This window comes from Mucilaginibacter mali (assembly GCF_013283875.1).
GTDB classification, from domain to species: Bacteria; Bacteroidota; Bacteroidia; order Sphingobacteriales; family Sphingobacteriaceae; genus Mucilaginibacter; species Mucilaginibacter mali.
On the sequence record NZ_CP054139.1, the window covers coordinates 1,782,665 to 1,840,335 of the forward strand.

Sequence of the window (57,671 nt, forward strand, 5' to 3'; positions counted from 1 at the left end):
TAACTTCTGAAAAGTTTCTTCGGTGATATCCTCCCATTCTTTTTTGCTGATGCCCAACAGATCGGGATGGGGTTTAAAAGCCGGTTCGTTATGCAATACTGAGAACTTGTTCCATGGACAAACATCCTGGCAAACATCGCACCCGAACATCCAGTCGTTGTTTTGCCCTTTAAATTCCTGTGGTAACTCGTTTTTTAATTCGATGGTGAGATAAGAGATACAGCGGCTGCCATCAACCACATAAGGCGCCACGATAGCCTCGGTAGGGCAGGCGTCGATACAGCGGGTGCAGGTACCGCAATGATCGGCGGTGGGTTCTATATCGTATTCCAGGTCAATATCTACGATCAGTTCGGCCAGGAAGAAGAACGAGCCCGAACGTTGATTGATGAGATTGGTGTTTTTGCCTATCCAACCTAAACCAGCCTTTTTGGCCCAGGCCTTATCCAACACCGGTGCCGAATCTACAAAGGCCCTGCCGCCAACCTCGCCTATATTATCCTGCATAAATTGCAGCAGTTGCTTCAGTTTGTCTTTAATAACGGTATGATAATCGGTACCGTAAGCATATTTAGATATTTTGGGTGCCGATGGATCGGCTTGCTTTTCATCAGTATAATAATTCAAAGCCATGGATATAACTGACTTTGCCCCATCAACCAGCAGGCGCGGATCGAGGCGCTTATCAAAGTAGTTTTCCATGTACTGCATCTCGCCGTGCCTGCCGGCTTTAAGCCAGGCCTCTAAGCGCGGGGCTTCGTCCTCCAAAAAGCCAGCCCTGGCAATACCGCAAAACATAAAGCCCAGGCGTTTGGCCTCGGCTTTTATTAGTTTGCTGTATTCGGCACGGTTAAGCATTGTGCAAAGATAGGGTTTAATGATTAGAGATTAGTTGGTTGAAGATCAGGTTCTACTCCAAACAAAAAAGACTTACGAAGTTTTTTAAACTTCGTAAGTCCCGAATAATTATCTACCCGTCATGTTGAGCGATAGCGAAACATCCCCGGCTGTGCAATTCCGCTCTGCTTATCGGGGATCCTTCGCTGCCGCTCAGGATGACGAACTATTGCAATAGGCCTTAAAAACTCTGCCTGATACTCGTACTCAAAGTCTTGGGGCTCCAGTAACCGCTGGTAATAATACGGCGAATGGTAAACAGCGGATCCTGAGGGTCGCGTTTATCAGCCAATGAGAATGCCGCCTTAAAGCCATGCTCCTTGATACCGGCAATAGCCGACTTGTTCCACAAACCGAACGGATAGGCGAAGTATTGCAGTTTTTTACCGGTGATCTCTTCCAGCTTTTTGGTTGGCTTATCAATTTGGGTAACCCAATCGTCGGTTGGCTTGGTAGTAACCTTGCCATTTTTGCCGATGATCTTCAATACCGAGTTGTGCGAGTATTTGGTAACCATGTGGTGGTCCCAGGTATGGCTGCCGATGATGTTACCCTCGTCAGATAGTTTTTTGACCATGTCAGGCGTCATGTAATGCGGGCGGCCTAATGATACGGTCATCACAAAATAAACCGCTTTAAAGTGGTATTTCTTCAACTCAGGATTGGCGATAGTGAATTGGTCCAGGTCGGTATCGTCAAACGTTAGCATGATGGGTTTGCTCGGTAAAGCTGCGCCGGTTGTAAGATATGCGTATAATTGATCGGGCAGGATGGTATGATAACCGCTATCGGCCAGCATTTTCATGTGCGCTTTAAAAACGCCGATAGGGCAGATATAGTCCTTAGCATTTTTTGAATCTTTAGCGGTCCAGTCGCGTATTTGGTGATAGCATAAAATAGGTACTTGTTTACGGGCCAGTATAGCAGCGGCATTTCCCTGCGCCGAAGCTGATGATACCATGCCTGAAAATAATAAACCGGCCAAAGCGGCCTTTACGGATATTTTAAACATATTATGCGGGTATTGTGATTAAACAGAGGCTAAAATAAATTTATTTAAACAGGATAAAAATTTAAGTTTTAAACAACCCATATAAATTTTTACCCTGTTTAATTGATGGCGATTACTTTTCGGTAGATAATGAATAGGGTACCGCGTTGTCCTTAATACCCCGTTGCTTATTTGGTACCGGGGCCATTTTGATGTCGATCACCGCGCCTTTTTGCAGGGCCGAATGGCTTAGCCAGGTCATATCGTAAGGTTTGCCGTTATAGGTCAGACTGCTTACATAGCGGTTGCCGGCGCTGTTAGTTGGCGAATTGATCACCACTTTTTTGCCGTTTTCTAAATTGAGCGTCGCTTTCTTAAACAGCGGTGCGCCTAATACATACTGATCGGTTGCCGGGCAAACAGGGTAGAAGCCCATAGCCGAGAATACATACCAAGCCGATGTTTGGCCATTATCTTCGTCGCCGCAATAGCCATCAGGGGTAGCTTTGTACAGGCGGTTCATGGCTTCGCGCACCCAGTATTGAGTTTTCCATGGCGCGCCGGCATAGTTATACAGGTAAAGCATATGCTGAATAGGCTGGTTACCATGCGCGTACTGGCCCATATTCATGATCTGCATCTCGCGGATCTCGTGGATCACATCGCCATAATAGCTGTCGTCAAATATCGGCGGCAGGGTGAACACCGAATCCAGTTTATTTACAAAGGCCTTTTTGCCGCCCATTAAACCGATAAGGCCGTTGATATCGTGGAAAACGCTCCAGCTATAGTGCCAGCTGTTGCCCTCGGTAAAGGCATCACCCCATTTAAACGGATTAAACGGCGACTGGAAGCTGCCATCCTTATTTTTACCGCGCATTAAACCTGTCTGCGGGTCGAACAGGTTTTTGTAGTTCATCGCGCGCTTTTTGTAGATCTCAATTTCAGACGCAGGTTTGCCCAGTTTTTTACCTAATTGGTAGATGGTAAAATCATCATAAGCATATTCCAGCGTACGGGCGGCGTTCTCATTGATCTTCACATCATAAGGCACATAACCCAGTGTGTTGTAATATTCAACACCGGTACGGCCGGTACCGCCCGGGCCAACGGCATTAGCACCGTGTATAAGCGCCTCGTAAAGTTTGTTGATATCATAGCCACGACCGCCCTTAATATAAGCGTCGGACACGATGGATGCCGAGTTGTTACCTATCATGATCGGCGCGTAACCCGGGCTGCTCCACTCGGGTAGCCAGCCGCCCTCTTTGTAATCGTTTATCAAACCTTCTTGCATCTCCTTGTTAATGGATGGATACATCAGGTTAAGGAATGGGTACAGCGCGCGGAAGGTATCCCAAAAACCGGTCCCTGCAAACATATAGCCCGGGTAGGTTTGGCCGGTGTACGGGCTCCAGTGCACGGGTTTGTTGTTCGCATCAATCTCATATAACTTGTTGGGGAAGAACAGCATGCGGTACAGGCAGCTATAAAAAGTGCGTGCCTGATCTACCGAACCACCCTCAACCTGTATGCGGCTCAGGGTTTTATTCCAGGTGGCTTTGGCGTTGGTCATGGTGGTGTTGAAGCTGTTGCTCCCGATCTCGCGTTTTAGGTTCAGTTCAGCTTGCTCAAAGCTGATGAACGATGAAGCCACACGCATGTTCACCGTTTCGCCCTTGCGCGTTTTAAAGCCGATAACCGCGCCTACGTGGTTAGCCGTTAATTCTAAGGAGTCTTTCACAATTATCGAATCCTTCCAGGCGCTGGCCAGCGTAAACGGCTTATCTACATAAATAACAAAGTAGTTTTTAAAGTTGGTTAACCTGCTGCGGGCATATTTTTTGGTATACCCGATGATCTTGTTTTCGGCCGGGATGATCTTGATATACGATCCGCGGTCTAAGGCATCGATAACGATGGTCGAATTATCACTTTTGGGATAAGTGAACCGGAATTGCGCCGCACGTTCGGTGGCGGTCATTTCGGTAGTGATATCATGATCGGCAAGGTAAACGCTGTAATAATAAGGCTTAGATACCTCGGCTTTATGACTGAACCAGCTGGCCCGCGCGTTCTCCGAAAGCTTGATGCCACCGGTAGCCGGCATAATACAAAACTGACCGTAATCATTCATCCACGGCGATGGCTGGTGGGTTTGTTTGAAGCCCTTCAGCTTGTCGGCATCGTAGGTATAGGCCCAGCCGTTACCCATTTTGCCGGTTTGCGGCGTCCAGAAATTCATGCCCCAGGGCACAGCTACAGCAGGGTAGGTGTTACCGTTAGACAGATCGGGCTTTGATGCCGAACCCATCAGCGGGTTGGCATATTCTACCGGATCAATAACCTTGTTAACCATTTGCGCTTGCGAAGCGATCGCCGCTCCGGCAAAAAGCATCGTCAATAATGTTTTTCTCATCTCAATGGATGTATTAGTCAGTAAATATAATAGTTAAGTAAATGCTAAAACAAGGTTTGGCTTGCGCCGGGTTTAAACAGGCCTAAGTGTTTATAGGCATGTTCAGTAGCTTCCCGTCCGCGCGATGTACGCATCAGGAAGCCTTCCTGTATCAAAAATGGCTCGTAAACTTCTTCAATGGTGCCCTCATCTTCACCAACGGCGGTCGCTATGGTCTTCAATCCGACAGGCCCGCCCTTAAACTTCTCGATGATGGTTGTCAGGATCTTATTGTCCATCTCATCCAGGCCATGCTCGTCTACATTCAACGCGTTCAGCGCATATTGAGCTATTTCGGTGTCGATAGTGCCGTTACCCTTTATCTGGGCAAAATCGCGGGTGCGGCGTAACAGCGCGTTGGCAATACGTGGCGTACCACGGCTGCGGCGGGCAATCTCATAAGCACCCTCATCGCTGATGGGCGTTTTCAGTATCGATGCCGACCGCAGCAAAATAGTGGTCAATAACTTAGCATCGTAATACTCTAATCGAGAATTGATGCCAAAGCGGGCACGCAGCGGGGCGGTCAACAAACCGGAGCGGGTAGTGGCACCAACCAGCGTAAACGGATTTAAGGATAATTGCACCGAGCGGGCGTTGGGGCCACTTTCCAGCATAATATCTATCTTAAAATCCTCCATAGCCGAATACAAGTATTCTTCTACCAGCGGACTTAAGCGGTGTATCTCATCAATAAAAAGGATATCGCCGGTTTCAAGGTTGGTAAGCAGGCCGGCCAGATCGCCGGGTTTGTCCAGCACGGGTCCTGAGGTGATCTTGATGCCTACGCCCATTTCGTTGGCGATGATGTGCGACAGGGTGGTTTTACCCAATCCCGGAGGGCCGTGCAGTAAAACATGGTCAAGCGCTTCGCCACGTTGGCGGGCAGCCTGAACAAACACCTTAAGATTGGCTAATATTTTATGCTGACCGGTAAAATCTTCGAAAGCCTGGGGCCGTAAAACTTTTTCTATATCATACTCTGCTGATGATAGTCGCTCACGGTCGGGATTCAAATTTTCATTCATGGATAACAAAAATAGGATTATTTATTTAGTCCGGAAGTCCGTAAGACCGAAAGTCCAAAAGAGCGGAGTGCAAATAACAAGCATTATCTTGCGGACTTTCGGTCTTACGGACTTTCCGACTAAAATCATCCTTCAGGATACTTCCTGAAAATGCTGTTGATCTTCATCTGGATAACGCCAAAAAAGGCTTCATAGAAGATACCGCCTGACATTTTGGATGTACCAACTGTGCGGTCGGTAAAAATAATAGGGATCTCTACCACGTTAAATCCATGTTTCACAGTGGTATACTTCATTTCTATCTGAAAGGCATAGCCCACAAATTTTATCTTATGCAGTTGGATGGTTTGTAAAACCTTACGCTTATAACAAACAAAACCCGCGGTAGAATCCTGGATATTAAGGCCTGTAATAAAACGCACATAAACCGATGCGAAATAACTCATCAGCACCCGGCTCATGGGCCAGTTAACTACGTTCACTCCTTTTATATAGCGTGAACCTACCGACATATCGGCCCCATCCTCACACGCATCGCGCAACCTGATCAGGTCATCGGGGTTGTGTGAGAAATCGCAGTCCATTTCAAAAATGTATTCGTATTGGCGTTCCAGGCACCAGCGGAAACCATGTATATAGGCGGTACCTAAACCTTGCTTGCCTGTCCGTTCTTCGATAAATAATCTTCCGGAAAATTCGGTCTGTAATTGTTTAACGATAGCGGCGGTGCCATCTGGTGAGCCATCGTCAATGATCAGCAGGTCAAATTCGGGAGTGAGCGACATCACCTTACGGATCATGCGCTCAACATTTTCCTTTTCGTTGTAAGTAGGTATAATAACAATGCTGTCCGACACCTGTAGAATGTAGTTTAGTAAATAAAAAGGCGAAGCTAAAGCTAATATTGCAATAAGCAAAAATAATAAATGCCATTTAACTTGTTTTAACAGTTAAATGGCATTTATGCATTAAGTATTAATTATTTTACAGTTTCTCTGTTTCTGATACTACTTTGTTTTCGTTTTCAGCGTCATCAATGTAGTTATGTTCTTTTAAACGTGGTGCTATGAACATAAACAACACAATAAACACAGCTATAAACCCTACAAAGAACCAGTAGTAATTGGCACCGGCCAAATGGGCTTCAAAATAACCGTGATTTTTGATGTTGTTGTTAACCGCGGCGGTAATCAAATTACCCAATGCCACCACCAGGAACCAAATGCCCGACATGGTACTCTTCATAGAAGCAGGCGAGTGGGTGTAGGCATACTGCAAACCGGTGATCGACACCAATACTTCAGCAGCTGAAAGTACCGCGTAAGCCAGGATTTGCCACCAGATAGATGGCGAACCGCCGTGATCGATATTGGCCTGTATCATGGCAATAATAACAAACGAAAGCGCCGTTAATATCAAACCAACACCTAATCTTCTTAAAGGAGTGGTTTTTAAGCCGATCTTATCGAAGAAAGGATAGATGCCATAATTGAATATTGGGATAAATATCAGCAGGAAGATAGTGTTTACTGTATTTACCTGTCCGGCTATCACATCAAATTTGGTGAAGCCCAGGTTAACAGACAGGTTCATTTTTGCAGCTTGCAATACCCACTCTGATAAGCACTGATCCCAAACGGCCCAAAACGCCAGCGCGAAGAAGAACACAGCCATTACACGGTAAACCGCTTTTACGCCCTCTACTTTTTCCGGATCGTACTCACCCTTGGCAACATCTAATAACGACTGGCCTGCTTTCTTTTGGCTCATATGGGTTAAAGCGTAAAACGAGATGAACACAAAATTATTTCTGTTAACGCCTTTAGGCGGAACGCGCACATATTTTTTACGACCTAGGAAGAAGATCAGCGTAGCCAAACCCATCAGGATGCCCGGGATACCGAAAGCCCATTGCGCGCCATAATATTTATACACCCATGGAATAAGCATAGTAGAAAACATGGAACCCGCGTTAATACTGAAGTAGAACCAGCCATATACCTTTGAAAGCAGGTCCTGATTGGTGGCATCAAACTGATCGCCTACGTTGGCCGATACGCAGGATTTGATACCGCCCGCGCCGATGGCAACTAAAACCAAACCCGCGATAAAGCCATTGATATTGCTATCAAATAAAGCCAGGCATAAGTGGCCAAAGCAATACACCATTGATATGTAAAGGATCAATTTGTACTTGCCGGTGAACCAGTCGGCAACTAAACCACCCACAAACGGGAGCGTATAGGCCAGCGTTACAAAAAAGTGCGTACTCTCGTTAGCATGAGCTTCGGCTACGGTTGTTAATGCCTTATCGCCGGTAGGGTTGTAAAATTGCGCCACCAAAAAGGTAACCAAAATAGAGCGCATACCATAAAAGCTGAAGCGCTCGGCGGCCTCATTACCAATGATATACGGGACGCTTTTTGGGTAACGCGGTTTCTTTTCTGCAGGAACAGTTAGTGTATCGTTTGTCATGTAATCTTAAAAAATTTTCCTAAAATACTATTAATCTTCTAAATCAGAATTTTATACTGAATTAATTGCCGTTGATAATATAAATATTGGTAAATGCTGTGTTATTGTTGTATTTTCTCAGGCGGCAGGGCTTGTTTATCAAGTTCCTTCGATTTTTTTGGGTCGTTAAATTGAGTCTCTTTGCCATCGGGTATGTTTTTCATATCCAGGTTAGATACAAATTGCCAGTGCCCGTTTTGCAGCTTATAGCCGTCGTAACTCAGATCGGGCCCAAAAGTTTGTGGTCTGTCTTTCATCTTTTTATCTGGTGGTACCAAATGATCGAAAACGATAAGGTTTTGCTCGGGCACATATCGCAGCAGCATAGATACTGTGCGGGTGTACTCAAACACCACTCGCCTGCGTGTTTTGCTGTTGCCATCAAAAACGGGCAGGCCAAACTGTGGTTTGTTATCAACAAAAGATAAAACCTCGATCACTTTTTTGGTCGATTCTACCGTATTGCCTTTCCATCCCAATAAAACATAGTAAGGCTTTTGCGCATAAACGGGGATGATCTTATAGTACTGCGCGCCAAACCACTTGCGGTTATTTACCACCGAATCTTCAGGGTTGGTTTGCAGCGGCGAATAGTCTTCCAGCCCATGCAAAACCAAAGGGCCACCGGTGTTCATTTGTATGCTGCCGTAAAAGCGGTAACTGCCGTCATCGTGCATTACATACCAGCTAAAAATGCGGAACTTGTTATCGGGCGAATTAAGAATGCTGATGGTTTTTAACGAATCGAACTTAAACAGGAATGAGTTATTGATCTTCAGCGCGCTAACCAGCGTTTTAATAAAAGCGTAATTAGCGTTTTTGCGCTCCAGTTCAATTGGCTCGTTGATCATTTTCAGGCCCAGTTTTTTCAAACTATCCTGGTAAATGTTCAGCTGTTTTACCGATGCCTGCTGCGCGAAGGCGGCATTGGCCGTTATGACTATTAAAAGTATCAGCAGTGTTTTTTTCATCACTTCAATTAACGCAAATTTTCGATAACAATTGCGCTTGCGCCGCCGCCGCCGTTGCAAATGCCCGCTACGCCATATTTACCTTTATTTTGTTGAAGTACATGTGCCAAAGTCACAATTATACGCGCGCCCGAAGCACCCAGCGGGTGGCCTAAGGAAACAGCACCGCCATTAACGTTTACCCTGGCCGGATCCAATTTTAATAGTTGATTATTGGCGAGAGCCACAACCGAGAAAGCCTCGTTGATCTCGAAGAAGTCGATATCATCGGCAGTTAGGGTTGCATTATGCAAGGCTAAAGGGATGGCTTTCGACGGCGCGGTGGTGAACCATTCCGGCGCCTGCTGCGCATCGGCATAAGCAACAACACGGGCAATAGGTTTAATACCCATTGCATCGGCCCTTTCGCGGCTCATTAAAACTAAAGCGGCAGCGCCATCATTCAGGGTTGATGCATTGGCGGCGGTAACTGTACCATCCTTTTTAAATACCGGTTTAAGGGTTGGGATCTTATCAAACTTTACAGCAGCGGCTTCTTCGTCGGTACTGAAAAAGGTAACCTCACCTTTACGGTCTTTTATTTCAACCGGGGTTATCTCAGCAGCAAATTTGCCATCGGCGATAGCCTGCTGCGAACGTTTGTACGATTCGATGGCGAATGCGTCCTGCTCTTCGCGGCTGATATTGCAATCAACAGCACACAATTCAGCTGCCGAACCCATGTGGTAATCATTATATACATCCCAAAGGCCATCTTTAACCAGGCCATCTGTAATCTGACCATGACCTAAACGGTAACCGGTACGGGCTTTATCCAAATAGTAGGGCACATTGCTCATGCTCTCCATGCCACCGGCCACAACAATATCCTGCTGACCTAAGGCAATACTTTGCGCGGCCAGCATCACGGCCTTCATTCCCGATGCACAAACTTTGTTGATGGTAGTGGCGGGCAAGTCGGGCAGACCGGCAAATTTGGCTGCCTGGGTAGCCGGCGCCTGGCCCAAATTGGCCGACATCACGTTGCCGAAATACACCTCCTGCACCTGTTCTGGCTTTAAACCAGCCTTTTCAACAACGCTTTTTATTACTACTGCGCCCAGTTGTGTGGCGCTTAACGATGCCAGCGAACCCCCGAAGCTGCCGATAGGCGTACGGGTAGCCGCAACAATAACTACTTCCTTCATAAATTTTAAATTGGTGCCGCAAAGGTAGATTTTTTTAACCGGCTTATAGTAGTAGATTTTTAACCACAGAAAAAAACACAGAGTACACAGCGTTTTCTTGTTTAGCTATCTGGTTAAAAATAACAAAACGCTGTGTACTCTGTGTTTTTTTCTCTGTGTCTTTGTGGTTAAATCACCACTAAACCCCAGCCATCTCCCACACCAAATCCAGCTTCTTAGCCGGGTAACGTTCTACATGGGCCAGCACCAGGTTGCGGATATAACCATTATCAGGGTAGGGTAAAAGAAGCGCTTTCAGCGCTTCGAAATTATCTACCTGGAAATCGTTGGTGATATAGCCCATGCCGTAAAAGCGGCCGTTCTCTATCAGCATACAGCTTTGCTCATCGTAGTTGCGGCCTTTATCGCGCAGGGCAAAGGTAGGCAGCTGCTCCTTTAAGCTGTTGATGGCGTTATCCACCTTTTGATTGTAGGCTTCGGCGTCCTCCACACCCTCGCAGGCGCATTGTTCCTTCAGGCTGCCGGTGCAGGTATCATTATTTTTTTGGATGAAGCATAGCTTGGGGCATAACTCAAACTCTTCTATCAACTGGTTAAGGATACCGTAACCTTCCAAAAGCGATTTGCAGTTATGCACGGCATCGGCATATTTGCGGTGCTTATCCACCGCCAGGCGCAGGTAGCCGCGCTGATCTTTATAGGTATACAGGCCAAAGCGATGCTCAAAGCGTTTAAGCGAGCGGTTGTATTTTGGCCACAAGCGTTTGATCTCTACCGCTTCCATCGCCAGCGACATCAGTTCGGTTCCGCATTCCTGGTAGGTAATGTGGTGGATATTGCGCAAAAACTCCTGCCGTTGCTGGTTAGGATTATTCCCGCTGAAATGGCTGCGTACCCGTTTTTTAATGTTTACGGCCTTGCCTACGTAAATCACCTTACCCTTTTGATCGTGAAAATAATATACGCCCGGCATCAGCGGCAGCGATTCAATTACGTTTTTAGGCAAATGCGGCGGCAGGTTCTGCTCCTTGCTGTTGTGTTTAAGCGATGCCAGGATATGCTTATTGGTATCGCTGCGCAACAGCAAGCCAAACAACTCTGCGGTAGCATCGGCATCGCCCCCCGCGCGGTGGCGACTGGCATTGGCGATACCTAAATGATGGCACAATTTGCCCAAACTATAGGAGGGCAGCCCCGGCAATATTTTACGCCCAAGGCGAACGGTACAAAGCTTATTGCAGTTGAGATCATACCCCGAAGCCGACAGGTGATAGCGCAGGAAAGAATAATCAAAATTGACATTATGCGCCACGAAGATCTTATCATGCAGTAACTGGTAAATCTCGTGCGCCACTTGCCCAAAGTAGGGGGCACCCTGCACCATCTCATTACTAATGCCGGTTAGGGCACGTATATAAACCGGGATGTCACGCCCGGGATTAACCAACGTTTCGTAGCGGTGCGTAACCTGCATACCATCATGAATACAGATAGCCACCTCGGTTATTCCGTTGGCGCTGGCGTGGCCGCCGGTGGTCTCTATATCTACAATCGCGTACATTGCTAACAAAGTTAGTTATTTTTGGTGATCGGAGGTTAGTTAATTAAAGATTAGTTTCAATTCCGTTTTCATCTAAAATATAGATATTGTGCTCAAAGTCTTTTAAATAGATCCTATCGTCCATTATTTCAAAGGAACTTTCTCCATCCGGGGTTGCAAATATATCCCGCGCACCGAACTGCCATTTGATATTACCATTAAAATCGATACGGCTTATTTCAAGTTCGCCATGTACCAGCATATCGTTTTTAAATGGATATATAGCAAAACAAGTTGCCGAATCTGCTTTTAATTGCCATGAAAGAGTGAGTTCGGGGATTTTCAATGCGAAAACATGGTTTGCACAACAGATGAAGATATTTTCATCACCAATTAAAAAAGAATGTTTATGTATTGTAGTTGCACCAGCGGTGCAAGCAACAATTGCACTGGATAGTTCAGTATCGTCCTTGTTTATCCTTATACCATGCTGTGATCCATACCAGGTACCAGATGCATCGTATTGAAATTTATAGTTATTTATGTTATCAGCCGAACCAAAGGTGTATCGCTGGTCATGTACCACCTCTATCACATATTCTTTGTAATACGTGGTCATTTTTTACAGGTCGTTATTGCTATTATATCCGTTCTATTATCGCTTTTTTCACCTCGGCATCGGTGGGGTTTATGGCTATTATCTTGCCATCCTTGTCCACCAACACCATCATACCTGCCCCGTTACTGATGCCGAATTTATTCCATATCTCATTTTTATCATCCATCTCTACCAAATTTATCCAGGGGTATTTTTCGCGCTTAAGGGCATTGGCAAGGTCATTGGTGCTTTTAAATTCGCGGGCTATACCAACCAGGGTAAAGCCTTTATCTTTAAACTCGTAATAAATAGGTAACATGGTACGCGTGGCCGAAATGCAGGGCCCGCACCATGATCCCCAAAGGTCGATCAGTGTTATTTTGCCTTTAGATAATTCGGATAACTGATATGATCTGCCTGAAAGATCGGAAGCTGTAAGATCCATTATTTGCTGGCCTACTTTGATCTTAAAAAGACTGTTCAACTCGTTGCCAATAATTTTTGTGTAACTATGCTGAGGGAATTTAGCGGCATAAGCAGGGTACGCTTTGTTCATTTCTTCCGCAACATCCGGCCTGTCTTTCGAATAAAAAGCATCCTGTAACATCAAATAATAAGAAAACTCGTTGAGGTTCTTATTGATATACGCATATTTCCATTTATTCACCCTGCGGGCAATGGCCTTACTTTCCAGCGATAGTAATTTACCTTTTGGTGTGTATTCATCACCTGTTTTACGCAATTCTGCCAGTTTAAGATATACCGATCTGTCTACCTTGTCATGTGATTTATTGCTTAGCGCAGCTATTACACTATCATATGCAGCGCTTCGATATTCGTGGTTCTTTGTCAGAATATCCTCTTTATCCTTTAGTACTTTATATTCAGGATCGAATGTGGTTTTCTGCATCGATAAGAAATTATAAAGCTCTTTATTCAGTTTTCCTCCGGTAACCTCGTTCTTTCCCGAGTTTTCCATATCGTAAATTTTAAACGATATACCGCCCCCTACAGGGAAAAAGATAACCGGGTGCCACGAGCCATGGTCTATCTCGTCTTTAAAGATCAATTGATAAGCTTCTGTTTCAGTAACATCAAATGTGTATTCAAAAGCATTATCTTTTATATCGATGACCTGCCTGTTGGCATCACGCGCGTCAGACGCTTTTGTGAGGTACAATACCTTGCTGTTCCGGTTTATAATGGCGCCTTTAATAGTGCATTTAAAACTTGGGTTGCCAAAGCACAGTATCGTGTTTAGCAAGATGCAAATGGTTAGTAGCTTTGTTTTCATGATATTGAATGGCAGGTTCACCGAATATACAAATTACACAAACAAAAAATGCCACGACGATCGTCGTGGCATTTTTTAGCTAAAAGCTTGTTTAGTTATTTGCCCTTTTTAGCTGCCGCTGCTTGTTGCTGGCGCATCATTTCTTCCATGCGGGCGCTAAAGCCTGATTTTTTCTTTTTCTCTTCGGGCTTCTTTTTGTTTTCCTGTATCTGGGCATGGATCTTTTTGTCATCAACCATAAATTTGATGAGATACTGCTGCAGGAAGGTCATCATGTTGGCCAGGAAGTAGTAATAATTCAGACCTGATGGATAACCATTCAGCGCGCCGAAGAAGATGATAGGGGTAATGTAGCCTATGTATTTCATCTGCCCGGTTGCGCCCGAGATCTGGTTATTGAAATAGGTGTAGATCAGCGTACTGATGGTCATCAGTAAACACATCGCGCTGATGTGATCGCCCAGTACCGGGATGCTGGTGCCAAATTTTATAACCGAATCGTAGGTAGAAAGATCGTGCATCCATAGGAAGCTTTGACCACGCAGCTCGAACAAGCTTGGGAAAAAGCGGAAGAACGCGATCACGATCGGCATTTGGATCAGCAATGGTAAACAGCCCCCCAGCGGGTTAACGCCGGCTTTTTTGTACAGCTTCAGGTATTCCTGTTGCAGCAGGGTAGGGTTGTCTTCGCCAACCTTGGCTTTTATCTCGTCCATTTCCGGCTTCAGCACACGCATTTTAGCCATCGACAGGTACGATTTGTAGGTAAGTGGCGATAACACCAATTTCAATATCAGCGTTAACAGCAGGATGATGATACCATAGTTCCAGTTAAACTTATCGAAGAACGAAAACACCGGTAACACCGCGAAGCGGTTGATGTATTTTAACGGTCCCCAGCCCAGGTCAACCTGTTTTTCAAGGTCGTAGCCTTGCAGTTGCAGGGTAGAGAAGCGGTTAGGGCCAAAGTAAAACTCCAGCGGGTAGTTGCCTGTGTTGTCCTTGTTCAGCACCACATCGGCCTTCATGGCTTTTACAATGCTGGTATCGGCGGCATCGGTAGCTACTGAAAGGTTTGCATTGCTGAAACCCTGCTTAGAGATGATCACGTTAGAGAAGAAGTGCTGTTTGAACGAGAACCATTGCAGTTTTTTATCGCTAATAGTTTTCTGCTCGTCAGAACTGGTGCTCAGGTTGTAAACATCATTATCGGCGTTCTTGTAGTACACGGTCGAATACTGGCGCTCCAGCTTCATGTCCTTTTCCTGCTTTTGCAGGTTGGCGCTCCATTGCAGGTTTAGGGTGTTGCCCATCACGTTATCCAAACCGGTAGGCTTAATTACCAGGTCAACCTTGTTGCTAACACCTTTTATGCTGTACACGTAATCGATGTATTGCGTAGGGCTATAGCTTAAGCGCATGGTAAGCGATGCCGAATCTTTATCGGCAACTACTACGCTTGGCGCGCTGGCTTTAAAGTAGTAATTGTTGGTATTGATGGTTTTATCGCCGGCTTTAAAATTTAAGCCAAACTGGTTGCCATTACCCTGGAAAAGGATCAGCGGCTTCTTATCGAAAGTCTTCTGGTCCTTTAACTCAACCGAGTAGATGCGGCCGCCTTTAGCGCTGATCTTTACGCGCAGGTCGCGGTTCTCTAAAGTTGCCAGTTCATCAACACCGGCAGTTGCCGCGCCGAATGGCGTTTTTAATATCGCCGAATCGGTAACAACCGTTTTTTTAGTAGTATCAAATTTGGCGGCAGCCGCGGCAGGTTTTATTAAACCGGCCTTTTTCATTGAGTCAAGGTGATTGCGCTCCTGCTCTTTTTTGATATCCGCGTCCGATGGCTTCATTAAAAAGAACGATCCCACCAGGATGATCATGATCAGGAATAACCCTGTAAACGTATTTCTATCCATTATTTCTTAAAGTACATTAATTCTTGCGGGCGTAAGCCAGCGAAGCGGCGACAAAGTTAACAAAAAGTGGATGAGGATTTGCAACAGTTGATTTTAATTCGGGGTGAAATTGCGCGCCGATGAAGAACGGATGGTTTTTCAGCTCTACGATCTCCACCAAACCGTTATCCGGGTTCATGCCCGATGGGGTCATGCCGCCCTCTTTGTAAGCCTTAAGATACTCGTTATTAAACTCATAGCGATGGCGGTGGCGTTCGCTGATATGGGTTTTGCCGTAAATGGCGGCAGCCTTACTGCCGGCTTTCAGATCGCAGGCGTAGGCGCCTAAACGCATGGTACCGCCCATATTTTTGATATTTTTCTGATCTTCCATCATGGCGATAACCGGGTGCGGGGTCTCCGGGTTCATCTCGGTACTGCTGGCATTGGTTAAACCAAGCACGTTGCGGCCGTATTCAACCACGGCACACTGCATCCCTAAACAAATGCCAAAAAACGGGATATTATTTTCGCGCACGTATTTAATAGCGGCTATTTTACCTTCAAAACCACGCTGACCGAAGCCCGGCGCAACCAGTACACCATGCAGGCCCTTCAGCTTTTCAACAGCGTTTTCCGGTGTCATATGTTCTGATTGGATGGTTATCACCTTAACCTTGCACTCGTTTTTAGCACCGGCGTGTACAAATGATTCGATGATGGATTTGTAAGCATCGGGCAATTCCACGTATTTACCTACCAGGCCGATGCGTATCTCGGATAATGGATTTTTAAGGCGACCAAGGAAATCCTTCCAGTTTTCCAGGTTAGGCTCATTCTTGTTAGGCAGCTTTAATTTGGTCAGTACGGTTTTATCCAACTGCTCTTTCAGCATCAGCAGGGGTACATCGTAAATGGTTGATGCGTCTATCGATTCGATAACCGCGTTGATGTTTACGTTACAGAACAGGGCTATCTTTTTGCGCACATCCTGGTTAATGTGATGCTCGGTACGGCAAACCAAAATATCAGGCTGGATACCATACTCCAGCAACATTTTAACCGAGTGTTGGGTTGGCTTGGTCTTCAACTCGCCGGCGGCAGCCAGGTAAGGGATCAGCGTAAGGTGGATCACCAGCGCATTGCCCGAACCTACTTCCCATTTAAACTGGCGCACAGCTTCTACAAACGGCAGCGATTCGATATCGCCAACAGTGCCGCCAATTTCGGTAATAACAATATCGTATTCGCCGTTTTCGCCCAGCATACGGAAATTGCGTTTGATCTCGTCGGTAATGTGGGGTACCACCTGTACGGTTTTACCCAAAAATGCGCCCTCACGCTCGCGATTGATCACATTTTGGTAGATGCGGCCGGTAGTGATATTGTTTGATTGCGAAGTTGGGGTATTTAAAAATCGCTCATAGTGGCCCAGGTCAAGGTCGGTTTCAGCGCCGTCCTCGGTAACATAGCATTCGCCATGCTCGTAAGGGTTAAGCGTTCCCGGGTCGATATTAATGTAAGGATCGAACTTTTGAATAGTTACGCGGTAACCACGCGCCTGAAGGAGTTTTGCCAGCGATGCTGATATAATTCCCTTTCCTAACGACGAAGTAACGCCGCCCGTAACAAAGATGTATTTAGTCATGGAGTTTGTTTGTGTACGGGATACAAAAGTAAGAAAAATTGCGGGATTTGGCAGTGATATTTACAATTGTGGAAAAGCTTTACTTAATAACAACCTAATTGGTTGGTATCCATATGCAAATACTGTCTCTGGTAAATTAAACAGTACAAATACATTTATCCACATGAAATTCTTTAAAACAAGATCTTACCCCATTTTTACCCTGATCGGCTTGCTAACTGCTGGTGTAACGGCAAACGCGCAAACTAAACCGGTTTACCACATTTATGCCGGCAGTACACATGCGCATACCTCGTACACCGAATCGCACGGGGCGCAATGGAATCAAATTCCGAACATGAAGCCCTATCAGTCGGTTGACTCTAACGGTGTACAGCACCCCGAGCATAGCACTATGAAGCCCGATGCTGCTAAATTCCAGGGGCCACCATCTGTGCATTACGCCATTGCTAAGGCCAACGGCTACGATTTTTACATCACCACCGACCACTCGCAGGAGCCGATATTTTACCCGGTTAGGCCCGATAACGCGGCATGGGTAGGCGTGCATCAGCAGGCAGCGGCCGCTACCGATAAAAGCTTTGTAGCCATTGCCGGTTACGAACATTCTGAAAACAACGGCCCCGGCGCTACAGGGCACCTGAACGTGATCAATACCAGGCCATATTTAAGCGCGCTGGCAAAGGGCATCGATATTAAATACCTGTACAAATGGCTGGATACCGTTTCGGCTTACGGTGATGGACCTGTTGTAGCTACCTTTAACCATCCCACCGCGAAAGCTTATGATAACTGGGCTTATCGCGATCCGAAGGTAACCGACGTGATCACCATGCTGGAAATGATCAACTCTAACACCAATATTCATTACGATGCCTTTATCGGCGCGCTGGACGCCGGCTGGAAAGTTGCGCCGGTTTGCGGTAACGATAATCATGGTACGATGGGCATTGCCAGCCAGAAATCGCGCACGTTTGTGCTGGCTACGGCTAAAACCAAGGCCGCTATTTTAGATGCCATGAAGAACCGCCGCGTTTATGCCTCGATGGATAATAATATCCAATGCCGCTATACCGTAAACGGCGAGATCATGGGTTCGACGCTGAAAGGCAACGGGACTTACAAATTCGATATCGACATTAACGATCCCGATACCGGCAACCCCGACGATAAGATCACCAAAATAGATATTGTAAAAGATGGGGGACAGGTAGTGCAAACCTACGATGTAAAGATCCCGGTCTTTGCTGTTAAATGGTCGCCGGAGATAAAGGACGCGACTGCCAAATACTTCTTCATTCGTATATGGAGCGTTGGTGGTGGCGATGCGCCCAAAGCTAAGTTAACACCCGATAAGCCGATGACCTGGCTGGCGCCGGTTTGGACGGGAAGGTAGGGTGAAGGCCACCTTGTCGAACGAACCGGAAAGGCCGCGGGGATGGGTGAGAAAGAAACCTTATACGTGCGATCAGTTACGTCGTATAAGGTTTTTTTCACTTCATTCAAGAGATAAGTTCTCTTTCGCCCTTTTGCTCATTCCAACCTTGCTCTAAAAGAAATGACAAATTGTATGAAAATTTAAAGGCGAATATAAAACTAAATTTTTAGTTTTATATTCGCCTTATGAGAACGGCTTTTACCATATCAATCATATCGATATTATTAATTGCAGGCCTGAACACCTGTGCACAAGACAGGATGCCGGGCACAGCCCTTAGCCTTAAAGGAGAAACCGCTACAACCGTATTTAAAAATGCCACTAAAGATACCCTAAAGATAAGGGGCATGTTATTTAATTGGCTGCCCTATAATGAGAACAACTTTAGTTTGAACATAGCACCGGGAGCAAAGGATAGCGTTACGTTGCCATTCAATTATCCTGACCTGATCTACATAAACGATAACTTCAGGGTATTGAACGCGCCGGGCAAGCGGGTGATTTGTACCATACGAAGCATTAAACCTAAAGCTACGGATGCCGACTTTGACGGCGATCTGAAAATAGAGAACACTTATTATTTAAGCTACAGCAACTTTTTAGGTAACCCCGACCAGGAAAGCCGCGCCTTTTATACCATTGGCGAAAAGTTGACCGACTTTAATTTATTCCCCGCCATTGCCGATTCGATCACTAATGTACGACTGAGTTTTTTAGAGCGGTACAACCAGCTTTTAGCACCCTGGTTTAAAAAATATGAGTACGCACGCCTGGTACATAATGGTATGATGCGGAAAGATAATGTGCTGATCAGCAAGCGTTTTTATGGCGGCAAACCCATCCCGGTGAATGATCATTATTACGATTTTGAAAAGTCCCTTAACCTGGCCGATACCACGCAACTGCTATCGACAGAATATTTATGGGCAGCTGATAATGTGATCTACCACCAGGCACAGCGATCTAAAAAACCTATGCCCCAAGTGCTGTTATATGCAATGGATAGCCTTGCCGGCAATACGGTGCTGACCGATGTATTTAAGACCCGTAAGCTGGGCATGCTTTATACCAATAAACGTGAGGATTACAATACCAACCTGGCTTTAATGAAGTTTACCACAGCCGATACTAAAGCGATGGTCGATTCGATGATACAGGCCAGGCTCGGCTATCCTAAGCTTGGCAAAAAAGCACCCGAAATGGTGCTGAAAGATATCGATGGCAACACGGTTAGCCTTAGTTCGTTCGGAGGGCGACCTGTCATCGTTAACTTTTGGGCCGAGTGGTGCGGCCCTTGCAAAGCCGAGTTCCCTTTCGAAAATAAATTATACCAGCGGTATAAAGACAAAGGCCTGGTGGTCATCAACGTGTGTGTAGAGACCGATGCCGAACATTGGAAGATCATCACCAAAAGAGATAATTTACAGATGGTCAACCTGTTCGCCAATGCCGAGGTTTATAAAAAGATAAAGGCGGCCTATAATATCGGCGCTTTGCCGCGCAGCATACTGATCACTAAAGAGCATAAAGTAGCCGATAACTACTACCAGCGCGCCAGCAGGTTGACCGATAAGGATGTTGCAGCGCTGTTGAATAATTAATACTTCAGCTTTTCCAGATCAGCCGGTATATCTACCGCGTGGCTCTCCATTTCGGTTACGGCCACTTTTATGCGATAACCGTTCTCTACCCAGCGCAATTGCTCCAGGCTTTCGGCTTTTTCAAGCGATGATACTGGTAATTGGGTAATCTGCTGCAATACATCGCTTTTGTAGCCGTAAATACCAATGTGCTTATAATAGGTATTATGGTACAACCAATGCTGAGGTTCCTGCCCACGCACATGGGGGATGGGCGAGCGGGAGAAGTAGATCGCCTCGCTATTGGTATTGATGATCACCTTCGGCGTGGCAAAGTTGTACAACTCGTCGGTATGGTGGATCTGTTTGATGAGTGTAGCCAGTTGTGTGCCCGGTTCATTGAAGCAGCCAGCCACCTTGGTTATCTGTTCGGGGTCAATAAATGGTTCATCGCCCTGGATGTTGATCACTACATCGTACTCGGGATGCAGGCGGGCCACCTCAGCGCAACGGTCGGTACCGCTGGGGTGTTCGGATGAGGTTATCACCACCTTGCCGCCAAAAGCCTCAACATGCGTAAATATGCGGTCGTCATCGGTCGCAACAAAAACATCGGCCAGGGCGGTGCATTTTTTGGCCTGCTCGTAAACACGTTGTATCATGCTTTTGCCGCCAATATCAACCAATGGCTTACCCGGGAAACGGGTAGAGGCGTAACGCGCGGGGATGAGGCCGAGTATTTTCATGAACTTATTTATAAATTGTCATTGCGAGCGATAGCGCGGCAATCCCATAGGACACGCAACGCGGACCTGCCTATGGGGTTGCCGCGTCGCTACGCTTCTCGCAATGACAAGTTGGTTTATTTTGATGGTTAAAACAACCCGTTTATCTCCCGCTCAATCAAATTGATAATGGTACCCAGGTCTTCGGGGTTATTGGTGAAATCAAGGTTATCCTTATCCAGTACCAGTAGTTTGCCTAATTCGTAGCCTTTTATCCACTTGTCGTACTTCTCGTTCAGTTTAGACAGGTAATCAATACGGATGCCTATCTCGTACTCGCGGCCACGGCGCTGGATATTGCTTACCAGTGTCGGTACCGATGCTTTCAGGTAAATGAGCAGATCGGGCGGTTTGATGAACGAAGTGATATTGTCGAATATGGCGCGGTAGTTCTCGTAGTCGCGACTGGTCATCAGGCCCATATCGTGCAGGTTCTCGGCAAAAATGAACGCATCCTCGTATATGGTACGGTCCTGCAAAATGTTGCGGTTACTTTTCTGTATATCAACTATTTGGCGGAAACGGCTGTTAAGGAAATAGATCTGCAGGTTAAAGCTCCAGCGTTTCATATCGCTGTAAAAATCCTCCAGATAGGGGTTGTTGTCAACAGCCTCGTACAAAGGCTCCCATCCGTAATTTTTGGCCAGCAGTTCGGTTAAAGTGGTCTTTCCGGCGCCTATATTTCCTACGATAGCTATGTGCATATAGTTTATTGTCTGTGATCAGAATTTTCACAATTTACAGAATTCGCAGAATTATGGAAACGTTTTATACAAATTCTGAAAATCTTAGAATTCTGAAAATTCTGATCCCCGATATTAAAAATTCCTGAACCCGATGATCTCCCTAACATCCTTAATGGTTTGGGCAGCGCTTTCGCGGGCCTTCACGGCACCGTAGCGGGCTACCTGGCGCAGGTAAGGCGCGTCGGCAGCAATGTCGTTTATCTTTTCGCGGATAGGGGCGGTAGCAATGATCATATCCTCGGCCAGTTGTTTTTTCAGGTCGCCGTAACGGATCTGTACGTTGTTATACAGGTTATCAAAATGAGTATAAGTATCGGGGGTAGATACCACTTTCATCAGATCGAACAGGTTCTGTATCTCGGTCGGTTTTTCCTGGTTTTCGGTGGTCGGGCCACCATCGGTAACGGCGCGCATCACCTTTTTACGGATCACCTCCGGGCTATCCGACAGATATACGGCGTTAGCCTCACCCTCAGATTTTCCCATTTTACCCTTGCCGTCCAGTCCGGGGATTTTCACCAAACTCTCGCCAAAGCTAAAGGCATAAGGTTCGGGGAAGTAATCGTTATTGTACAGGCGGTTAAAGCGGTTGCCAAAGGTGCGGGCCATCTCCAGGTGTTGCTCCTGATCCTTACCTACAGGCACTTTGGTGGCCTTGTGGATCAAAATATCGGCTGCCATTAAAACCGGGTAGGTAAGCAGGCCGGCGTTCACGTTATCGGGGTTGGCGCGCACTTTATCTTTGAACGATGTGCTGCGTTCCAGTTCGCCCATGTAGGCGTTCATGTTCATGTACAGGTATAGCTCGGCTATTTCGGGTACATCGCTTTGGATATAGATGGTGGCTTTTTCAGGGTCGATACCAGCAGCCAGGTACTCTACCAATACCTGTTTCACGTTGCCGTGCAGGTTATCGGGGGTAGGGTGCGTGGTCAGCGAGTGCAGGTCGGCTATAAAGAAATAGCATTTATACTCGTGCTGCATTTTTACGAAGTTTTGAATAGCCCCGTAGTAATTGCCTAAATGTAATTTTCCGGTCGACCGGATACCACTAACAACAGTTTCCATAATGTGGCGAAAGTAAGGAATTTTTATATTTTTGGTAAAGATGAAATTGATATTAAAAAAGGTGCACGTGTACCTGTACGCCGCATCGGTGGCTTTACTGTACTTTATTTTATGGCCCTTTTTCTATTTCCTTTCGCGTAAACCAAGCCGTTATTACGCGCTGGATAAACTGCGGGCATTTTGGGGATTGGTTAGTTCGGCGATAGCGGGTTTTTTCTACCGGTTTGAGTATGAAGAAGCTATAGACTGGAGTCGCAACTATATCATTTGCCCTAACCACACCTCAAACCTTGATATCACTGCCATGTGCATACTGACAAAGAACGAGCATTGCTTTATGGGTAAAGAGGAATTGCTGGATAGCTTTGTTACCCGGCTGTTTTTTAAAACGGTGGATATCCCGGTAAACCGCGAAAGTAAAATGTCATCGTACCGGGCATTTAAAAAAGCAACCGAGCGGATAAAAGAGGGTATCAGCCTCATCATCTTTCCCGAGGGCGCTATCCCGCCGCATTACCCACCTAAACTGATCGAATTTAAGAACGGGCCGTTCCGGCTGGCCATAGAACAACAGGTGCCTATTATCCCGGTAAGCAGCATAAACGCCTGGAAGTTGCTTTGGGATAATGGTGTTAAATACGGCACGCATCCCGGCATCGTGCGATTTTATGTGCATAAGCCAATTGACACCGCTGGGATGACGGTTGATGATGCCGATGCTTTGCGGGATAGGGTTTATGAGATGATCCGGGCGAAAACGGAGGGGGAACCTCACCCTGCCCTCTCCAAAGGAGAGGGTTTTAAAACTTCTGAAGTCCTCTCCTCTGGAGAGGACTTAGGTGAGGCTTCTAAAACTAGTGAGGCTAATCCAAACTCTGCCACCGCGTAATTCCGTATATCTCCTAAAATCTCTATGATCAAACTACTCCGAAAGATACACCGCTATTTCCTTGTCTTCAGCATGGCGCTGTTTTTCTTCTTGCTTTGGCCGCCGCTTAAATATTTTTCGCTAAAGCCCGGCCGGTATCGCGGCATGATCTGGCTGCGCAAGTGGTGGGCGTTTTGCAGTTCGGCGCTGGCGGGGATATTTTACCGTTTTACTTATGAAGAAAAGATCGACTGGAGCCGCACCTATATCATTTGCCCGAACCATGCGTCTAACCTGGATATTTCGGCTATGAGTATAATGCTGGGGCATACCAACTGCTGCTTTATGGGCAAAGCTAATTTAAAGGATAACCTGATCACCGGCATCTACTTCCGCACGGTAGATCTGCCGGTTGATCGCGACAGCAAGATCTCATCGTACCGGGCGTTTAAGGCTGCTGCCGAAAAATTGCAGAATGGCATCAACATGATCCTTTTCCCCGAGGGGGGGACTGCAGATATTTATCCGCCTACGGTTACCGAATTTAAAAACGGGCCGTTCAGATTAGCTATAGAGTTGAAGATCCAGATAATTCCTGTAACTTCGCTAAATACATGGCAGGTACTTTGGGATGATGGCGCCATACACGGTAGCCGCCCGGGCATTTGCGATGTTTACGTGCATAAACCTATAGAAACAGCGCATTTATCGGTTGATGATGCCGATATGCTGAAAGACCGGGTCTTTGATATCATTAATAACAAAATGCAGCAGGGGTAAAAAACAGATCGTGCCGTTAAAATACATTAAATATTTCCTGCTACTGCTTATCCCTTTAATGCTTATTTTTAAGCTTTGGAGGCTTGATCGGATAAATTTTGATCCGGACGTTTTGAACGAACAGTTACAGCCGATAAAAAAATGCATTAAACCCGGTTCTGAAATAGGCGTTTACTCAAACGGGAATAATGCCGACCTGGTTGTTCAATTACAATATGCCTTAGCACCCATAATAATTACAAACCAACCAACTGCCGATACTTTATTGCATATTTTGCCTGAAGGGCAGCCATTAATAGTACCCCAAAACTATAAAGTGCTAAAGCAATGCCGGCATCACCAAATGGTCATATCGCTTATAATTAAAGCTAATTAATATGCTGTTGTCATTATTGGCCATTTTTAATGTTCTGTTACTGTGGTTCAATAGTTATGCTGTTGTGAAAAAAAGCATGGCGGCAAGCACAAAGCCCCTGCGCTTTATAACCTCGGGTTTATTGTTACTGCTGGTGCTTAGCTATTGTTATTACCTGATGCTGTTAGGTATGCAAAGTTTCCCCGTTTTGAAAGGATGCTTAACTGTAATTAACGCTTTAGGTATTTACCTGAACGGTAATGAATGGTTGCAGGCCATATCGTGGCAGCGTATTAAAGCAATTAACGCGACAGGCTTTATAGTAATAGCCGGCGTATTGTTATTAACCATATACTTTGTATTACACGCGCCCAAATATGGCAGTTGGGATGCTATCGCCATATGGAACATCCATGCAAAGTTCGCTTACTATCCACATGCGTTCAGTCAGGTATACAAAAATGCCGGGGCATACCCCCACCTCGATTACCCTTTAATGTTACCGGGAGCTATCGCTTTCCTTTGGCACACCTTCGGGCAAATATCGATCACTGTCCCCGTATTATTGTCGTATACTTTTTTTATAGCTGTGCCGCTTTTGGTTTATTACGCGCTAAAAGGCGCGGGATTGCCGGTAGCAGGTATGGTAACATTGGTGATATTTATTATCGATGGTAATTTTAAGGAAATAGCCATATCGCAATGTGCCGATACTATACTCTCGGCATTGATTTTAACGGTGTTTATATTATATCAAAACAAGGCCGCACGACAGCGTGAAAACCACACCTGGTTGTTGGGTTTTATTTGCGCATCCTGCGGTTGGGTAAAAAATGATGGTTTGCTATTTTGTCTGGTGTTCAGCGTGTTTTTTATATTGCTTAATTATAAAAATATAGCTGTAATATTAAGGTATGTCGCCGGGCTTGCTATCCCACTGCTCATCATAGGTTCATTTAAGATCTACTACGCCCCACCAAGCGACCTGATATCTGCCCAGAACAAACAATTCAGTTCGCTTTATTCGGTACTGACAGATGCTGACCGTTATCTCATCATTGCAAAATATTTCATCTCTACGGTCTTTACTAATTATGCTTATGCGTTAATAGTGATATTCGGGTTGCTGGTGTATAACCGGAGGGCTTTTTTAAAATTTCCTTTTGCTATTATCGGTGCAATGCTGGCAGCTTTTTTTGCTGTTTACCTGGTTAGTCCGTACGAACTTAAATGGCATTTGTATACTTCGCTTTACCGTGTGTACCAGCAATTATACCCGGCATTAATTTACCTGTTAATGTTGTCGTTTGGGAATAGGCCGACTGGCGCATCTAAGAGTAAAAGCTTAATTATTTAAGTGTCGCTTTAATTGCAAATTATAATTATACCTGTAACTTCGTTTCTGCGGACCGGCGTTAGCTTGCGTCCGGTAAATATTATACCACATGACCATAGATCAGGATACCGTTGATAAGATAGCCCACCTGGCCCGTTTAGAACTATCGGATGCTGAAAAGCAGGAAACTATACAAGATATGAACCGCATTTTAACCTTTATGGATAAACTGAATGAGGTGGATACATCGGCCGTAGAGCCATTGGTTTATATGAATACTGATGTGAATGTGCTACGTGAAGATGTAGTTAGGCAAGATATCACCCACGAAGAAGCCCTGCTAAATGCGCCGGAAAAAGACGAGAACTTTTTCCATGTAGCTAAAGTGATAGGGTAGATGTTAGTTCGGAAGACCGGAAGCCGGCAAGTCCGAAAGACGGATCTGCACTGTGATATCTTCCGGACTTGCGGCCTTTCCCAACTTTCGGACTTTTTTCCAAACGATTGTAACATTTAGTACCTTACCTTAGTCAAAGCAAACAAAAACCCATCAATGGAGCCATTAGCAGCAAAACCTTTAATTACCATAAAAGATATCGGGCGTAAATATGTGATCGGCACGGAGGTGATCCACGCGTTGAAATCGGTTTCCTTAACGATAAATAAAGGCGAATTTGTAGCGCTGATGGGGCCATCCGGTTCGGGCAAATCAACCCTGATGAATATTTTAGGCTGCCTGGATACGCCGACCAAAGGTCAGTACGTGCTGAATGGCATAGACGTAAGCCACATGACCGATAACCAGTTGGCCGAGGTGCGTAATGAAGAGATCGGCTTCGTATTCCAAACGTTTAACCTGCTACCCCGTAATACCGCTTTGGATAATGTGGCCCTGCCGCTCATTTATTCGGGAACCAATAAGGAAGACCGTAAAAAGCGTGCTGAAGCGGCCTTGAAAAATGTTGGTCTTGCCAATCGTATGGACCACAAGCCTAACGAACTTTCAGGCGGCCAGCGCCAGCGTGTGGCCGTAGCCCGCGCCCTGATCAATGATCCTTCTATCATCCTTGCCGACGAACCCACAGGTAACCTGGATACCAAAACATCTATAGAAATTATGGGCCTGCTGGAAGACATTCACGCCAAAGGCAACACCATTATATTAGTAACCCACGAAGAGGATATCGCCCAGCACGCCCACCGCATTGTCCGCATGCGCGACGGTTTGGTAGAGAATGATTACATGAACCCGGATGTGCATACGGTGAAAAGGGATACGGCAGAGTTGTAAACGATGTGCAAGATCAACCACCATGTCATCTCTCGACGAATATGGGCGGGGAAAGAGCGTGGGCGTGAGGGGAGATCTTATACGTGCGATAAGTAAGCAACCAAGCTAACACAACCTGTCATCTCGACGAGCCTGGGATGGGGCAAGAGCGCAAGCGCGAGGAGAGATCTTATACATGCGACAGGCAACCCACCAAGCTAACCAACTTGTCATTACGAACGAAGCTGGGGAGGGTAAAGCGCAGTTGTGAGGAGAAATCTTGTGCGTGCGATAAGCTTCGTATTTAAACCTCGTCGTTCAAAAACCGCCACTCAGGATTAAATGATTCTATCAATGCTATTTTCTTTTCCCTGCGCCACTTCTTAATCTCTTTTTCACGCGCAATGGCGTGTTCAATGTGATGGAAATGCTCGTAGTAAACTAAATTGTAGCAATAATACTTTCCTGCAAAACTGCTTTTGCTACCCCGATTCTCATGATGCTGTAATGGTCTTATCCTGATATCATTAGTTACGCCGACATATAATACTTTCTTTTCTGGATTAGTTGTGATGTAAACATAATAGTTGTAATTCCACATGCTGTTGTTTTTACCTATCGCGCGTATAAGATTTCTCTTTCGCCCCACTTCACTTCCCCGCCCTGGCTCTATCGAAATGACATCGACACTAAGTGATATGGGCTGCTACCTCCCCAACGCCCGCCTCACCAACACCCCCGACATTGCCGACATGCCACCCACCAAACCGCCGATCAGCGCGGTAAGGATCAGCAGTATCGACCAGCCCGGCAGATGGAATAGCACCGCTACGCGACTGGCCAGTACATGGTTATTAGGGATACTTTTAACTAAGGCCAGCACCACCCACACAATAAACACAGCGGCAAAGCCCGACAGAAACGCTTGCCCAGGCCTTTTACCAGCATAAAATGCCATTACAAAGGCAATAATGGCCGCCACCCACCATGGGGTAATGAAACCGGCTATTAATGAGAGGATAAGTATCAAGATGAATAACATATTATTTGCTGCTAAGGGTAATAGTTGATTGAATACGGGTTGACGACTCGGTTGGCGATTGCAGAAAAAGGAGGGGCTTCAACTCGCCGTTTTGCCAGGTCTTCAGCATATCATCATAATATAAGCTGCCCGGGTTGCCCGACTGCCCGCCGGGGAAGATGCCGTAGCCCTGCACCTTTGGCCCCATTTGCACCACCATGCGCCACGATGGGCCATGACCATTGATCAGCGCGTTAACGGTAGTACCGGTACCGTCGGCAATAAACTGGCCGGCGCCAAAGCCGTCAAGGTTGGCTAAGTGGTTTATGTGCGTGTTTTTGGCCCGGCCCCATTCCCAGGCCTTGCCCGGCTCACCGAATTTGCGCATAAGCGAATCCACCGTGCCAGTAAACGATTCGGTGACGATATCCCGGCAGGTTTCCACCGCTTTAGTTTTAATGTTATCAAACCATTTGGATTGTGGCTCTTTTAACAATAGCTTCACCGTGCGGTCTTGCGATGGCAGCATCATTTCGCCAGTATCCCCAAATTCATCAAACCAAACCGCGCCGTAAAACTTAACCCACCAGGTGTTAAATATGGTAGCGCCAATGGAGTTGGCATCGAAGTGCTTATCCCAGCGTTGTATCAGTTTCAGTACCTTTTGCTGATTGCCATTTAACCTGCCCATATCCACATTGCTTAGCAAAGCAGGCAGGGCGTCCTGCGCGCGGATGCTGTAGGTATCGTTCTGCAGGTCGCGCATGCTGTCTACCGTAGCCTTTTGCATGGCGGCCAGGCGGTCGTTTATACGCTTGCCGCGTTCGTATGGGCCAAAGCTCCAGTTAATATAATAAGGATAGCTTGGGTCGGTTGATGATTGGTTGGCCGAACTCAGGAAGCCGCGCGCCGGGTTTTTGGCCGATGGGTTTTGGTCGGTAGGGATCCAGCCCTGCCAGTCGTTGGCCGGGTCGCTGCCATCCAGGATAAATTTGCCCTGATCTTTAAATTTTAGCGGTAGCTTACCGTTAACGGTGATGGCGATATCCTTATCCGCGGAAGCAAAAATGAAGTTTTGAGCCGGCGCGGTATAGTGGCTCAGCGCCTCGCGGTAATCGGCATAGTTTTTAGCCCTGTTAAGCAGGTAGAAGGTCAGGATATCCTCCGACCGGTCGTGCGCTATCCATCGCGCGGCGGCGCTCACCGGCACATCAGCCCGCGATGCAGGTCTTTTGGCGGCACTTTCATAAACCACCGGGCCGTGATGCGTATAATAAACGGTATCCACCAAATCCTGTTGTCCGCGTATTTTAATTACCTCAACACGCTTATTGGTGTTTTTCCATTGGTTGTTGTACCAGTATTGGGCGTGGCTGCCGTCCTTAAATTTAATGGTATAATAATCCAGCACATCGGCGGCCACATTGGTTTCGCCCCAACTAATGCGGTTATTGTAGCCTATAATTACGCAGGGTGTGCCAGGTATGGTAACCCCGTAGGTATTGATGCCAGGTGCCGAAAGCTGCGCCTGGTACCAGATGGATGGGAAGGTAAGGTTAAGGTGCGGGTCGTTAGCCAAAATAGGATAGCCGCTGGCCGTTTTGCTGCCGGCTATAGCCCAGTTATTACTGCCAATGCCCTCCACCCGTTCCTGGTGTTTTAGGGGTTCGGTTATGCTGTTAATAAAATCGGCCGATGCCTTGGGAAGGGGCAGGGCTTTAAAATCCCACTTGGTACCGGCGGGGATGATCGGTTCCTCGCGCATGGGGTAATCAGGGAACAGATCGTTGGTGATGGCCGGGCCAAACTTCTTCAGCACGTTGGTCATGCCGGGGGCGTCGGTGCCGCCGGCTAAGGTTTCCGACATCAGTTTTAACAACAAGGCGCAGTTGATGGGCTTCCAATCCTCTGGTTCATAATCCAGTAATTTAAATTCGATGGGGTAGTCCCGTTTCCAAAGGCCGTGGATATAAGTGTTGATCCCCTCGGTATAAGCATTCACCATGGTGGCTATCCGCGGGTCTTTCATCATTTCGTTCAGCGAGTTTTCGGCCCCGTACACCATACCCATGCGGCGGTGAAAGCGATCTACTTCCAATGCCTTTGGCCCCACAATTTCCGAGAGCCGTCCCGACGCGCTGCGGGTTTGGATATCCATTTGCCAAAGGCGGTCGCTGGCGGTTACGTAGCCTTGCGCGAAGTACAGGTCGTGGTCGTTTTCAGCAAAAATGTGCGGCACCATATTTTCATCGTACCGGATGATGACCTTACCTTGCAGGCCTTTCATCTTTAGTTCTTTTTCCTTTATAACATGCTTGCTTTCCGAATTTTGCCAGAAGCCGGTGGCCGGGTTCAGGAAAACGGCAATAGCCGGAATATCGCCAAACTTGGTTTCCAGTGCCCAGATTAAAATCAGCGTAAAAATTACAGAGAGTAAAGCCTTGACCTTCATTGTTAAGGGTAGTTTGATAAAGCAAGATATATAATGCCTGTGCAATTTTAAAATTATATCAGCGCTGTTACAAGCGATATGATGATAATTTAAAATCAATGCCTAAATTTATAGTTCTGTTTACCGGCACGTGTATGAAAAGCTTGCTTATTGTTTTACTGGCCATACTATTTATGGGATGCAAGCATCACCCCGTAAATAACGCGGCTGTGAAAATGATACAGGTGGTGGTATACCGTAACGAGGTCGATTCGGTAACCTTTAACTATACCGACAGCAAAAAGATAAAGCGCATTGTGAACGCCATTAATCACAGCAAGCGCCAAAAGCTGCACTTTGATATGGACTGTTCGCTGCATTTAGTGTATCCCGACAGCACGGTGACGGTATTAGCCAACGGCACATCCATCAGTTGCAACGGTGTTACCTACCAAATGACCGACAGCATGAACGAGCTGATCAATTAGGCCCTGCCTTTATCTTCTCTGCTATTTTTTCGTCCTGTTACCCCTGCAAAACTATATTTGCAGCAAATGAAGATCCTTGTAGTTGAAGATGAGCCGCAGTTGGTATCCATCATCCAGCGCGATCTGGCCGCCGAGGGGCACCAGGTGAGTGTGGCGATGGATGGTGTTACCGGTTTAAAGATGGGGATGGATATGGATTTTCAGTTGATCATTCTTGATATTATGCTACCAGGCATTAACGGGGTGGAAATATGCCGGCAGCTGCGCCAGGCTAATAAAAGCACGCCCATTTTAATGCTGACCGCCCTTGGCACTACCGAGAATGTGGTAACCGGGCTTGACAGCGGCGCCGACGACTACATGGTAAAGCCGTTTAGTTTGGACGAACTGAACGCCCGGGTACGCACGCTGGGCCGTCGCGGCAGTGGGCAAGCAGCGCCTGCCAATATTTTGCAGGTGGCTGATATGGTGATCAATCTGGATGAACGTTCGGTAAAGCGTGGTGGCAAAGCCATCGAACTTACTGCTACCGAATATCGACTGGTGGAATTTTTGGCGCGCAACAAGAACCGCATGTTATCGCGCATTGAAATACTGGAGCAGGTTTGGAACATCGATTTTAATATGGGCACCAATGTGGTAGACGTTTATATTAATTACCTGCGCAAAAAGATCGATAAGGACCAGAATGTAAAACTGATACATACCGCCGTGGGCATGGGTTATATTTTAAAGGAGGGCAGGGTGTAGATGAGTATACAGCGCAAGGTGGCCCTATTGTTCTTCGCGCTTACCAGTACGGTGATCATCTTACTGAGCGGCGCCATTTTTTACTTTACCCACCAGTTTACCTTTGGCGATTTTTATAAGCGATTAGAGGCGCGTGTTAACCTGGCTGCCCAAATGCACCAGTTGAATGATAAGGACAGCCTGGGCGTATACAAAGAGATAAGGCACCGCTACCTTGAACGCTTGCCTAACGAACAGCAATACGTTTTAAAACAAGCCGATTATATCAACAAAAAACCGGTACATGGCGTCCCCGCGCCATTTATTGCCACCATTTTAGAGCAGGGCCAGGCGCGTTATAAACAAGGCAATGTATTTTATGCGGGTAAGATCACTACAATGAAAGAGGGGCGGCTGATCTTCATCGTATCTGCCGCCGACCCTTATGGTTTAGAGGAACTGGAAAACCTGGAAAAGGTGCTCATCACCGGCTTCCTGGTATCGCTGGTGCTGGTATATTTTATCGGCAGGCGCTTTTCGTTTGATACCTTCAGGCCGGTGCGTAATATCATTAAAAAGGTGAACACCATTACGGCCAGCAACCTGCACCTGCGCCTGGAGAATTATAACAGTAAGGACGAAGTAGGCCTGCTTACCCAAACATTTAACGATATGCTTGACAGGCTGGAAACCGCCTTCGAAACGCAGAATAACTTCATTAGTAACGCCTCGCACGAATTGCGCACCCCGCTTGCTGTGATCAAAGGCGAGGCCGAACTGGCGCTTAAACAAGCCGCCAAAACCGGTAACGCAGACGGCGAGGCTTTACAGCAGATCTTAAAAAGCGCCCAAAGTTTGCAGGATATTTTAACCAGTCTGTTGGGTTTGGCGCAAACCGGTTTCGACGGGAAGAAGCAAAATTGGGACCTGATACGGGCCGATGAACTGGTGTGGGAGATCAAAGCATCGGCAGATCAGATCGTCCCCGGGAATAATGTGCGCATCGACCTTTCTGCCTTACCCGATGATCTTGATCAATTGCAGATATTGGGTAACAGCAACCTGCTGAAGCTGGCCCTGAGCAATATCGTATTGAATGCCTGCAAGTACTCGGAGAATAAAGAGGTATTGGTAAAAGTATCAGGCGAAAATGACCGGGTGATCGTCAGCGTAAAAGATGAGGGCATCGGCATCCCCGAAAAAGACCTGGGGCACATCTTCGAACCTTTTTTCCGTGCATCTAACACCGGCAAGTTTGAAGGGCATGGCGTTGGGCTGCCATTGGCGCTTAACATTATCCGCCTGCACAAGGGCAATATCGCTATCGTATCTAAAGAGAACGAGGGGACGGATATACGGATTGTATTGCCGGTGTATGTTGCTTAATTTGTGCACGTGTAAACTCACCCCGACGTTGCTTCGCTCGTCGGCCCTCTCTTCGCTGCGCGGAAAGAGGGCAGGAGCAACATGCTATAACCTTTCCCCCCTCTTTCCGCACAACGGAGAGAGGGGGCCAGCGAAGCGTAGACCGGGTGAGTAAAATAGCCGGATGCGCGACCGGCTGCACGTATAAGAACTCCGTAATATATAAGTTCCCTCCTTGGGGAGGGGCGCGTCGGGATGTGTGTTGGCAGGGAGGGGTTTAGCCATGATGCATGTCGCTCCTGTGTCACAGCGTAGACTCACCCCGACGTTGCTTCGCTCGTCGGCACTCTCTTCGCTATGCGAAAAGAGTGCAGGAATTGTTTTTTCTGTTTAGCTATGGTTTCAAACCCATCGCTACCGTTGTGCTACTGCCCGGTCAAGCATGTTACTTGGCCGCATTAGTTTGCGAGCGTGTCGCTCACGACAAAGACTTTGGTTACATTGCCCTGTGTAGAAATACCTCCCTGCCACAGCGCTATCCACCGCACCCCTCCCAAGGGAGGGAACTATTGCTTAGTCCCTCTCCCTCGGAGAGGGGTTGGGGAGATTTAAAACTCTAATCAAATTCTAATCTCCCTCTTAAACCGTTTTAATGCGCGGTGCCGACTATTGTATAAAACAACAATAGTAAAACACAAAAAGCACCAGCGTTATGAAAACAAAAAACATCCTGATCCCAACTGACTTTAGCTTAGCCACCCTGAATTGTGTAAGCGGCTTCCTTGATAAAAATCCCGGCCAGAAATTCCGCGTAACGATGGTACACTTCCTGCAACTGTCCGATTCGATAAGCGAGTTATTGATGCTGAGCCGCCGCAACCGCGATTATCAGCATATCGGCAGCGAGTTTGAAGCGGAGATAGATAAACTAAGAAAAGGATATGCCAGTCAATTGGAAAGCCTGCACGCCGAGTTTTTTTATGGCAATACCATCGCCGTTTTCAAAAACTTTTTAGATCATCTTGAAATTGATGCCATCCTGATGCTGCACGGCCACACCTATGCAAAACTGACCGAAAACAGCGTAGACCCGCAACTGATGGTGCAGCGCAGCGGTTGCCTGGTGCATACCATTTCGGCCCCGGTAAAGCCGGTACGGGTGGAAAGGGCGATCCGCGTAAGCAGGCAGGAACTGGTGCTGTTGTAAGTCCATATTGCCAACGTCATTAAGCTGAAGGTAATTTGCCAACCGTAGGACTGGATTGCGGCCTGCGAGGATACAGACCACGGAAAATAACCCGGTGCCTGTGTCCTCACAGGTACCTTCAAACTTAATGACGTTGCTTATTCTATCATTATAAAACAGAAATTATGCTACTAAAAAAGAATATCCCCGTAAATTACGTGGTAGGGAAAATAAAGAACGAACTGATCATGGTGGCGGCCTATGCAATTATTATCGCTATGTTTCACCAGTTTTTCCCATCGCTGCGGATCTCCATCCCCATAGCTGTGCCTACCATTTTGGCCACCATTATATCGCTGCTATTGGCATTCCGATCAAACCAGGCTTACGACAGGTGGTGGGAGGCAAGGGGAATCTGGGGCGCCATCGTTAACGATTCGCGCTCGCTGGCCCGGGAGATACTGACCTTCCTTGATTCGGGAGAATCAGCCTCGCAGGAACTGGAGGGTTTTAAAAAACGCTTCATTAACCGGCAAATAGCCTGGTGTTACAGCCTGAGCCAAAGCCTGCGCGGGCAAAACAGCTATATCCGCAGTAAAGACCTGTTGGTTGACGAGGAGATCAAATTTACCCGCCGTTTCACCAATATGCCTAATAGTTTATTGAAACTGCATGGTTTAGACCTGCGCCTGGCCTACAATAACGGCTGGTTGAACGAGTATCAACAAGTACAGATAGACAGCACACTTAACCGCCTGTGCGATTCGATGGGGAAGTGCGAGCGTATCAAGAACACAGTGTTCCCGGCAACATATAGTTTGTATATCCATTTCTGCCTTTACCTGTTCATCGCGCTATTGCCTTTCGGACTGATCGAGTACTTCGGGATGTTCGAGGTGCCGCTCATCATCGCCATTGCCGCCGCTTTTTTGCTGGTAGAGAAAATGGCCATCCATTTGCAGGACCCTTTCGAGAATAAGCCTACCGATACGCCTACAACTGCCATATCGCAAACCATAGAGCGCGATCTGAAGCAAATGCTGAATGATAATCAGCACGATGATATCCTGCACCGTAAAGAGCAGCAGGCCCGCGAGGAAGCGAATTTGTATTATATACTTTAAGTAAAAGAACAAAGACCTGGTTTTAGTGATTAATTTGTTTTTGCGTTCCCCCGGTACTTAACGGTCCGGGGGATTTTTGTATTTTTAGGATATCAAATCATCTGCTTTGCAAGATCTCATCGCCCGTTTACTGCAATCACCCAAGCCTGCCATTAGCTGGAAGGTACGGGCTAATGTATTGGGCGAAGGTTTGACCTCCCCCGAAATGATCAGCCTGCAAAACGAAGTAAGGGATAGTCCACTGGTTAAGGAGTTGATGAAGGGGGTAAATGATCCTAAATTAAATCATGGCCGCGGGCTTTACGCCAAATGGCAGGGCGCGCATTGGGCGATGGCTTCACTGGCTGATATTGGTTACCCACCCGCTGATGAAAGCCTGTTGCCCATAAAAAATGCCCTGTTAGATTTTTGGTTGCAGGATGATTTCTACAACGAATTTGAGACTGATAGTAAAGCGAAGGCCTATCAAAAAGATGGTGTGCCGGTAATGCAGGGCCGGCACCGGCGTTGCGCATCGCAACAGGGTAATACCTTGTGGATATTACTGAAATTGGGTTTGCCGGATGCCCGCCTGGATAATTTGGTTGAACGCCTGCTCCACTGGCAATGGCCGGATGGCGGCTGGAACTGCGATAAACATCCCGATGCCAGCAATTCATCGTTTATGGAAACACTGTTACCCTTGCGGGGATTATCGCTATATGCGCAAATTACCGGTAATGCCGGCGCGGCAAAGGCAGCTGAACGCGCAGCCGAAATTTTCCTGAAGCGGCATTTATATAAACGGCAGGGGACAGGGGAGCTGATCCGCCCGGAATTTACTGCCCTTCATTACCCGCTTTACTGGCACTACGATATTTTGGCGGGATTGAAAGTAATGGCCGAGACTGGTTTTATAAATGACGTACGCTGTACCGCCGCACTGGATCTGCTGCAAAGCAAGCAATTGCCCGATGGGGGATGGCCGGCAGAAAAGGCTTATTATAAAGTATCGGGCGATATTGCCCTGAACGCCGACTTTGTGAACTGGGGCGGCACAAGTAAAAACCGTATGAACGAGTGGGTTACGACTGATGCGCTGTTTGTTTTGAAGCAGGCAGGGAGGCTTTAGGTTACCTCTAAAAAACCGTTAAAAAAGAATGTAACATGTTTTTCATTGATTTTGGTATTAATATATTGATAATCAATAAATTAAGTAAATTTTTTATTAAAATTGTGTTACATTGTGTAACCTTTTTTCGGTGCTTACAAAAGAGGCTTTATCACGTTTTTAACGCTAAGCCTGTTTCTTAAACCCTATTTTGTACCTTGCAGCCATATTGATATGAGCCATATAAAAGCCTGTTTATTCGATCTGGACGGTGTTATAGTAGACACTGCCATTTACCATTACCAAGCCTGGAAGCGTTTAGCCAACGAACTGGGTTTCGATTTTACCGAACATGATAATGAGCAACTGAAGGGCGTAAGCCGCACCCGTTCGCTCGAAATTATACTGGAACTGGGTGGTGTAACCCAAACCGAAGCCGAAAAAGAAGAACTGGCCGACCGCAAGAATAAGTGGTATGTAGAAATGATAGGCAAAATGCGCCCCGACGAGATACTGCCCGGTGCCAAAGAGTTTGTACAAGCCTGCCGTAATGCCGGTATAAAAACAGCCTTGGGTTCGGCCAGTAAAAATTCTATGATGATATTGGATAAGATAGGCATGACCGACCTGTTCGACGCTATTGTGGATGGCAACAAAGTCACCAAAGCCAAACCCGACCCTGAGGTATTTCTGAAAGGTGCCGAAGAACTGGGCGTTCAGCCGGTAGATTGCGTAGTGTTTGAAGATGCCATTGCCGGTGTGGAAGCTGCCAAAGCCGGCGGTATGAAAGCTGTAGGTATTGGCGAACCGGCGGTACTGAAACAGGCTGATATCGTTTTGCCGGGGTTATCGGCAATGACAGTGGATAAGTTGAACGAGTTGTAATACCCCTCTCTCAAATCGTCATCGTGAGCGATAGCGAATGATCCCCGTTAAGCAGAGCAGTAAATAAAGTACGCTTCACAGCTTTAAATTTTTCTTCAAAATTTAAAGCTGTGTTTTTTTGTAATCAACTATCAAACAATTGATTGTTGAACTTTTGCATAGCAAAAATGTTAAAAAAATCCCATCCGCGGCATAAACCTTTCCGAAAAAATAAAATGCTTCGCATCTTTACGGTGAACCAACACAGTTTGTCATTGCGAGGAGCGTAGCGATGCAGCAATCTCGTAGTTTGATATGTGGACTATGAGATTGCCACGTCGCCCCATTCATAGGCTTGCGCTTGCTCCCCGCAATGACAAAACTGATTACAAGACATGAAAGACTACATAAAAATTGACGAGTGGCGCATCATTGAGGAAGGCTTCGATCCGCATGTGCATAAAATATCCGAGAGTATCTTCAGTCTGGGCAATGGCCGTATGGGCCAGCGCGCCAATTTTGAGGAAGCCTACAGCGGCGAGACCCTGCAGGGCAACTACGTAGCCGGCGTTTACTATCCTGATAAGACCCGCGTAGGCTGGTGGAAGAACGGTTATCCTGAATACTTTGCCAAAGTACTGAACGCCGCCAACTGGGTAGGTATCGATATCCAATTAGATGGCGAGCAACTGGATTTAGCCAAATGCGAGGTAAGCGATTTCCGCCGCGAACTTAATATGAAAGAAGGTTACCTGAAGAGGAACTTTAAAGCCAAAACCTCTTCAGGAAAAGAGGTAGAAGTAGAAACCACCCGCTTTTGTAGCATGGCCGATGATGAGACTGGCGCTATCAAATATAAGATCACGTCGGTAAATTTTTCGGGGATCATTGCCATCACCCCATCGATAGATGGTGATGTAAGAAACCAGGACTCTAACTACGACGAAAAGTTTTGGGATGAAGTAAGCAAAGCTACCTGGGCCGATGGTGGCTATGTGCAAATGCGCACTAAGAAAACCGGCTTTGATGTGGCTACGGGTATGAAATTCAACATCACTGTTGATAGACAGCCTGTGAGTAACATACCCAAGCCTGCAACCAAAGATAAATATGTAGCCGCTACTGTTAATGTGCAGGTGCAAGGCGGGCAAAGCATCACAATATTTAAATATGCCGCCAACCTTTCATCGCAAAACCACCCGGCAGATCAGCTGGCCGATCTGACTAAAGCTACTTTAGAGCGAGTGGCCGCCAAAGGCTTCGATACCATGCTGGCCGAACAAGCTGCCGCCTGGGCTAAAAAGTGGGAGCATAACGATATTATTATCGAGGGTGATATATCGGCACAGCAGGCTATCCGTTTCAATATTTTCCAGCTTAACCAAACCTATACCGGCGAGGACGACCGTTTGAACATCGGCCCCAAAGGTTTTACCGGTGAGAAATACGGCGGCTCTACTTATTGGGATACCGAAGCTTATTGCGTGCCATTCTATCTATCAACCGCGCCGCAGCAGGTTACCCGTAATTTGTTGCTGTACCGTTATAAGCAGCTGGGCAAGGCGATAGAGAACGCCAAATTGCTGGGCTTTGATAACGGCGCTGCATTGTACCCCATGGTAACTATGGATGGTACAGAATGCCATAACGAGTGGGAGATCACTTTCGAGGAAATTCACCGTAACGGCGCCATCGCATTTGCCATATATAACTATGTGCGTTATACCGGCGATGAGGCATATTTAGGCGATTACGGATTGGAAGTATTGCTGGGCATCGCGCGGTTCTGGTCGCAGCGTATCACCTGGTCGGGCGACAGGCAGCAGTATGTAATGCTGGGCGTTACCGGGCCCAACGAGTACGAAAATAACGTGAATAACAACTGGTACACCAGCACCATCGCCGTTTGGTGTATGCAATACGCGCTGGAAGTTGCCAATAAAATGCAAGCAGCAGATAAAGCCAAATACGATGCGCTGATGGCGAAGATCGGTTTCGATACCGATAGGGAAGTTGCCCGTTTTAAGGATATTATCGCTAAAATGTATTATCCGTACGATGAGCAGCAGCAGATATTTTTGCAACAGGATGGGTATTTGGACAAGGAGCAGATATTAGTAAAAGACCTGCCTGCCACCCAGCGCCCTATCAACCAAAAATGGAGTTGGGACAGGATCCTGCGCTCGTGCTTTATCAAGCAGGCCGATGTGTTGCAGGGTATTTACTTCTTTGAGGACCGTTACGATATCGATACCATCCGCCGCAACTTCGATTTTTATGAACCACGGACGGTGCACGAATCATCACTATCGCCATGCGTGCACGCCATATTAGCCGCTAAACTGGGCGACGAGAAGCGTGCCTACGAGTTTTACCTGCGTACCTCGCGCCTCGATCTGGACGATTATAATAACGATACCGAGGACGGCTGCCACATCACATCGATGGCCGGCACCTGGATGTCGGTAGTAGAAGGTTTTGGTGGTATGCGCGTACGCGACGGTAAACTGTCGTTCCAACCTTTCCTGCCCGGGAAATGGGCATCGTTTTCGTTCCATATCGGTTTCAGGGGCATTACCATTAAAGTTACGGTAAGTAAGAGCGGTGTAACAGTGAAGAACCTCTCGGGCACGGATATTGCATTGCTGATCTACGGTAAAGAGCAAAGCGTAAAAGCAGGAGTAGAGGAAGTGTTTGGGCATTGATGGCGCGGTCACAGAACCGTAGCGAGGGGTTTGAAACCCCTCGCTACAATGAATACCGCTCTTGCCCGCTTTCCGCGCTGCGAAGAGAGGGCCGACCAGCGAAGCGTCGTCGGGGTGAGTAAGCCGGTGAGCAGAGCCACACTGCCGCGTTAGGGATGGCAGCGGATACCGGCCTTGTGGCTAAGGCCTGTGCAGTATGAGCGTACAGCCCGGGCCGCAGGCAACGCCATAATTATGAATAACCTAGACTTACGATTTTTAAAAACTTCGTAAGTCTTAAAAATAAAATACCTTGTCATTGCGAGCGATAGCGCGGCAATCTCGTAGTATGCAAATCAAACTATGAGATTGCCGCGTCGCCCCCCCATCGCACATACCCGGGCAGCTCCTCGCAATGACAACTTTTAAACGAAACAGATACCATATACATATAAATGACACCAACACTCCCAGATCATAAATTAGTTATTTACCAGATGCTGCCGCGCTTGTTCGGCAATACCAACAGCCGCAATAAACCTTATGGCTCGATAGAAGAGAACGGGGTAGGCAAGTTTAACGATATTAACGATAAAGCCTTGCAGGAGATCCGCCTGATGGGGTTTACCCATGTTTGGTATACCGGCGTGATAGAACACGCTACCATGACCGACTATTCGGCCGCCGGAATCCCTAATGATGATCCGGATGTGATAAAAGGCCGCGCTGGATCGCCTTATGCCATAAAGGATTACTACGATGTTGACCCCGATCTGGCCGTGGATGTAAAGAACCGGATGGCCGAGTACGAAGCACTGATAAAACGTACGCACGATAACGGCCTGCTTATGCTGATGGACTTTGTGCCTAACCACGTGGCGCGTACCTATCAATCGGACGCTAAACCATCGGGTGTGATGGATTTTGGCGAGGATGATGATAACCGCAAAGCCTTCGATCCACAGAATGATTTTTACTATATCACAGGGCAGGCTTTCGAGGTACCGCAAGGTTATAATCCGGGTGGCGATGAATTTCAGCACCCTTTGAAGGATGGTAAATTTATAGAGATCCCCGCCAAGGCTACCGGTAACGATGTGTTCAGCGCTACGCCGTCTATAAATGACTGGTTCGAGACCGTAAAGCTAAATTATGGCCGGGATTACCTGGACGGCTGGAAAACCTACTTCGATCCGCCGCCGTCGGTATGGAACAAAATGTACGATATCCTGCACTATTGGGTTGCGAAAGGTGTCGACGGTTTCCGATGTGATATGGTGGAACATGTGCCGATGGAGTTTTGGGGCTGGGTGATAGGTAGGCTGAAAAATGAATTCCCGCAACTGGTATTTATTGGCGAGGCTTACGATACGCGCGAGTACGATAACTATATCTATAATGGCAAGTTCGATTATCTGTATGATAAGACAGGCTTGTACGATGCCATTTTTAAACTGACCCGTAACGAGGGTACCGTTTGGGATATCAACAAAGTGTGGAACTATGATGCCCGCGGCAAAGACGACCATATGTTGCGTTTTATGGAAAACCACGACGAGTACCGTATCGCGTCGGATGTGTTTGCCGGCAACCCGTGGTATGCTATTCCGGGCATGATCGTTACAGCTACTTTATCTGTCGGGCCGGTAATGGTATACGCCGGGCAGGAGGTAGGCGAACCCGCCAACGATGCCGAAGGCTTTAGCGGCAGGGATGGCCGCACCACCATATTTGATTATTGGGGTATGCCCGTATTGCAAAAATGGGTGAACGGCGGCAAATATGATGGCGGCGCGCTGGATGCCGGAGCAAGCTCGCTGCGCTTCTTTTACAGCAAATTATTACAAGCCGCACGTGAAAACGAAGCCATCCGTTTGGGCGATTTTTATGAACTGATGCTGGCTAATCAGCAAAACAGCGGGTTCGACGAAAAAGTGTATGCCTACCTGCGCTATACTGTAAAGCAGCGCATTTTGGTGGTAGTAAACTTTAACCGCGATCAGCGCCAACTGAATGTAAAGCTACCCGATGATCTGCGCGAACGACTGAATATAAAAGGACAAACTGAGTTTACCGATGTGCTGAGTGAGGTGAAATTTACATCGAACGATATGACGAATGGACTGGATATTACGCTGCCGGCTACGGGTGGGGTGATGTTGAGTTTTTAGGTTTCCATTGCCCCAGCGTCATTGCGGGGTACGAAGCAATCTCTACGAAAGCAGAGCGACTTGCAAATCCGCAATACGTAGCTTAGAGATTGCTTCGTACCCCGCAATGACGTGGTGGCACATCCGGACGACAAACCAACACCTGCCAACTTTTTAATTTAAAGCCCGAATTTTTACTAAAATGATATTTATTTATAACTGGTGTACTTTTTACAAAAAGGATGGCCCGTTTATTGAACAAATATTGTTTATTAGCAATAGGAAAAATGCACAATTTACGCCGGCCCTTATTGCAACATTAAACGTAAAGACGAATTTGTGTACGATTTTATGGAAGAAAACATACTAAATACCGATCCTAATATTGTAGCCCCGGTAGTTGAAGAGGAAATTGAGGGCTTCCGCCACCTGAATAACCCTGCCGATGGTATAAAGCCCATTGTGAAAAAATACCTCGGTATCCCCAATAGTGTGGTGCAATCGGGCAATAAGTTCTACTTTACCGATGGGGAGGCCAAGGTTGAGGCTGTTGTGATCACCAACGAAATTATCCGTATCAGGGTAGCGCCACATGGCGTTTTCCTGGAAGACTTTTCGTACGGTGTACCAAAGCTTGAGGCCCGCACCACCGAGTTTAAACTGACCGAAGACGCTGACGAATACCGCATCAGCACGCCCAATATCCGTTGCCATATCAGCAAAAAGAACTTCTTTATCGCCTTTTCAGATAGCGATAATAAGGTAACCAGCGTTGACGCTGTCCCTATGCACTGGGAAGAGAATACCCAGTTTGGCGGCTATTATGTATTCGGCACCAAGGTTTGCCACCCCAGCGAGACTTTCTTTGGCCTGGGCGATAAACCTACCGAATTGAACCTGCGCGGCAAACGCTTCACCAACTGGAATACCGACGCCTATTCGTTCCAGTGGGGGCAGGACCCGCTTTATCGTACCATTCCGTTCTATATCAGCGTGAACGAGGGTATAGCTCACGGGATCTTTTTTGATAATACCTTTAAATCGCACTTTGATTTCGGTGCAGAAGATGCCAGCAAGACCAGTTTTTGGTCGGACGGTGGCGAACTGCAATATTATTATATCCATGGCCCGCACATGATGGATGTGGTGAAGCGTTACCATATCCTTACCGGTACGCACCCGATGCCACCTATGTGGGCGCTGGGTTACCACCAATGCCGCTGGAGTTATTATCCCGAGTCGAAGGTGCGTGTAATTACCAAAGGCTTCCGCGACAGGAAGATCCCTTGCGACGGTATCTATTTAGATATCGACTATATGGATGGCTATCGCTGTTTCACCTGGAACCGCAAATACTTTCCCGATCCGAAAAAGATGATAGCCGACCTGGCTGCCGACGGTTTCAAAACGGTGGTGATCATTGATCCGGGTATCCGTGTGGACGATAGCTATCCTGTATTTAAAGAGGGTAAAGAGAAACGTTATTTCTGCCGCCGTAGCGACGATTACTTTATGGAAGGCCACGTTTGGCCGGGCCGCTGCCAGTTCCCCGATTTTACCAACCCCGAAGTACGCGAATGGTGGGGCGGTTTGTTTGACGAACTGGTGCAACTGGGCGTAGCCGGTGTGTGGAACGATATGAATGAACCCGCCGTTTTCGGCGCGGGCACTTTTCCCGATGATGTGCGCCATCAGTACGATGGGCACCGCGGTTCGCACCGTAAGGCGCACAACGTATACGGGATGCAAATGGTACGCGCCACTTACGAGGGGCTGCGTAAAATATTGAAGAATAAGCGTCCGTTCACCATCACCCGTGCAGGTTATTCGGGCCTGCAGCGGTATGCATCGGTGTGGACGGGAGATAACGTAGCATCGTGGGAGCATCTGAAAATTGGTAATATCCAGTGCCAGCGCCTGTCAATGTCGGGCGTGCCGTTTTGCGGTACCGATATCGGCGGCTTTAGCGGCGAGCCGGATGGCGAACTGTTCACCCGCTGGATCCAGTTGGGTACGTTCTCGCCCTTTATGCGGGCGCACAGTGCCGGCGATACCAAGGAGCGTGAGCCATGGAGCTTCGGCGAGCCGTTCACGGCCATCAACCGCAAGTTTATTGAACTGCGCTATCGCCTGATGCCTTATATGTACTCTACATTCTGGGAGCATCACCGTTACGGTTTCCCAATTTTACGGCCGGTGGTAATGCAGGAGCAGGATGTACAATCGAACCATTTCCGCCAGGACGAGTTTACCTATGGCGATAAGATACTGGTTTGTCCTGTGCTGGAGCCGGGCATACAATTCCGCACTGTTTACCTGCCTAAAGGCAAATGGTATAACTTTTGGACCAGCGAACTGGTTGATGGCGGTAAAGAAGTACAGGTTGAAACGCCGCTGGATACCATCCCGATCTTTGTTAAGGCAGGTTCAGTAATCCCCGAATATCCGGTGCAGCAATACGTTGGCGAACTGGAAATTGAAGAAGTGAAGCTGAATGTTTATTATAGCGACATCGAAGCTAACTCGTTTGTTTTTGAAGATTACGGCGAAACTTTTGCCTACGAACAGGATATTTATCTTGAGAAGAAATTCCAGGTTAACGGCACCCAAACAGCAATGACCATTCAGCAAAGTTTGGAAGGTTTATACACGCCACGGTACGAGAACTATAACTTCTCAATTGTCGGACTGCCGTTTAAACCGGCCAATATAATGGTTGATAATAAGTGGGTAACTAACTTTACATTTAATAACAGCAAGCTGGAGTTTAGGCATAATAAAAACTTCAAGATGATAAAGATCATGAAGTAGCAAGGGTATTCTGGTAATTTAAGTAAAAAGAGCGCCAAATTTGTTTGAACCAGAATTTGCCGAATTTTAGAGTTTCAGAATTCTGTACATTTTTAAATTCCGGAAATTCTGGTTCAGACATTTGTGGTTACCTCACCACTAAAACCATATTCCCGCGCTGCTGTTCTATTACCATGAAAACAATTATCCTTGCAGGAATTGCCATACTTGCCATCGCATCCTGTTCCTCACCATCAAATAAAACCGGCAGTATCGATACGATGAACGCCGGCGATACCGCTGCCAAAAAATCACTGGCGCCTAAAACAGGTGATACCACGGCCCTTACTTCTCTTTGCTATGTACGCACCGAGGGCAATAAGAACCAGGATAGCACCACCGTGCAACTGGTAATAAAAGGCAATACCGTAACCGGCGAAATGAATTGGCTACCCTACGAAAAAGATGGCCGCAAAGGCATACTGAACGGAACCCGATCTGGCGATACCATTAAAGCTGTGTGGACATTTAAGCAGGAGGGGATGACCGATACCATGGCCGTGAACTATAAACTTGATGGCGATAAATTAGCGCAAAAGCCTTTAAAAGTAAATACCAAAACAGGACGCCAGCAAACCGATGAAACGGCTGGTTATACAGTGATTTATCACCCCACAGTCTCGGTTAGGCCAAATAAATAGGTGTATTTATTTGCAGGTATAAATATTACTGAATGTATGGAAACGCTCCCCGGCTGGAAAATAGACATTAATGAAATAGCTAATAATGTATACAGGGTAACGCTTACCGACGCTTACGGCAGGCAAGCTGGTGCCACCGGTACCGATTTGGGTGAAGTAATTAAGCAGGTTGAGGGTTATGCGATAGATATTGAAAAACAGATTAGAGAGAAATGATATTAATCGGTTTACAACCTGATCTCTGATTAACTAATCTCTAATCACTCACTTTCGCATAGATATACCGCTCCATCTTTAAAATCATAAAGGCGGGTCAGTTTTTTATGCTCTTGCAACTCCTTTAGGCCCACCAGTTCGGGGCTTTCCATCTTTTTAAAATCGATGAGGTAAAACTTCTTTTGCTGGTAAAGTTTTTCAACGTCCTTTTTAAAAAACTTATGCGGCATCAGGGTGCTGTGCATACCGGTAAACATATATACGGCTTCGTCGGCATCGCTGTAGATGGGGTAGCCGGGTTTAAAGATATGCTTGTGCTGTTTCAGGAAAACAATAAAGTCCGATTTGTTCCAGTCATCATCAGTATAACCGGGAATGCCGTATTCGCAAAAGTCGTCGTAGGTTTGGTAATCTATACGGGCGATGGTGTATTCGTAGGCCAGCATGGCAATTACAAACGGTGTAGCCAGTAACCACTTTTTACGGAATTTGATGTATTTGATCAGATCTGGTATCCAGCAGGTGAATGATAGCAGTAAAGGCACAAACATGGGGGATAGCAGGCGGCTATTCATTCGCTCGAAACGGGATATGGTGGCAATTACCAGTATAAACAATCCATATGTAAGCGTGTAGCAGATAATGATATTCTCGTAACTGTTTAAATGGTGTTGCGCTACACGGACAATAAATAGGGTAGCTAAACCCAATATCACAATTACCGCGAAGGCCACAGCAATCGGGTCGAAACTGGCAGGCAGGCCGGCCCAGTCTAATATCACAGTACCGAAGTAGTACAGATTTTCTTTAAATGGGGTGATGGATGGCTCGCGGGTGCCGGTGCTTAAGCCGGTAGATAACTTATTCAATATAAAATTGCCCACCACCAGTGAAATGCCTATAGCGCCGAATGTTAGTAGATGGATGAACTTTTGCTTCGGTTTTAGCCGGCCATCTATCAAGATCAGCAAGCCACCCGCTGCTACCAGGGTAACGCCTGCATAGCGGGTAATACAACCAATAGCAGCCACAACCGATACGATAATTAGTGCTTTAGTACTATGGGTTTGCAGGTATTTATGATAGGCGATGACAAAAATGAGTATTACCAGGATAAACAGCGTCTCCGACCACAGGTACATATAGATCTCCTGTAAAGCCGGGCTTAAAACTACCGCAATAAGGATCAGCCATTTATATACCAGCGATGGTGCTTTAAATTTAGTGGTGATATATCCCGTTAAATAGATAACAGCGCCAAACAATAAACCGTTTATTACTGGCCCGGCGCTAACAGGGTCTACCCCGCCTGAAATGAAGATACAGATACTTAAAAATGTAGGGTAAAATACCGGGAAGAAGGTAAGTGGCAGATTATTAAAGGTGATAAGCGAAAAATGATCGTGTATATTTTGCGCCGTGCTGGCATACATGATCGAATCGGGCGAGATACCGATACCGCTATACCGTGCGAACATGTGGATGATGTAAAAGCCGGCCAGCGCGGCAATTAGGCAATCTATGTTCCAGCCCCCCAGCCCCCTGAAGGGGGAGTTGGTAGAACGTGCGGTATCTTTTTGTATTTTACTCATCGTAATATTTCAATAAATTACTCCCCACTTTAGGGGGCTGGGGGGCTTTACGCTATCATATCCAGCACCGTGCTGATCGGCTGATCGCTGTCTATTAGTATACCGGTAACACCTGCGGCAGTACCTGCTATCACATCGCGTTCACGGTCGCCGATAAAGTAGGAGCGGGCCGGATCGATATCATATTTGGCTATACCTTTTAGTAAAAGGCCAGGTTTGGGTTTGCGGCAATCGCAATCGCCGGTATATTCGGGGTGATGCGGGCAGTAAAAAAAGTCGGTTAGTTCTACGCCATGTTGCTGGTAAGTATCCTTTAATAAGGCGTGCATCTTGCCCAGCTCGTCTTCGCTGTACCAGCCTTTGGCTAAACCGCCTTGATTGGTAGCTACCAACAACAGGTAGCCGCGGTCCTGCAATTCTTTTAAAGCGTCAAAATTATCAAGGATGTGGAAGTCTTCAATTTTACAAACATAGTCGCCCATTTCCTGGTTCAGCACGCCATCTCTGTCTAAAAAAACTGCTTTGTTTTTGCCCGGCATTTTTCTTTAATTTTTTGCAAAGATAAAGGTTTAAGCAAAAAGGCACTGTCCGAACCGGAATTTTCAGGGATGGTTGGTATGATGAAGTTCTGAAACCACTGGTTCGGACAAAAAATCCTTTGTGTACTCTGTGTAAACTATCTGTGAAATCTAATGTTAAATCGGGGTATTCCGGGTAAATCTCAGCCCTAAAACTATAATCTGTATCATATTTTGTTCAAAGACTACCAAAATGGTCAAGAAATTTATTATGCCTGCATATTAAGCATGACATTTAAATTGTGAAATTCTTAATAATAATGCCAATTTGATAGGTGAAAATCAAATAACGATACAATTTAGCTAACAAAATTTAGATAAATTAAAAAATTATTAAAATAATTAGGTTTTTTTTGCATTTTTTATATCTTCGTAAATACGCACTATTTATAAACCGGCGATTATTATGATGGACCAGACCGATAGCGATCAGCAGGGCCTGTACAGGCCAGAATTTGAACACGATGCCTGTGGTACAGGCTTTATTACCCATATACATGGACACAAGTCTAACCAGATAGTTACCGATGCGCTTACTATTTTAGAAAATATGGAGCACCGCGGTGCCTGCGGATGCGACCCCGATTCGGGCGATGGGGCGGGTATACTGATACAACTGCCGCACGAATTCCTGATGGAAGAATGCGCTAACTTGGAGATCACACTGCCCGAGCCAGGCGAATACGGGGTGGGGATGCTGTTCTTCCCTAAAGAATCGGCACTTAAAAAAGCATGCCGAAAAGTAATTGTTGCCGCCGCCGAGAAATTAGGCTTGCATATATTAGGTTACCGTAAACTACAGGTAAATAATTCGGTAATTGGCGAAACCGCCCGCCAGGCCGAACCGGATGTGGAGCAGATCTATATATTAAGGCCGCACCACATTACCAATACCGACGATTTTGAGCGTAAACTATACGTATTGCGCCGTTATATCACCAAAACCGTAAATGAAACTGTTCCTGCCGCCGGTGAACATTTTTACTTTACGTCGTTATCGTGCAAAACCGTTATTTATAAAGGCCAGCTGACCACTTACCAGTTGCGCCAATACTTTGCCGATCTGGCCGATCCGCGTGTTGCATCGGGCTTTGCCATGATCCACTCGCGGTTCTCAACCAATACTTTCCCATCGTGGAAACTGGCCCAGCCGTTCCGCCTGATCGCGCACAATGGCGAGATCAACACCCTTACCGGTAACTTAAACTGGTTCTACTCGGGTGTGAAATCGTACGCCTCTACTTACTTCACCGCCGAAGAAATGGAGATGCTGCTACCGGTTGTGGACAGCGCGCAGTCTGATTCGGCTTGTTTGGATAATATCATCGAGATATTGCTGCACTCGGGCCGTTCGCTACCGCACGTAATGATGATGCTGATCCCTGAAGCATGGGACGGTAACGAGCAGATGGACCCGATCAAAAAAGCCTTCTACGAGTATCATGCTACCCTGATGGAACCATGGGATGGCCCGGCCGCTATCTGCTTTACCGATGGTAAACTGGTAGGTGCGGTATTAGACCGTAATGGCCTGCGCCCATTGCGCTACGCCGTAACCAGTGATGGCCGTGTGATAGCCGCTTCGGAAGCAGGTGTGTTGACCATTGACGAATCGACCATCATCAAGAAAGGTCGCCTGCAACCCGGCAAAATGCTGCTGGTAGATACCGAGCAGGGCAAGATCATTGCCGACGAAGAGATCAAACAAAAGATAGCTTCGCAGCAGCCCTATGGCCGCTGGCTGGATAACTATAAAATTATATTAGGCGAATTGTCTGAACCACGTTTGGCTTTCGCCAGCCTGTCGCCCGATTCGGTATTCCGTTACCAGCAGGTATTCGGTTACACCCGCGAGGATATCGATACCATTATCAAACCAATGGCCTGCGATGGTAAAGAGCCGGTAGGATCGATGGGTACCGATGTGCCGCTGGCTATCCTTTCGGATAAACCGCAGCACCTTTCAAGCTATTTCAAGCAGTTCTTCGCCCAGGTTACCAACCCGCCTATCGACCCGATACGTGAACGTTTGGTAATGAGCCTGAATACCTTTATCGGTAACAACGGCAACCTGCTTGACGAAGACAAGATGCATTGCCATTGCGTAATGCTGAAACATCCGATACTAAAGAACCACCAGTTAGAAAAACTGCGCAGTATCGATACCGGCCTGTTCCACGCCAAAACGCTGCAAACTTATTTTAAGGCCGATGGGCAACCCGGCAGCATGGAAAAAGCTCTGAACAGGCTTTGCCGCTACGCCGAGGATGCTGTGGAAGATGGCTTTGAGGTACTGATTCTTTCGGATCGTGCTATCGATTCGGAACACGCTCCGATACCATCTTTACTGGCCGTATCTGCTGTTCACCATCATTTGATCCGTAAAGGATGCCGTGGTGCGGTAGGCCTGGTAGTTGAGGCCGGCGACGTTTGGGAAGTACACCACTTTGCCTGTCTGCTGGCATTCGGCGCGAGCGCTATTAACCCTTATTTGGTGCAATCTACCATCGAAACGGTTAAAGCAAACGGTAGCCTGGAGACCGACCTGGATATCAAATACCTGCTGAAGAACTACGTTAAAGCCGTTAACGATGGTTTGCTGAAGATCTTCTCTAAAATGGGTATCTCAACGCTGCAATCGTATCATGGTTCGCAGGTGTTCGAGATATTGGGTTTGAACGAAGCCGTGGTAAGCAAATACTTTACCGGCGCGGTTACCCGTATAGAAGGTTTAGGACTTGACGAAATTGCCCGCGAGGTAATGACCAAGCACCAGGCCGGTTTTGCCGCTAATTCTAAAGAAGATAACAAATTACTGCCTGAGGGTGGTATCTACCAGTGGAAACGCAGGGGCGAAGCGCACCTGTTCAACCCGCAAACGGTGCACCTGTTGCAACATGCTACCCGTACCAACGATTACGAGGTATATAAAAACTATGCTAAGCTAATTAACGAGCAAACCGAGAAACATTACACCATCCGTGGTTTGCTTGATTTTGCCCATCACCGCGAACAGATCTCTATCGACGAGGTAGAACCGGTTGAAAGCATCCTGAAACGCTTCGCTACAGGTGCTATGTCGTTCGGGTCTATCTCGCACGAAGCGCACAGCACTTTAGCCATTGCTATGAACCGCATTGGCGGCAAAAGCAATACCGGCGAGGGCGGCGAGGACGAGATCCGTTACGAAAAACTGCCTAACGGCGATTCGATGCGTTCAGCTATCAAACAGGTGGCATCGGCACGTTTTGGGGTAACATCAAACTACCTGACCAATGCCGACGAGTTACAGATAAAAATGGCGCAGGGTGCTAAACCCGGCGAAGGTGGCCAGTTGCCCGGCCATAAGGTGGATGACTGGATCGCCAAGACCCGTCACTCTACACCGGGTGTGGGTTTAATTTCGCCGCCGCCGCACCACGATATTTATTCGATTGAAGATTTAGCCCAGCTTATCTTCGACCTGAAGAACGCCAACCGTGCCGCGCGTATCAACGTAAAGCTGGTATCAAAAGCAGGCGTAGGTACTATTGCTGCCGGTGTGGCTAAAGCCCATGCCGATGTGATCCTGATAGCCGGTTATGATGGTGGTACAGGCGCGTCGCCAATCAGCTCGATAAAACACGCTGGTTTGCCATGGGAGCTTGGCCTGGCCGAAGCGCACCAAACATTGGTACGCAACAAACTGCGCAGCCGTGTGGTATTGCAAACAGACGGTCAGTTAAAAACAGGCCGCGATATAGCCATTGCCGCCCTGATGGGTGCCGAAGAATGGGGCGTAGCTACTGCTGCCCTTGTTGCCGGCGGCTGTATCATGATGCGTAAATGCCACCTGAACACCTGCCCTGTAGGTGTGGCAACGCAAGATCCTGAACTGCGCAAACTGTTCAGCGGTAAGCCCGAGCATATCGTTAACCTGTTCCATTTTATCGCGCAGGAATTACGCGAAATTATGGCCGACCTGGGCTTCCGTACCGTGAATGATATGGTGGGCCGTGTGCAGTTCCTGAAAGTAAGGGACAACATCAAAAGCTGGAAAGCTAAAAAGATAGACCTGTCGGGCATTCTTCACCCGGTAACCAACCAACGTGGTGTAACGCTTTATAACAGCGAGCAGCAGGATCACGGCATGGCCGATATCATCGACTGGAAACTATTCGAGACCGCTAAGCCTGCATTAGAAGATAAAACACCGGTATACGCATCATTTGATGTAAAGAACACCGACCGTACCATCGGTACGCTGTTATCAAACGAAATATCAAAAGTTTATGGCTCAGCCGGATTGCCGGATAACACCATCAACTACAAATTTAAAGGTTCGGCCGGGCAAAGCTTCGGCGCGTTCACTACCACAGGTTTGGCCTTTGAGTTAGAGGGCGAAGCGAACGACTATGTAGGTAAAGGCCTTTCGGGCGCTCAGTTGGCCATTTATCCATCGGCACAAGCCAAATTTGTGCCTGAAGAGAATATGATCATTGGTAACGTGGCCCTGTTCGGCGCTACCGCCGGCGAATTGTTTATCCGCGGTTTGGCGGGCGAACGTTTCGCTGTACGTAACTCGGGTGCTACTACCGTAGTTGAGGGCGTTGGCGATCACGGTTGCGAATACATGACCGGTGGCCGCGCGCTGATACTTGGTAAAACAGGCCGCAACTTTGCCGCGGGCATGAGCGGCGGTTTAGCCTGGGTATATGATGCCGATGGTACCTTTGCCGGGAACTGCAACCGCGAAATGGTGGATCTTGACCCACTATCGCCGCAGGATGAAGAGCAAATTATTACCCTGCTGCGCAAGCATGTACAGCTTACCGGCAGTACCGTAGCGCAAGACCTGCTGAATACCTGGCAGGTGGCCATGACCAAGTTTGTTAAAGTATTCCCGCAGGAATACAAGAAAGTATTATTAAAGAACCAATACCAGGCAACCAATTAATATTATGGGAAAACCGACCGGATTTCAGGAATTTGACCGCGAACTGCCAGCTAAAACGCCTGTGGCAGAAAGGGTAGAGAATTATCACGAGTTTGTAGGCTTATACAGCGATGAAAAGCTGAACCACCAGGCCGCACGCTGTATGAACTGCGGGATACCTTTTTGCCATAACGGCTGCCCGCTGGGTAACGTTATCCCCGAGTTTAACGATGCGGTTTACCGCAAAAAATGGGACGAGGCTTACCAGATCCTGTCATCAACCAATAACTTCCCCGAGTTTACAGGCAGGATATGTCCCGCGCCATGCGAATCGGCTTGTGTGCTGGGTATCAACAAACCGCCGGTAGCTATCGAAGAGATCGAGAAACACATCAGCGAAATTGCCTGGAGCAAAGGCATGGTAAAACCTACCGCGCCCGTATTGAAAACAGGAAAAAAAGTAGCCGTAGTAGGTTCGGGCCCGGCTGGCTTGGCCGCTGCCGCGCAGCTGAATAAAGCAGGCCACCTGGTGACTGTTTACGAACGCGACGACCATGCAGGGGGCTTGCTGCGTTACGGTATCCCCGATTTTAAACTGGAGAAAACCGTAGTTGAGCGCCGTATCAAACTGATGGAAGAGGATGGCATCACCTTTAAATATAATACCGAAGTTGGTAAGGATATCAGCGCCGAAGAATTGGTGCGTAGTAACGACGCCGTTGTTTTGGCCGGTGGTTCTACCATCCCGCGTAACCTGCCTATCCCGGGCCGCGAGTTAAAAGGTATCCATTTCGCGATGGATTTTCTGAAACAGCAGAATAAACGCGTTAGCAATATCGAAGTTACTGCCGAGCCTATTTTAGCTACCGGTAAAGATGTAGTGGTGATAGGTGGTGGCGACACAGGATCCGACTGTGTGGGTACATCTAATCGCCAGAAAGCGAAATCTATCCGCCAGTTCGAGGTGATGGTTCAGCCGCCCGCATCGCGTACTACGGCTATGCCTTGGCCAACTTACCCAATGGTGCTGAAGACCACCTCATCGCACGAGGAAGGGTGCGAACGCCACTGGGGTATCAATACCAAAGAATTTTTGGGCGATGAGAACGGCAACCTGCGTGCCCTTAAAGTAACCGATGTAAGCTGGGAGACCGACTTTTTAGGTCGCCCGATAAAGTTTACCGAGGTTGAAGGTTCGGAACGTGAACTGCCTTGTCAGCGTGTTTTCCTGGCCATGGGCTTTGTTAACCCGCAATACGATGGTATGCTGGAAAGCCTGGGCGTTGAACTGGATGGCCGTAAGAACGTTAACGCCGCCGAAGGTGTTTACCGTACCAATGTAAGCAAGGTATTTGCCGCCGGCGATATGCGCCGCGGCCAATCGCTGGTGGTATGGGCTATCTCCGAAGGACGCGAATGTGCCCGCAAGGTAGATGAGTTTTTGATGGGCCATACCAACCTGGAAAGCAAAGACGCGGTTAACGTGTTCGAGCAGGTTTATTCTTAATTGGTTATTAGTCATCGTCATTGGTCATTAGGACTATGATTGGTGGAAAGGATAATGTTTGTTTAGTTTTATCCTCTTCTGCGTAATGTGGGAGGGGATTTTTTATGCTCATCAAGACACTGGTCGAAGTTTAGCGATAGCGTAACTTCGACCTATCATGTGATAAGCTTCCAGCTTATCGCAAAAAATATTTGTTGATTACTTACGCAAGCAGGATGCTTGCTGCATTTTAGGTCGAAGTTACGCTGCGCTAAACTTCGACCAGACTACTTGGGTAATTACTTCTCGCCCGGGTTCTTCTTTCCCGCTTCCAATTTCTCCACCATTTTCACCAACCTATCGGCCTTAGTCTTTTCTTGTTTAGCGGTGAGTATCCACAAAACATATTCCTTACGATTGCTATAGGATAGCGACTGGTAAGCATTCATTGCTGCAGGATGCTGCTCAAAAACGGCAGCTATTTCAGGTGGGAGGGTGATCTGTTTGTTGGCTACATCGATATATTGGGCGTAGTCGTTCTTAGGGATCTCGTCGTTGCAGGTATCCGACTTTTTGGAGAATTCATTTGGGCGGAAACGCAGGGCCGTCCAGGTGGCATCAACCGCGGCAGCGGCAACGCCATTCAGGTCATATTTGGCCAATTCGTCCCAACTGCTCATCATCTCCAGGTCGGTCGGAATGCCCGATGTTTTTTTAGGATAGATCACCCAAAAGATAATATCGCCTTTAAATGCAGGCGATACAACCTGTAGTAGTTCTACCAGTTCGGCACTATTTTTTACAAATAATTGCACACCGTTAAAATCGCCGCTAACCGCATCTGATGTTACCAGGCCATCGGGGAGAGGTTGCAGCAGATCCATATAACCTGCGGGGGCGTTATAGATCAGCCAGCGGCTGCCTGGCTTCATCATTAGTTTTTTGGCGAGTGCATTCATAGTTTGAATCTATTTTAGATTCAATTTTACATAAAAATCCCATAAAACAATACCCGCCGATACCACAATATTGAACGAGTGTTTAGTGCCGAACTGCGGTATCTCTATACAGGTATCGGCCACAGCCATTACCTCATCACCAACACCGTTCACCTCGTTACCGAAAATTAAGGCATATTTTTGGGTAGGATCAGGGCTAAAAGTATTCAGCATGGTGCTGTTCTCGGCTTGTTCAATGGCTATAATGTGGTAGCCATCGGCACGTAGTTTCTCTACAGCCTGTATAGTTTCGGTATGATAAGTCCAATCAACAGATTGCGTGGCGCCCAGGGCTGTCTTCTCTATCTCCCGGTGCGGGGGCTGCCCGGTTATTCCGCAAAGGCAGATCTGCTCCACCGCGAAACCATCGCTGGTACGGAAGATGGAACCCACGTTATGCATACTGCGCACGTTATCCATCACCACGGCTACCGGCAGCTTATCGCCGGCCTTAAATTCGCTTACGGTGGCGCGGTTAAGCTCGTCTAATTTTAGTTTACGCATGTTCGGCAACCGCTTTCAGCAAACCCACACCATCGCCAATCAATGAGCTGTAAACATCGGGGGCATAGCCAACTTTGGCGGTATAATATTCGTTCAATTCTTTAGCAAAAGTATCAAAAGCACTGCCTTTTACCAGCGCTATGGCGCAGCCACCAAAGCCGGCACCTGTCATACGGGCACCTGCAACATTAGGGTTGGTTTTGCTGTATTCAACCACGGCATCCAATTCCTTGCCGCTAACTTCGTATAGTTCGCGCAGCGAATTGTGCGAGGCGTACATCAGGCGGCCAAATTCGGCCAGGTTATTTTTAGATAGGGCATCAGCGGCCAGTTTTACCCGGTCATTCTCTTCAACTACATGTTGCGCGCGTTTCAATACCGTTGCATCGGTAATTAAATGTTTGTGTTGATTAAAAGTAGCGGTATCAATATCGCACAGATTCTTAATATCCAGTTCCTGCTGTAGTTCTTTCAGCGCTGCCTGGCATTCCTGTACGCGTTCGTTATATTTAGATTCGGCCAGTTTGCGCAATTTGTTGGTGTTGATGATGGCCAGTACATATTCGCCAAGGTTGCTGTCCACCGCTTTGTAATCCAGCGTTTCGCAATTCAGCATCAGGGCTTTGTTCTCTTCGCCAAAGGCAACAGCAAACTGATCCATAATGCCGCTGGCCAGGCCGATGAATACGTTCTCTACCCATTTTGATAATAATACCAATTGTAGCTTAGTGTATCCGGCATTAAAAAGATAGTTCAGCGCGAAGGCCGTTACTACTTCGATAGATGCCGACGACGACAAACCTGAACCGATGGGGATATTGCCAAAATAAAGCATATCCAAACCGCTTACTTCATGTCCGTCATTTTTGAAATGCTGGATAACCCCTTTGGGGTAATTGATCCAGATCGTGTCTTCTTTCTGATAGCTTTCGTTTACAGGAATAGTATAATGATCATCAAAATTTAAGCTTTTGAAGCGAAAAACGCCCTCGTTGTTTGGCGATACCAAAAGGTAGGTGCCAAAGGTAATGGCACAAGGCATTACAAGGCCGCCATTATAGTCGATATGCTCGCCTATCAGGTTGACCCTGCCCGGCGAAAAAAAGGCATTTTCTGCCGGTTTATTATACAATTTTTGGTACTCAGCGTGCAGCTTCTCAGTGATGTTTGACATTATACTTGGTGTAAAAAACAAATATTGTAAAAAATACACTTATTAAGTGTTTTTTATTTAAAAAATAAAACGAATTATTGTTTACACTTGTTCTTTAAACATCATTAAAACCAATTAACCATGAACCAATATATTATAACCGCTTACGATTTTACCGATGCCGACGCGCTGAAGCGCCGTATGGATGTGCGCCCGCATCACTTTGACGCCGCGCACGAACTGAAGTTTCGCGGGAACTTTATTTTAGGCGGCGCCATACTGAACGATGAGGGCAATATGATCGGCTCGACAATGATCATGCAGTTTGAAAGCGAAGAGGAACTGCAAGCCTGGAA

46 protein-coding genes (2 of these 46 running past the window's edge) are annotated in these 57,671 nt (G+C 47.0%); 22 read left to right on the forward strand and 24 right to left on the reverse strand.

Annotation, left to right across the window (positions count from 1 at the left end; all coding sequences use genetic code 11):
* From queG to HQ865_RS07620, 13 genes are all read right to left on the reverse strand, one after another.
* Window positions 1-858 carry the 5' portion of a tRNA epoxyqueuosine(34) reductase QueG gene (queG, locus tag HQ865_RS07560; RefSeq protein WP_173414305.1) on the reverse strand. It extends 69 nt beyond the left edge of the window, so only the first 858 of its 927 coding nucleotides appear in the window; the start codon lies at window positions 856-858; its stop codon lies beyond the left edge, outside the window.
* 220 nt (window positions 859-1,078) lie between these two features.
* Window positions 1,079-1,858 (reverse strand): polysaccharide deacetylase family protein, encoded by a 780-nt coding sequence (locus HQ865_RS07565; RefSeq protein WP_237073804.1) that lies wholly within the window; start codon window positions 1,856-1,858, stop codon window positions 1,079-1,081.
* Between the two features lie 163 nt (window positions 1,859-2,021).
* Window positions 2,022-4,307 (reverse strand): GH92 family glycosyl hydrolase, encoded by a 2,286-nt coding sequence (locus HQ865_RS07570; protein WP_173414307.1) that lies wholly within the window; start codon window positions 4,305-4,307, stop codon window positions 2,022-2,024.
* Between the two features lie 44 nt (window positions 4,308-4,351).
* Window positions 4,352-5,374, reverse strand: a complete 1,023-nt coding sequence (gene ruvB / locus HQ865_RS07575) for a Holliday junction branch migration DNA helicase RuvB (protein WP_173414308.1) — start codon at window positions 5,372-5,374, stop codon at window positions 4,352-4,354.
* A gap of 125 nt (window positions 5,375-5,499) precedes the next feature.
* On the reverse strand, window positions 5,500-6,231 hold the full coding sequence (locus HQ865_RS07580) for a polyprenol monophosphomannose synthase (protein WP_173414309.1): 732 nt from the start codon (window positions 6,229-6,231) through the stop codon (window positions 5,500-5,502).
* A 127-nt stretch (window positions 6,232-6,358) separates the two neighbouring features.
* Window positions 6,359-7,849 carry a POT family MFS transporter gene (locus HQ865_RS07585; RefSeq protein ID WP_173414310.1) on the reverse strand — a complete coding sequence of 497 codons (1,491 nt, stop codon included), beginning with the start codon at window positions 7,847-7,849 and terminating at the stop codon, window positions 6,359-6,361.
* Between the two features lie 101 nt (window positions 7,850-7,950).
* A complete protein-coding gene (locus HQ865_RS07590) occupies window positions 7,951-8,859 on the reverse strand; it encodes a hypothetical protein (RefSeq protein WP_173414311.1) in 909 nt (302 codons plus the stop codon).
* A gap of 8 nt (window positions 8,860-8,867) precedes the next feature.
* A complete protein-coding gene (locus tag HQ865_RS07595) occupies window positions 8,868-10,046 on the reverse strand; it encodes an acetyl-CoA C-acyltransferase (protein WP_173414312.1) in 1,179 nt (392 codons plus the stop codon).
* Between the two features lie 178 nt (window positions 10,047-10,224).
* The gene (locus HQ865_RS07600; RefSeq protein WP_173414313.1) at window positions 10,225-11,607 is read right to left on the reverse strand and encodes an exonuclease domain-containing protein; all 1,383 of its coding nucleotides are present in this window, start codon (window positions 11,605-11,607) and stop codon (window positions 10,225-10,227) included.
* Window positions 11,608-11,650: 43 nt separating this feature from the next.
* On the reverse strand, window positions 11,651-12,205 hold the full coding sequence (locus HQ865_RS07605) for a hypothetical protein (RefSeq protein ID WP_173414314.1): 555 nt from the start codon (window positions 12,203-12,205) through the stop codon (window positions 11,651-11,653).
* 22 nt (window positions 12,206-12,227) lie between these two features.
* Window positions 12,228-13,478, reverse strand: a complete 1,251-nt coding sequence (locus HQ865_RS07610) for a TlpA disulfide reductase family protein (RefSeq protein WP_173414315.1) — start codon at window positions 13,476-13,478, stop codon at window positions 12,228-12,230.
* Window positions 13,479-13,573: 95 nt separating this feature from the next.
* On the reverse strand, window positions 13,574-15,397 hold the full coding sequence (gene yidC, locus HQ865_RS07615; RefSeq protein WP_173414316.1) for a membrane protein insertase YidC: 1,824 nt from the start codon (window positions 15,395-15,397) through the stop codon (window positions 13,574-13,576).
* A gap of 16 nt (window positions 15,398-15,413) precedes the next feature.
* On the reverse strand, window positions 15,414-17,024 hold the full coding sequence (locus HQ865_RS07620) for a CTP synthase (protein ID WP_173414317.1): 1,611 nt from the start codon (window positions 17,022-17,024) through the stop codon (window positions 15,414-15,416).
* Window positions 17,025-17,187: 163 nt separating this feature from the next.
* On the opposite strand from HQ865_RS07620, the gene HQ865_RS07625 reads away from it, so the two are divergent.
* Window positions 17,188-18,420, forward strand: a complete 1,233-nt coding sequence (locus tag HQ865_RS07625) for a CehA/McbA family metallohydrolase domain-containing protein (protein ID WP_173414318.1) — start codon at window positions 17,188-17,190, stop codon at window positions 18,418-18,420.
* Between the two features lie 227 nt (window positions 18,421-18,647).
* Window positions 18,648-20,063, forward strand: coding sequence for a TlpA family protein disulfide reductase (locus HQ865_RS07630; RefSeq protein ID WP_173414319.1), 1,416 nt, complete (start codon window positions 18,648-18,650; stop codon window positions 20,061-20,063).
* Here HQ865_RS07630 and kdsB read toward each other — a convergent pair.
* From kdsB to trpS, 3 genes are all read right to left on the reverse strand, one after another.
* Window positions 20,060-20,788 carry a 3-deoxy-manno-octulosonate cytidylyltransferase gene (gene kdsB / locus HQ865_RS07635; protein WP_173414320.1) on the reverse strand — a complete coding sequence of 243 codons (729 nt, stop codon included), beginning with the start codon at window positions 20,786-20,788 and terminating at the stop codon, window positions 20,060-20,062. The two genes, HQ865_RS07630 and kdsB, sit on opposite strands and share 4 nt — an antisense overlap.
* 128 nt (window positions 20,789-20,916) lie before the next feature.
* A complete protein-coding gene (locus tag HQ865_RS07640) occupies window positions 20,917-21,531 on the reverse strand; it encodes a deoxynucleoside kinase (RefSeq protein WP_173414321.1) in 615 nt (204 codons plus the stop codon).
* 114 nt (window positions 21,532-21,645) lie between these two features.
* Window positions 21,646-22,641: a tryptophan--tRNA ligase gene (trpS, locus tag HQ865_RS07645; protein WP_173414322.1), complete on the reverse strand. Its 996-nt coding sequence runs from the start codon at window positions 22,639-22,641 to the stop codon at window positions 21,646-21,648.
* A gap of 40 nt (window positions 22,642-22,681) precedes the next feature.
* Between trpS and HQ865_RS07650 the strand changes: the two genes are divergently transcribed.
* The 5 genes from HQ865_RS07650 to HQ865_RS07670 all read left to right on the forward strand — a co-directional run bounded on the left by HQ865_RS07650 (window position 22,682) and on the right by HQ865_RS07670 (window position 27,271).
* Complete coding sequence (locus HQ865_RS07650; RefSeq protein ID WP_173414323.1) at window positions 22,682-23,530, forward strand: lysophospholipid acyltransferase family protein; 849 nt, start codon at window positions 22,682-22,684, stop codon at window positions 23,528-23,530.
* 24 nt (window positions 23,531-23,554) lie between these two features.
* Window positions 23,555-24,289, forward strand: a complete 735-nt coding sequence (locus tag HQ865_RS07655; protein WP_173414324.1) for a lysophospholipid acyltransferase family protein — start codon at window positions 23,555-23,557, stop codon at window positions 24,287-24,289.
* A 452-nt stretch (window positions 24,290-24,741) separates the two neighbouring features.
* Window positions 24,742-26,001 (forward strand): hypothetical protein, encoded by a 1,260-nt coding sequence (locus HQ865_RS07660; protein ID WP_173414325.1) that lies wholly within the window; start codon window positions 24,742-24,744, stop codon window positions 25,999-26,001.
* 88 nt (window positions 26,002-26,089) lie between these two features.
* Window positions 26,090-26,377 carry an Asp-tRNA(Asn)/Glu-tRNA(Gln) amidotransferase subunit GatC gene (gene gatC / locus HQ865_RS07665; protein ID WP_173414326.1) on the forward strand — a complete coding sequence of 96 codons (288 nt, stop codon included), beginning with the start codon at window positions 26,090-26,092 and terminating at the stop codon, window positions 26,375-26,377.
* 156 nt (window positions 26,378-26,533) lie between these two features.
* Window positions 26,534-27,271, forward strand: a complete 738-nt coding sequence (locus HQ865_RS07670) for an ABC transporter ATP-binding protein (protein WP_173414327.1) — start codon at window positions 26,534-26,536, stop codon at window positions 27,269-27,271.
* A 283-nt stretch (window positions 27,272-27,554) separates the two neighbouring features.
* On the opposite strand, the gene HQ865_RS07675 is transcribed toward HQ865_RS07670, so the two are convergent.
* The 3 genes from HQ865_RS07675 to HQ865_RS07685 form a co-directional block, all read right to left on the reverse strand.
* Window positions 27,555-27,851, reverse strand: coding sequence for a GIY-YIG nuclease family protein (locus HQ865_RS07675; protein ID WP_173414328.1), 297 nt, complete (start codon window positions 27,849-27,851; stop codon window positions 27,555-27,557).
* Window positions 27,852-27,956: 105 nt separating this feature from the next.
* Window positions 27,957-28,292 (reverse strand): hypothetical protein, encoded by a 336-nt coding sequence (locus tag HQ865_RS07680; protein ID WP_173414329.1) that lies wholly within the window; start codon window positions 28,290-28,292, stop codon window positions 27,957-27,959.
* A gap of 1 nt (window position 28,293) precedes the next feature.
* Entirely contained in the window at window positions 28,294-30,723 is a 2,430-nt protein-coding gene (locus HQ865_RS07685; RefSeq protein ID WP_173414330.1) for a penicillin acylase family protein, read from the reverse strand.
* Window positions 30,724-30,857: 134 nt separating this feature from the next.
* On the opposite strand from HQ865_RS07685, the gene HQ865_RS07690 reads away from it, so the two are divergent.
* The 12 genes from HQ865_RS07690 to HQ865_RS07745 all read left to right on the forward strand — a co-directional run bounded on the left by HQ865_RS07690 (window position 30,858) and on the right by HQ865_RS07745 (window position 46,089).
* The gene (locus tag HQ865_RS07690; protein WP_173414331.1) at window positions 30,858-31,190 is read left to right on the forward strand and encodes a hypothetical protein; all 333 of its coding nucleotides are present in this window, start codon (window positions 30,858-30,860) and stop codon (window positions 31,188-31,190) included.
* A gap of 66 nt (window positions 31,191-31,256) precedes the next feature.
* Window positions 31,257-31,940 carry a response regulator transcription factor gene (locus HQ865_RS07695; protein WP_173414332.1) on the forward strand — a complete coding sequence of 228 codons (684 nt, stop codon included), beginning with the start codon at window positions 31,257-31,259 and terminating at the stop codon, window positions 31,938-31,940.
* Complete coding sequence (locus tag HQ865_RS07700) at window positions 31,941-33,305, forward strand: HAMP domain-containing sensor histidine kinase (RefSeq protein ID WP_173414333.1); 1,365 nt, start codon at window positions 31,941-31,943, stop codon at window positions 33,303-33,305.
* Window positions 33,306-33,996: 691 nt separating this feature from the next.
* Entirely contained in the window at window positions 33,997-34,491 is a 495-nt protein-coding gene (locus HQ865_RS07705; RefSeq protein WP_173414334.1) for a hypothetical protein, read from the forward strand.
* Between the two features lie 164 nt (window positions 34,492-34,655).
* The gene (locus tag HQ865_RS07710) at window positions 34,656-35,594 is read left to right on the forward strand and encodes a bestrophin family protein (protein ID WP_173414335.1); all 939 of its coding nucleotides are present in this window, start codon (window positions 34,656-34,658) and stop codon (window positions 35,592-35,594) included.
* A 106-nt stretch (window positions 35,595-35,700) separates the two neighbouring features.
* Window positions 35,701-36,705: a hypothetical protein gene (locus tag HQ865_RS07715; protein ID WP_173414336.1), complete on the forward strand. Its 1,005-nt coding sequence runs from the start codon at window positions 35,701-35,703 to the stop codon at window positions 36,703-36,705.
* A 213-nt stretch (window positions 36,706-36,918) separates the two neighbouring features.
* Window positions 36,919-37,569, forward strand: coding sequence for a beta-phosphoglucomutase (pgmB, locus tag HQ865_RS07720; RefSeq protein WP_173414337.1), 651 nt, complete (start codon window positions 36,919-36,921; stop codon window positions 37,567-37,569).
* A 374-nt stretch (window positions 37,570-37,943) separates the two neighbouring features.
* Complete coding sequence (locus tag HQ865_RS07725) at window positions 37,944-40,253, forward strand: glycoside hydrolase family 65 protein (protein ID WP_173414338.1); 2,310 nt, start codon at window positions 37,944-37,946, stop codon at window positions 40,251-40,253.
* Between the two features lie 434 nt (window positions 40,254-40,687).
* Window positions 40,688-42,403: an alpha-amylase family glycosyl hydrolase gene (locus HQ865_RS07730; RefSeq protein WP_173414339.1), complete on the forward strand. Its 1,716-nt coding sequence runs from the start codon at window positions 40,688-40,690 to the stop codon at window positions 42,401-42,403.
* A 330-nt stretch (window positions 42,404-42,733) separates the two neighbouring features.
* Window positions 42,734-45,193: a glycoside hydrolase family 31 protein gene (locus HQ865_RS07735; protein ID WP_173414340.1), complete on the forward strand. Its 2,460-nt coding sequence runs from the start codon at window positions 42,734-42,736 to the stop codon at window positions 45,191-45,193.
* A gap of 173 nt (window positions 45,194-45,366) precedes the next feature.
* Window positions 45,367-45,873 (forward strand): hypothetical protein, encoded by a 507-nt coding sequence (locus HQ865_RS07740; RefSeq protein ID WP_173414341.1) that lies wholly within the window; start codon window positions 45,367-45,369, stop codon window positions 45,871-45,873.
* Between the two features lie 36 nt (window positions 45,874-45,909).
* Window positions 45,910-46,089 (forward strand): hypothetical protein, encoded by a 180-nt coding sequence (locus tag HQ865_RS07745; RefSeq protein ID WP_173414342.1) that lies wholly within the window; start codon window positions 45,910-45,912, stop codon window positions 46,087-46,089.
* 44 nt (window positions 46,090-46,133) lie between these two features.
* Here the strand turns inward: HQ865_RS07745 and HQ865_RS07750 are convergent, their stop codons facing one another.
* A complete protein-coding gene (locus HQ865_RS07750; RefSeq protein WP_173414343.1) occupies window positions 46,134-47,681 on the reverse strand; it encodes a glycosyltransferase family 39 protein in 1,548 nt (515 codons plus the stop codon).
* Window positions 47,682-47,728: 47 nt separating this feature from the next.
* On the reverse strand, window positions 47,729-48,220 hold the full coding sequence (locus HQ865_RS07755; RefSeq protein WP_173414344.1) for a D-glycero-alpha-D-manno-heptose-1,7-bisphosphate 7-phosphatase: 492 nt from the start codon (window positions 48,218-48,220) through the stop codon (window positions 47,729-47,731).
* Between the two features lie 448 nt (window positions 48,221-48,668).
* On the opposite strand from HQ865_RS07755, the gene gltB reads away from it, so the two are divergent.
* Both gltB and HQ865_RS07765 read left to right on the forward strand, forming a co-directional pair.
* Window positions 48,669-53,195, forward strand: a complete 4,527-nt coding sequence (gene gltB / locus HQ865_RS07760) for a glutamate synthase large subunit (protein ID WP_173417748.1) — start codon at window positions 48,669-48,671, stop codon at window positions 53,193-53,195.
* A gap of 4 nt (window positions 53,196-53,199) precedes the next feature.
* Window positions 53,200-54,681 (forward strand): glutamate synthase subunit beta, encoded by a 1,482-nt coding sequence (locus tag HQ865_RS07765; RefSeq protein ID WP_173414345.1) that lies wholly within the window; start codon window positions 53,200-53,202, stop codon window positions 54,679-54,681.
* Window positions 54,682-54,959: 278 nt separating this feature from the next.
* Here the strand turns inward: HQ865_RS07765 and HQ865_RS07770 are convergent, their stop codons facing one another.
* Genes HQ865_RS07770 through HQ865_RS07780 form a run of 3 tightly spaced genes read right to left on the reverse strand, consistent with a single transcriptional unit; the run spans window position 54,960 to window position 57,336 of the window.
* Complete coding sequence (locus tag HQ865_RS07770; RefSeq protein ID WP_173414346.1) at window positions 54,960-55,619, reverse strand: YdeI/OmpD-associated family protein; 660 nt, start codon at window positions 55,617-55,619, stop codon at window positions 54,960-54,962.
* A gap of 9 nt (window positions 55,620-55,628) precedes the next feature.
* Entirely contained in the window at window positions 55,629-56,162 is a 534-nt protein-coding gene (locus HQ865_RS07775; protein ID WP_173414347.1) for an RNA methyltransferase, read from the reverse strand.
* Window positions 56,155-57,336 (reverse strand): galactokinase, encoded by a 1,182-nt coding sequence (locus HQ865_RS07780; RefSeq protein WP_173414348.1) that lies wholly within the window; start codon window positions 57,334-57,336, stop codon window positions 56,155-56,157. Before HQ865_RS07780 ends, HQ865_RS07775 begins: the two co-directional genes overlap by 8 nt.
* Before the next feature lie 120 nt (window positions 57,337-57,456).
* Here HQ865_RS07780 and HQ865_RS07785 point away from each other — a divergent pair, with 120 nt between their 5' ends.
* On the forward strand, window positions 57,457-57,671 hold the 5' portion of the coding sequence (locus HQ865_RS07785; protein WP_173414349.1) for a YciI family protein. It continues 76 nt past the right edge of the window; 215 of the gene's 291 nt are visible here — the first part of the coding sequence; it begins with the start codon at window positions 57,457-57,459; its stop codon lies off the right edge, out of view.

What these genes read in the sequence shown, in the direction of transcription:
- HQ865_RS07680 (WP_173414329.1), bottom strand. Translation starts at nt 28,292, where the DNA reads ATGTTATTCATCTTGATACTTATCCTCTCATTAATAGCCGGTTTCATT.
- HQ865_RS07690 (WP_173414331.1), top strand. Translation starts at nt 30,858, where the DNA reads ATGAAAAGCTTGCTTATTGTTTTACTGGCCATACTATTTATGGGATGC.
- trpS (WP_173414322.1), bottom strand. Translation starts at nt 22,641, where the DNA reads ATGGAAACTGTTGTTAGTGGTATCCGGTCGACCGGAAAATTACATTTA.
- HQ865_RS07695 (WP_173414332.1), top strand. Translation starts at nt 31,257, where the DNA reads ATGAAGATCCTTGTAGTTGAAGATGAGCCGCAGTTGGTATCCATCATC.
- HQ865_RS07585 (WP_173414310.1), bottom strand. Translation starts at nt 7,849, where the DNA reads ATGACAAACGATACACTAACTGTTCCTGCAGAAAAGAAACCGCGTTAC.
- HQ865_RS07570 (WP_173414307.1), bottom strand. Translation starts at nt 4,307, where the DNA reads ATGAGAAAAACATTATTGACGATGCTTTTTGCCGGAGCGGCGATCGCT.
- HQ865_RS07710 (WP_173414335.1), top strand. Translation starts at nt 34,656, where the DNA reads ATGCTACTAAAAAAGAATATCCCCGTAAATTACGTGGTAGGGAAAATA.
- ruvB (WP_173414308.1), bottom strand. Translation starts at nt 5,374, where the DNA reads ATGAATGAAAATTTGAATCCCGACCGTGAGCGACTATCATCAGCAGAG.
- gatC (WP_173414326.1), top strand. Translation starts at nt 26,090, where the DNA reads ATGACCATAGATCAGGATACCGTTGATAAGATAGCCCACCTGGCCCGT.
- HQ865_RS07670 (WP_173414327.1), top strand. Translation starts at nt 26,534, where the DNA reads ATGGAGCCATTAGCAGCAAAACCTTTAATTACCATAAAAGATATCGGG.
- HQ865_RS07770 (WP_173414346.1), bottom strand. Translation starts at nt 55,619, where the DNA reads ATGAATGCACTCGCCAAAAAACTAATGATGAAGCCAGGCAGCCGCTGG.
- HQ865_RS07755 (WP_173414344.1), bottom strand. Translation starts at nt 48,220, where the DNA reads ATGCCGGGCAAAAACAAAGCAGTTTTTTTAGACAGAGATGGCGTGCTG.
- pgmB (WP_173414337.1), top strand. Translation starts at nt 36,919, where the DNA reads ATGAGCCATATAAAAGCCTGTTTATTCGATCTGGACGGTGTTATAGTA.
- HQ865_RS07765 (WP_173414345.1), top strand. Translation starts at nt 53,200, where the DNA reads ATGGGAAAACCGACCGGATTTCAGGAATTTGACCGCGAACTGCCAGCT.
- HQ865_RS07705 (WP_173414334.1), top strand. Translation starts at nt 33,997, where the DNA reads ATGAAAACAAAAAACATCCTGATCCCAACTGACTTTAGCTTAGCCACC.
- kdsB (WP_173414320.1), bottom strand. Translation starts at nt 20,788, where the DNA reads ATGAAAATACTCGGCCTCATCCCCGCGCGTTACGCCTCTACCCGTTTC.
- HQ865_RS07685 (WP_173414330.1), bottom strand. Translation starts at nt 30,723, where the DNA reads ATGAAGGTCAAGGCTTTACTCTCTGTAATTTTTACGCTGATTTTAATC.
- HQ865_RS07725 (WP_173414338.1), top strand. Translation starts at nt 37,944, where the DNA reads ATGAAAGACTACATAAAAATTGACGAGTGGCGCATCATTGAGGAAGGC.
- HQ865_RS07600 (WP_173414313.1), bottom strand. Translation starts at nt 11,607, where the DNA reads ATGTACGCGATTGTAGATATAGAGACCACCGGCGGCCACGCCAGCGCC.
- HQ865_RS07595 (WP_173414312.1), bottom strand. Translation starts at nt 10,046, where the DNA reads ATGAAGGAAGTAGTTATTGTTGCGGCTACCCGTACGCCTATCGGCAGC.
- HQ865_RS07610 (WP_173414315.1), bottom strand. Translation starts at nt 13,478, where the DNA reads ATGAAAACAAAGCTACTAACCATTTGCATCTTGCTAAACACGATACTG.
- HQ865_RS07660 (WP_173414325.1), top strand. Translation starts at nt 24,742, where the DNA reads ATGGCGGCAAGCACAAAGCCCCTGCGCTTTATAACCTCGGGTTTATTG.
- HQ865_RS07740 (WP_173414341.1), top strand. Translation starts at nt 45,367, where the DNA reads ATGAAAACAATTATCCTTGCAGGAATTGCCATACTTGCCATCGCATCC.
- HQ865_RS07655 (WP_173414324.1), top strand. Translation starts at nt 23,555, where the DNA reads ATGATCAAACTACTCCGAAAGATACACCGCTATTTCCTTGTCTTCAGC.
- HQ865_RS07640 (WP_173414321.1), bottom strand. Translation starts at nt 21,531, where the DNA reads ATGCACATAGCTATCGTAGGAAATATAGGCGCCGGAAAGACCACTTTA.
- HQ865_RS07620 (WP_173414317.1), bottom strand. Translation starts at nt 17,024, where the DNA reads ATGACTAAATACATCTTTGTTACGGGCGGCGTTACTTCGTCGTTAGGA.
- HQ865_RS07650 (WP_173414323.1), top strand. Translation starts at nt 22,682, where the DNA reads ATGAAATTGATATTAAAAAAGGTGCACGTGTACCTGTACGCCGCATCG.
- yidC (WP_173414316.1), bottom strand. Translation starts at nt 15,397, where the DNA reads ATGGATAGAAATACGTTTACAGGGTTATTCCTGATCATGATCATCCTG.
- HQ865_RS07780 (WP_173414348.1), bottom strand. Translation starts at nt 57,336, where the DNA reads ATGTCAAACATCACTGAGAAGCTGCACGCTGAGTACCAAAAATTGTAT.
- HQ865_RS07630 (WP_173414319.1), top strand. Translation starts at nt 18,648, where the DNA reads ATGAGAACGGCTTTTACCATATCAATCATATCGATATTATTAATTGCA.
- HQ865_RS07735 (WP_173414340.1), top strand. Translation starts at nt 42,734, where the DNA reads ATGGAAGAAAACATACTAAATACCGATCCTAATATTGTAGCCCCGGTA.
- HQ865_RS07700 (WP_173414333.1), top strand. Translation starts at nt 31,941, where the DNA reads ATGAGTATACAGCGCAAGGTGGCCCTATTGTTCTTCGCGCTTACCAGT.
- HQ865_RS07745 (WP_173414342.1), top strand. Translation starts at nt 45,910, where the DNA reads ATGGAAACGCTCCCCGGCTGGAAAATAGACATTAATGAAATAGCTAAT.
- HQ865_RS07675 (WP_173414328.1), bottom strand. Translation starts at nt 27,851, where the DNA reads ATGTGGAATTACAACTATTATGTTTACATCACAACTAATCCAGAAAAG.
- HQ865_RS07565 (WP_237073804.1), bottom strand. Translation starts at nt 1,858, where the DNA reads ATGGTATCATCAGCTTCGGCGCAGGGAAATGCCGCTGCTATACTGGCC.
- HQ865_RS07750 (WP_173414343.1), bottom strand. Translation starts at nt 47,681, where the DNA reads ATGAGTAAAATACAAAAAGATACCGCACGTTCTACCAACTCCCCCTTC.
- HQ865_RS07730 (WP_173414339.1), top strand. Translation starts at nt 40,688, where the DNA reads ATGACACCAACACTCCCAGATCATAAATTAGTTATTTACCAGATGCTG.
- HQ865_RS07625 (WP_173414318.1), top strand. Translation starts at nt 17,188, where the DNA reads ATGAAATTCTTTAAAACAAGATCTTACCCCATTTTTACCCTGATCGGC.
- gltB (WP_173417748.1), top strand. Translation starts at nt 48,669, where the DNA reads ATGGACCAGACCGATAGCGATCAGCAGGGCCTGTACAGGCCAGAATTT.
- HQ865_RS07590 (WP_173414311.1), bottom strand. Translation starts at nt 8,859, where the DNA reads ATGAAAAAAACACTGCTGATACTTTTAATAGTCATAACGGCCAATGCC.
- HQ865_RS07605 (WP_173414314.1), bottom strand. Translation starts at nt 12,205, where the DNA reads ATGACCACGTATTACAAAGAATATGTGATAGAGGTGGTACATGACCAG.
- HQ865_RS07775 (WP_173414347.1), bottom strand. Translation starts at nt 56,162, where the DNA reads ATGCGTAAACTAAAATTAGACGAGCTTAACCGCGCCACCGTAAGCGAA.